Below are 48,833 nucleotides of genomic sequence, written 5' to 3' on the forward strand. Positions count from 1 at the left end.
CCATCGGCCGGGTTACCTTTTCCCTGATGGCATTGGGCTAAAGGGGGGTGACTACGGGGGGATTCAGCCACGGGAAGAGGTGTATCCAGTTGGAAGCAGAAGGCCTCAACGTGGCAGTCCCCGGTAACACGCATCTCAAGTGCCAGGGGCAGCCTCTTGTCCTGGAATTCAAGTTTCCCCTATTGCAAGGCTCGATCGCACATGCCCCTCCTCCGGCCATTGCTTGCACCACCGCACCGTAGTTTCAGCTGAATGTAGCTCCTCTGCCTACAAATCTCCAGCACCTCGCAGACAATCGCGACGCCCTGCGCCATGCCGGAAGGTTGCCTGTGGTTGTCTTGAGGGACCATCACTTTCTCGGGGCCATGTTGTCTTTCACAGCTTTAGTACGGGCGTCAATCTTTCCTATCTTCTCCCCAATGGCTTTGACCTTGCTGTTGAGGTTGTGCTGTTTGTCACCCAGCCACCGCATCGTCGCCGCCTGAGCCAGCACGTGCCCGAGCCCCAGCCGTCCCAAGCGAAGATCCTCCCGCAGGGCTTCATTGATCAATCTGCCCTCGTGAAATTTATGGTGCCGCACTTCTGCCACCTGCGAATTGGCCTCGGACGTGTCCGTGTTGGAAGGACGGAAGTGATAGTAGGTGAGCACTTCCGGCAGAACCGATATCTCGAAGTTCTGAACAAAACGCAGATTGAAGTGCCAGTCCTCCAGCACGGGATAATCCTCTGGATAGCCGCCAATCTCCGCGATTACCTCGCGCTCGTAGACAAACGCGTGCGTACAGAAGCAGTTGACCATTGAGAGTTTCGCCAACGTGACGTTGTGGAGGTCGTCATTCAAAGGGCGCTCCCCCAGCTTCCGAAGTCCGTCCTCCACCGAAGTTTCCTCAATGCAGGTGGTTCGACAGACGATCCCTCGAACGGTCGGATGAGGCTTGTCATCTACCAGCCCGGCAACCATCTTTGAAAGGAATTCTGGAGCCCAGGTATCATCATCGTCCAGCAAGGTGATCAACGGATTTGAGCCTGCCCGAATGCCAGTGTTGATGGGAACGCCCCGCATGCGAGGCTGGTTGCTGACAAAAGGAACGTAGGTGACGCGATCACGAAGCTCCCGCTTGTACTTCTCAAGCAACGCCGGCACTTCCGCCGTGTTGCCACCGTCCACGAGCACCCAGGTCCAGTTCTCGTACGTCTGGTCCAAGATGCTCTTCAGGGCGCGTTCCAGAAGGATGGGCCTTTGGAAAGTACGCGTGATGATGTCCACACCGGGCTGTGCCTGAGACCGCCTGGATGCCAGGTCTGCGCGGAGAGTTGCACCGTCCGTCGAGCTCGCTTCTCTCGCTGGAGGACCAAGCCTGGCCACGTCCATGGCCCCAGCCACAAGAAACAGAGGCTCCGCATGCACGGGGAAGGTTCCAGCGCCATCGGCATCCTGAGCAGTTCCCTGCCCGGCATCACTCCAGGTCTCCCACAATCTTGCGAACTCGGGGTGGCTGGTGTCGAACACGGCGGTTCCCGGAAACTTCGCCCCCGGAGCCGCAGCCTCCACCCGGGAGGCCATCTTGTCCCCTCCCACTTCTGGCACCGCGATATGAAAGCCCCCGGCAATACCGGGAACGCCCAGCCGATCCACCTCTCTTACGAGGGTGGAGTAGGCATGTTCATAGGGGTAGACCCCGGGGCGGATCAGCGCTACAAAACGCCCGCTCGCCAAAGAGCTGACATCCGGGCAATCCTGGAGGCCGCCGGACTCGAGCACCTCATGCAAAACCACGCGTGTCTTTCCTCCGGGGAAATGCCTCGCGAAGAGTTCCCGCGCTCGTTCAATCGACTGGCCCTCTACTCCAATCACCACTTCGTCGATGTCATAAAGACTGCCGGACAGGGCGAACAAAGTGCGGTCGAGGAGTTTGAATCCCACCTGGGAATCTGACGCCTGCCAGACGACGATGGAAAGCTTGTGGTTGGAAGTTCTGGCTACCATCGTCTTGCTGCGAAAGTGAAGTGGTTTTTGAAATCGACTCTGGAATGAGGGACGTGTTTCGGCACATCTTCCAGATCTGGGAAGTTCCCGGTGTGCTCGTAGTGCCCGGCCTCGATGAGTTTGCGCTCACACTCCATCCTGAACCGTCTCGACTGCCACTTCGTTGCCAGGATGCGTCCGGACTCGAAGATCCATTTTTGTGACAGGGCATTGGGCTCCCGGCTTTGCACTCGATGCAGAAAGAGCGCCTCGGGATGCACGATGCACCTGTGGCCCATCTCCCACACCCGCCAGGACAGGTCCACGTCTTCACAGTACATAAAGAACCGCTCGTCAAAGCCCCCTGTTGCCTCGTAAAGGGGCTTTGAAATCAAGAGACATGCCGCACTGCACCAGTTGGTATTGTGACTGGCAGCGTCATAGTCCTTCGGATGCTCCGCAGGAAACTGCAAGCCTTCGATCAAAGCCTCACCTTTCAATGTCGCCAGGATCCGATAGAAGCCCGCGAGCGCTTGCGGATGAATGTGCCCGTCAGGATTCAGGCACAAGTAGTGAGTGCCGTGATGCACCTGGAACGCATGCCTCATGAGGAAGTTATGCCCTGCGCCAAATCCGATGTTTGACGAGGTAGGGTGAAAGTGCGCATTCACGCGCGCACGGTCCGCCATCTCCTCCACGTCTGCTGCGTTCCAGCGGTGCGAGTTGTCAGTTAGAACAATGAGCGGAGGCAGATGCCCCTCGGCCTGCGCTTCCTCCACCGCCTTCCGCAGCGTGGTGAACAAATGGACCAGTTCCTCACGGTCTGTATGGAACAAGATCACCCCCACGACAATCTGAGTTGAGCCCAACACCTTGGAACCATTCGACGAGGCTGGCGGCTCGGGCAAAGGGACCGACTGAGGAGGGAGTGGTGGTGCCTCAGACAGGAAGTAATCGCGAAGCCACCGGGCACCGAATTGGGGATGAGCCTCCGGCAGCTTGCCATCATTCAGCATCAGTTCATAGATGCTCCACGGCGGCTCGGACTCCGCGTCCACTTCGGGATTGCTTTTCCGGAAGTGCAGCGGGTCAAAGAGAGGATGAAGGGACCAGCCGTTGTGCCATCCGATTTCACGGTAGTGGCTCACCGCATCACTCGATGAGGAAAACACCCGCCCTGCGGCTTTGGAGTAATGCTTGAGGTCGGGCTTCAGCCGTTGTTTGACGGGGGGCTTTTTGCTTTGCCCCATCGCCTTTCGCACCTTGCCGAGCAGTTGCAGCAGCCCCGGCACAGTCTCTCCCGAGGTCTTCCAGTTCCTGTACCAGCGGGGTGACAGGCGCTGGAGCAGATGCGCCCCTTCTTCAGCCGCATCCAGGTGCAGGGCGTTTGCCTTCTCATGGTTTGCCTCAGCTAGAGCCGTGGCACCTGCTGCCCCGGCACTCTCGATCGCTGCCCGGGAAGGATGCTTGCCCCCCCGGTCCACGGCACCCAGCAACCTCTGCACAAAGGTCTGGATGCCCGCCACCACGAAAGCCAGTGTCTTCTGAGTTTTTTCGAGCTCCTTTCGAGTGGATTGCAACCGGGCCTTGAGCTCCTCCCCCTGTCTCCTTGCCAGGTCGGCGGCAGGTGATTCCCACGGACGAGCATCGGCATGAGGGTCACACCCCATCGCTGTCAGGTCCGCGGTGGTCAGGCACTCCCGGGCTACGGTATCGAAGAGGGACTTCGTGGCCGGCTTCAACATGGACCGGTGACGATTCCAAAGGTCATTGAGATGGATGCCGTCCTTCTCAGCCAGGTCCCGCATCCGTTTGACCGTGAGCGCAGCTCCAGCTTTTTGGATCTCAGCCTGCTCCCTCGTCACCTGCGTGTCGTGCAGTCTCACATACACTGAAGGATAGGGCAGGAAGACCACCGGCTTTTTCTCCTTGGAAGCAACCAGGCCAAAGAGCGCACGATCAACCAGAAAGTTGGTCTCCTGCCACACCTCCAGGGAGTTCAGGAAACACGAGGTCTTCCCCACGAGGCTGGAAAGATGGTAGGGCGTGTAGATCCAGGACAGCATCAACACTTCCTTCCAGTCCAGTACCACAGGCCTGATGCCGTCACTGCCAGACAGCTCTGTCAGGATTGGGAAATTGAAGTAGAAGGGCGGCGCCACGCTCCTTTCGCCTTCAAGCCAAAGACTCGCAGACGCGACATACGCCGCATCAGGATTCGCTTCAAGAGCACCGAGCGAGCAGGAAAGATGCCCCGGATGCCACCAATCGTCGTCATGGAGAAACGCGAGCAAGGGCGAAGCCACTTGCGATATGGCAAAGTGCGCGTGTTGGCAAAAATCGGTATCCTTGGGAGCCTCAAGATAACGTATCGGCAGACCCGAAAACTCTCTGACCACCTCAGCAGCCAGGCCCTTGGCACCATTGTCAGAGACCAAAACTTCACGCAACCGTCCCGCCAGAGCTTGTCCGCGCACAGATTCCAGTGCCGTACGCAGAAAGTGCGGGCGATCGTGTGCCAAAATCAATACGGTCAGGTCTTCGCAACTTGGCATTGCAGCAGGGATGTAGGTGGGGTGATGGATGTTGGATAGTTCTGTGTTAGGCACTGGGTCTTTGCTCTGGTGGACTCTTCAGGGGGGTGTCATCTTTACTGGCGAGGAGGCGGTGGGGCAAACTCCCCAATCTGGACCTCGCCTTCGGGATGCCCTTCAGCTACCACTAAAAGGTTCCTCCCTCACCGGACAGTTTGTTTTTTCGGAGTCTGCCAAAGAGACGGCTGACCATGCTCTTTGACTTGTCAGGCTGGTTGGCCTTCACCACACGCAACTGGGTCCTCGCTTCCACGAGAAGCGCCTTCGCACGATCTCTCTCAGCGGCACGTCTGTCTGACTCCCGGCACCTCGCGTTGTATTGGGCACGGAGAGTTCGGTTTTCATCCAGAGAACTGAGAAGCCAGCGGAGGAAGTACTCCGCGGGAAGATTCATGGAGGAAAGCCCCTTCCCGCTGCTGCCATCCACCCGCGCTTGGAGCAGGGTATCCGCCAGTTGGGCCGCTTCATGCACGCCCTCCAATTTCATCGCGGAGGTATTCACCTGCACACTGGCCCCGTCAATCGTGTACTCCGGCAGGGCAAAACCCAGAGTCTTCTTCCAGCGGGAGATGTCCCCTGTTTCCAGAGCCCCTTCTATGATCCTCTCACACCCCATGTTCCTGCTGACACTTTGCAACGACTGGAGATTCGACTTCTGATCACTCTCACTCCACTCGCCTCGTTGAAAATCCCGGTAGGCGAGCGCAATGAACTTGGGCCAGGGAATGGCGGGCTCACGCGGAAGCACCCCGGCCTCCTGCGCCATCAGAATCGTTTCCGCCACATGAATGTGTTCCGCACGGGAATCCCCGACCAGCGGATGAAACGCAATGTCCTTCTGTTCAATGTTGCTCTCCTCGAAGAACTCCTTGTCGCGCTCCCTGTCTCCGTGAGCATGCTGGGCACTGTATCCAATGCTCTTTGCGGACACCCCGGGACACGCGAATCCCGGATCCACGTGCACATAGTTGTCTGTGTAAGCCAGGCAGGCCAGCGTGAGGAAGACAGGCGGCGTCCGGCAGGGGATCAAGCGCCCGGTTGCCTCCCGCACCCTATCCAGCAGGCTCGTGTGCATCCACGCACATCCATAGGGATACGGCAGATCTGTTACCCGGCAGTCCGCATTCAGGAGCTTCGACAGCCCAGCCTGTGAGTCCCTGAGCTCCATGCGGCACCCTTGATCAATCAGGTTGAGCTGACCAGCCTCCTTGCCCCCTGCATTGGGGTAGAAGTAGATAAGCCCCGCTGTGCTGGAGAGGACTTTCACCCCGGGATGGTGACCGAGTGCCGTCCTCGCACGCTGCATGCAATGGGGCAACAACGCATCGTCCGCACCCAGCACCATCACAAAGCCGGGCTTGGCATGACTGAGGGCGAACTCCCAGTGCGTGGCCTGCCCCAGCCGACGACTGGGGCGAACGACTCTTAGCCTCGGCTCCGTCTTCTGGAACTCGACAAGCACTTGAGCCGTGTCATCAACACTCAAGTTGTCGCTGACCAGGATTTCAAAGTCGTCGCCTCCTTGAACCGTACAAGATTGCAGGGTGTGGACCAGGGTCTCAGCCCGGTCCAGCGTGGGGATCACAACAGTAAACATGGACATGATGCGAGTCGTAGGATGCCTATTTCATCTTCTCCTTCCGCAAGCGGTCGATCTGCTCACGGTACTCCCTGCTTTTGGCTTTGGCCTTGTCCCTCTCCTGCGCACGTCGCGCCGATTCCGCACGCAATCGCGTGATCAGACTCGCAGACTCCTGCAGCTCTAGTTGCAACTCGACATTTTTCACGACCACAGCACGAAGCAGCAGGTGGGGGTCAGCATCCGCAGCAGGTGCCATCCGCTTCATGCGATGCTCAATCACTCGCGTGATCGCCTTGGCCGGCACAGCATTGTCCGGGCTCGCACATTGGAGAAGGTCTTCTGCCAGCGCCGCCACTTCATCCACCCCTCGAACCTGCAAAGGCCGGGTGTCCAAGACAAGATCGATGGGGTAACGGGGCCAGTCGATCAGCCAGTCAGTGGACGCTTCCCAATCCCTGATGGACCTGAAGCTGCTGGACTGCTGCAACACCTCTTCGCAGCCCATGGTTTGCGCGAGCCTACGGAGAGCCGCTTCGTTTTCGGCCGTTTCTTCCGGAGACCAATCCCAAGTGTGACATTCCACCCAGGCGCGGGCGATGAACTTCTCCCAGGCGATGATCGTGTCCGGTGGGAGCAGGCCTTTCTCCTTTGCCTGGAGCAGCACCTCGCCCACCAGGACGGGAAGGGATCGCGAGTAGTTCACTTTCTCGTGAAGCGTGATCTCATTCTCGGCATAGAACTGGTCTTCCAGCGCACGGTCGCCGCGAGGTTGCGTCGTGGCGCTGCCATTGCTTGAAGCCGAGTATCCACCGAGTCCGAATCCGGGATACACCGAAAGGTAGGACTCGGTCACAGCCGCCACTGCCACTGCGAGAAACAGGTCAGGCATGGGAGAATGGATGAGCCGGCCGGTTTTGGAGATGATCCGCTGAAACACCTCCGTCTTCACCCAGCTCTGCTGATAAGGGAACGGCAGCTGGGTGATTTCAGCCTTCGCCCCCGCTACCTGCCGCAGCCATTGGTGCGATTGTCGCACCTCACTCTCCTGCCGCAAGACCATGAAGAGCTTGCCCGCATTCGGCGACTGCGAATCGTCGTAGTAGTAGGCAGGGCAGGGATAGCTGTGCAGCACCTCGATTTCGGGATGGGCATGGAGTGCCGCACGAGCTCGCTTCATACAGCCTGGCAGCAGGGCATCATCCGAGCCCAGGAGCATGGCGTACTGCCCCTCTGGCTGAGTCGTCAGGCAATACTCCCAGTGGGCCGCGAGCGACATTCTGTGGGGCGGCTGTTGGTAGGTGATGCGGCCATCCTTCTCCGCCAGTTGCTTCACCAGTTCTCGCGTGCCATCGGTGCTGTAGTTGTCACTGACGACGATCCGGAGATGGTCATCGTCCTGTGCCATGCAGGAGCGGATCGTCTGCTCCAGAGTCTGGCAGCGATTGCTCGTGGGGATGATAACGGAGAAGCGGGTCATCTTGGTTTCACCGGGTCGGGTGTTCACATGCCTCCGCGAAACACTCGTTTGATCCAGCCTCCCTTGGGCGGTCGTTGCTGGTCTCCCAGGCTCGCCTTCAGGCCCGACACTTCCTTGCGCAGCGCCTGGACCTGGGACTTCGCCCGATCTCTTTCGGCGGCACGCCGATTGGATTCTGCGGTTCGTTTCCCAAGTTCTTGCTGCAGCCCCAAGACCATCTTTGCCATGGAGGACACACCTTCCAGCACTTCAACCGTAGTGGTATTGTACGCGGGATTCTCGCTGGCCGCAGAAACCATGCGAGGGGCGGTGTGAGGCTGGAGATCTGCTAGAAGCAATCCGGCGATCTGTGACGCACCGAGAACGTCCCGGACCCCCAGCGGGCGGAGGTCGAGCGTCAGCAGGGGTGGCGGGCAGTAGGTGCGAGTCTGTTCAAAGGGAAGGGCCGCCTGCCATTCCGCGAGGTCGGGATGTTCAAGCGCAAGCTTCATGATGTGCTCGCAGCCCAGGTGCTGGGACGCCTTCACCAGATGCGTCACGTTCAACTCCCGATCCGCTGGACTCCAGTCTCCAGAGGCCAGCTCACGGTGCGCATTGGCCACCAGACGATCCCAACTGATGTTCACATCCGACGGCAGAAGACCGTGATCACGCATGGTCAGGAGCGTCTCAGCCACATGCATGTGCTCTGAGCGGGAGCTACCAATGAAAGGATGGAAGGGAACATCCTTGAGCTCGATGCCCGTCTCCTCGAAGTACTGCAGGTCCTTCTGGCGGTCTCCAGAAGGGCTGTGCACACTGACTCCGATGCTGTTAGCCGAGGCCGCGGGGCATCCGAATCCCGGGACAACACAGAGATACGTTTCACAGGAAAGGGCCGCAATGACCGCCAGAAAGACGGGCGGGGTCCGGCACGGGATCATCGAGCCCGTTTTTTCCTCTACCCTGCGCATGATCGCTATGTCCATCCAGGCCATGCCGTACGCGAAGGGAAGATCCAGCACGGACCCCTGGCCTTCAAAAAGCCGCTTCAGCCACTCTTCTGAGATCCTCGTCTCCGTGAGGGGCTGGAGAGAAAGGGTCAGATGCCCGGCATGCGCATTGCCCACCTCCGGATAGGTGTACATGGGAGGATACACTCCGTGAAAGGCCCGAATCTCGGGATGAAGTGCCGTCAGTTCACGCACTCGGGACACACTCTGAGGCAGAAGCGCATCATCGGCTCCGAGGAGTATGAAATAACCGGTCTTCACCTGCCCAAGGGCAAATTCCCAATGCCGGGCCTGCCCCAGGCGGCGGGGTGGCTGCACCATCTCGATCCGCGCATCCTCACGGGCGAAAGCTTCCGCGATGTTCCGGGATCCATCCTCGCTCAGGTTGTCACTGACGATGATTCTAATGTCATCCCCAAGCTGACTGGTGCAGGAGCGCAAGGTGGCCGCAAGCGTATCCGCGCGGTTGAGCACCGGGATGACGATGCTAAATCGAGGCTGGGGGTTGAGCGCGTCCATGGTGCAGGCAGTGCGGTCACACAAAGGCGCTGAAGACGATGACTGTGAAGAGTTCCATACGGATTCAAAGCATTGCGGCCATGCCTGAGAGCCCCTGATGGAGGCTGACTTGCGGCACCCATCCTGAGGCGCGCAACCTGGAGATGTCAGCCACCGTCACGGGAAAGGGGTCCGCAGCAGGCGGATCCACCTCCTTGATGTGGCCGGCTTCAGCCCCGACGATCTCCGCCGCAGCCCTGGCAAAGTCAACGATGCGGATCCCCTGCCCGCTCCCGACGTTGATGGGACCTGTCATGTTTCTTTCCAGGCCCCAGATCAAGGCGGAGGCAACATCGTCCACGTGGATGTAGTCTTTGACACTGAGAGGCGTCCTGAGAACCACATCCTTCCGCTGGGACAGGTGGCGCAGGATGGATGCGGAGAGACGGTCAGGATGCTCCCCCGCGCCATAGACATAAAAGATCCGGTACCAGGACCAGCTGATCTGCCTTGCCGATCCCAGCGCCTTGAGAAGGTCCAAGGTGGCGAGCTTCGCCCGTGAATAAGCCGTCTCCGGACCGAGCGCAGAGGTCTCCTCGTCCAGCCTCTCATTTGACGGAGCATACTCGATACAGGTGCCCGTACCGGCGATATGGGTCACCCCCGCCTCCACCGCGCCCTCGAACAGATTCGCCGACTGCGCAACCAGGAGTTCATTCTCCGGAGAGTTCACAGATCCAGGTTTGACCAGCCAGGCAAGATGAACCAGAGCCTCCGGGGCAAAGTCTGCCACCCTATCCCACGGAACGTGGTCCAAGGATCCCCCCACCAGCTCATAAGCGCCGCCAGGCGGTCGATGAACGTTTCGCGAGAGCCCCAGCACCTGATGCCCACGTTCAGCAGCGATCCTGCAGAAGGCCTGCCCGATGAACCCGGTGGCTCCCGTCACAAAAAGCTTCATGTGGACAGTGTGGTTTGCATCATGTGATCACCCCGGCACCCGTGAGCTAGACCACCTGCAGCCGCGGCAGAGGGATCACGAACTTCCCACCTTGGGATGAGTACTCCGACTGTTGCTTCATCACCTCCTGCGCAAAGTTCCATACCAGGAGGATGGCGTAATCCGGCTTCCGCTGGGCCAGCTCTTCCGCGGGAACAATCTCAATGTGCAGACCTGGGCTGTGGAGGCCGTGCTTGTAGGTGCTGCGGTCAGCCATGAATTTGAGGTCAGCTGCGGGAGATCCCACGTAGTTCAGCAGGGTGCTGCCTTTCGCGGAGGCACCATACGCTGCCACCTCCTTGCCCAGGGAGCGCTGCTCCTTCAGAAAGGCGATCAGGTCCGCCTTCACCTTCGCGGCATGTTCACTGAACCGCTCATAGTAAGAAGGCGAGTTCACCCCCAGCTCCGACTCCCGAGCAGAGAGCTCCCTCACAGAGTCACGCACGTCCTCCACCCCACTACGGGCGGCAAAGATGCGCAGGGAGCCACCATGGATGGGCAGGTGCTCCACGTGATAAATCTCCAGCCCGTGCCGTTGGAACAGCGGCAGCAGCGGGAGAAGGGTGAAATAGAAGACATGCTCGTGATAGATGGTGTCGAACTCGACCTTCTCAATCATCTCCACACCGTAGGGGAACTCCAGCACGATCCTGCCACCCGGCTTCAACAAGGCCGCCAGCCCCCCCACGAAATCGTTGGGCTCCGGAGCATGGGCAAACACATTGTTTCCCAGAATCAAGTCCGCCCCGCCCCTCTCGTCTGCCAGCGCTGAAGCGGAATCTCTACCGAAGAACTCGCCCCGCGTCTCCACGCCATTTTTGCGTGCCACCTGGGCAATATTGGACGCCGGCTCAAATCCCAGGCAGGGGATGCTGGCACCGACAAAGTTCTTGAGCAGGTAGCCATCATTGCTGGCCACTTCCACCACGAAGCTGTCTTTCCCCAGACCGAACTCTTCCACGTACCTGCCGACGGCCTGCCGGGCATGTGCCAGCATCTGGTCTGAGAACGATGAAAAGTACACGTACTCACTAAAAAGCTTCACCGGAGGAATGATGTGGGAAATCTGCATCAACCAGCATTGCTGGCAGACCCAGACATCCAGCGGGAATTTCGGCTCATCCTGGCTCAGGTCCTGGGTTCGGAGAAGGTTGTTTGCCAGTGGCTGCTGGCCGAGGTCGATCACCTCTTTCAGGTCTTCGGAACCGCAGGAGCGGCACTTCAAGGGAGTGGACATGTGTGTGTGAGGGAGGAGTCAGTTGGCCCAGGCAATTTTCTGTGAGGCGGCATCTGCCGCGTACGACGCAATCTGGGACCGGGTGAACGCGATCATCATCTCAGTGGAGGCACCGCCTTCGTGGCGAAGCCGGTACCACTCGGCGGTGTTCTTCACGGTGGTGGCGAAATCCCACACCGGCCTCCAGCCAAGGCGGGAGGTGGCCAGGGAATGGTCGAGGCCCAGCTTGTACGCCTCGGCATAGGCGGGCTGTGCGTCTGTTCTGACGGAGAACTCTGAGGGCCATTCCTGGACCCATTGGTCGACGAGCTCTTTGACGCTTCGCTCGGCTTCAGGGTCGGGTCCGAAATTGAAGCTCAGCAGCTCATCTTTGTTGGGTGCAGCCAACAAACGCTGTCCCAGCGCAAGGTAGCCACTCAGGGATTCCAGCACATGTTGCCAGGGACGAGTGGCATGGGGCCTGCGCAGCACAAGGGCTTCTTTGGAAACGTAGGAACGCACCAGGTCAGGAACGATCCTGTCCTCGGCATAGTCGCCCCCGCCCACGACGTTGCCCGCCCGCCCGGTGGCAAGCGCCCCCAGCTCAGCGTTGTTCTTGAAGAAAGAGGAGTGCCAGGAGCTCACCACGAGTTCCGTGGCTGCTTTGCTCATGGAATAGACGTCACTGCCGCCCAACGGGTCGTTCTCCTTGAACGGGATGCCGCTGTTGTCATTGCGGTAGCACTTGTCACTCGTTACCACGACCACCGCGCATTCAGCTTTGAATTCCCTCACACACTCCAATAGCTGCGCGGTCCCCAGCGCATTGGTGGTAAAGGTATCAAGAGGTTGCTTGTACGACAGCCCTACGATGGGTTGAGCTGCAAGGTGGAAGATGATCTCAGGTCGCGTGCGGGTGATGGCGTCCTTCAGGGAACTGCCATCCCTCACATCCGCCAGAACTGACTCCTGGAACAAATCCTGGGGGAGCAGGGAGTACAGGGCCTGGGGGGAGTCTGGCGGGAGGGAATACCCGCTTACTTTTGCACCCAGCTCATGGAGCCAGAGGGACATCCATGCCCCTTTGAATCCGGTGTGCCCGGTGACAAGAACCCTCTTTCCGTGATAGATGTTGTCGAAGGGGTTCACCATGTCTTCCAGGGTGCCTTGCCACCGTTCCAGAGTTCATTAAGCAGGGCCATCTCCCGGACGTTGTCCATACACTGCCAGAAGCCATCATGTTGATAGGCAGCAAGTTGTCCCGCTTTCGAGAGAGTCTCCAGGGGCGAGCGTTCGAGGATGCAATCATCCCCGCTCAAGAGCTCCCCCACCGCCTTCTTCATCACGAAGAAGCCACCATTGATGTAGGAAGGACTTTCATCCGGCTTCTCCAGGAAGCTCGTGACCATTCCGTTGTCCAGACCGATTTCGCCGAAACGCCCACCAGGACGCACCCCGGTGAGGGTCACCGTAGCCCCCTTGGAGCGGTGAAAGGCGATCACCTCGGCAACGTTCACATCTGAGACGCCATCGCCGTAGGTAAGCAGAAACTCTTCGTCGTCGATGAAGGGTAGCACTCTCTTTAGCCTGCCTCCCGTGAGGGTCTTCTCCCCAGTGTCGATCATCGTCACCTTCCAGTCGTCCTCATCATGGGAGTTGTGCCACTGCACGGGCGAGGCCTGCCCCAGGCCGATCGTCACGTCACTCGTGTTCCAGTGGTAGTTGCGGAAGAAGTCCTTGATCACCTCCCCTTTGTACCCAAGGCAGAGAATGAAATCTTTGTGCCCGTGCGCGGCATAGTGCTTCATGATGTGCCACAAAATGGGCCGGTTGCCGATCGGCACCATGGGTTTGGGGCGGTACTCGGTCTCTTCGCGCAAGCGCGTTCCGAGGCCCCCGCAGAGGATGACAACTTTCATTGTAGAGAGGTAGCAGCGACGATGATTCGATCTGATGATGTGGGCACTGCCGATAAGAAAACTCCCAGCTGAAAGCAATGGCCGCCGCCTAAGGAGTTGCCCTGAAAAAGCCATCAGGCAGCATCCTTTGGAGAAAAACCCTGTTCTGAGAAATGGTCCAGGAACGCTTATGCGCTTTCCGCGTTTGAGCTTTCCCATCGAGGTTCCTTGGGGCACCAAGCTGGGTGGCAGCGCTCTACCTCGCAGGAAACGCTCGTCACCAGCGAGAGCGCCAGAGCGCGAATGCGGAAACCATGTCTGCGATTGACGTCACTGACGGCGTCGAGCACACCACCTGCACCCCAGTCTCAACAAAAGCCAAAAGTGTTGAGCCAAGATTTTTAAGCTCCATGGTGGTGGGGTGTCGAATGCCAATGACTTCATAGACGGTGTCAGCAAAACCAAAACTGTCCTGAACAATCCAGTATGGCTCCCCCTTCTCATTGGGACAGGAGGGATTTGGCTGGCACTTCTATTTGCTCAGGTATTCATCACTCCGTGGAAATGGCATTCAGTCGTCCTTCCATCCAAAAGTTTTCAGGCTGCGGGAGGGTTCGCATACAAAACAAAGTTGCCGCGAGGCGTGAACGTAAATTCATGGGGCCTTCCAAGCGTTCAGATTCACGAGGATACCCGTAGGCTCCCCCACGCAACTCACAGCGTTCGAGAAGTCGTCGAGAAAGGTGAAGGCAGATTTCGGGCAACAGAGACCCGCCTGTGGCTATCATCCATTGATGAAACCTCCCCTCTGACCAACGGGCGGACGTATCGGATGGTCGTGCCTTGGGTTCCCCACTGGCTACAGTGGATCGGAGCAGCGGCCCCCATCGCCATGGGCCTCGCCATTTTGGGAGTTTCTCCCCCCCATCGCAGGCGACTGGGGCAAATGGTCCTGCGAATGTGGGGACCCAAAGCCACAGGAGTGGCCCAGTCAACCCCGGCAGACAGACTAAGAAGACATCACCCAGGGCTGGATGGTCTAAGAGGCCTGGCGATCTTGTTGGTTCTTTTGTGTCACTTTAGCGTAATCCCTGGTGCCTCGGAGAATGATGCCTTTGTCCTGAAGATCTTCCATGGAGGTTGGTGTGGCGTAGAACTGTTCTTTGTACTATCCGGCTTTCTGATCACAGGAATTTTGATCGACTCAAAATCGGATTCACATTTTTTCCGCAACTTCTATGCGCGTCGCGCCTTGAGGATTTTCCCATTGTACTACGGGTTCCTCTTGATTTACTGCGTCGTCCTGCCTCGAATCCCCGGCCTTGGCGTCACGGCTCCCGCCGACTACATCGCGCGACCGTTTTGGTTCTGGACACATCTCTCCAATATTCCAATGGCCTTGGAGGGAGTACTGCCCAATTCCCGTCTTCCTTTCTTTTGGACCCTTGCCATAGAAGAGCAATTCTACCTCGTTTGGCCTCTCGTAGTTTGGCTTTTGAGCCGGCTTGCTTTGCGAGTCGCCTGCGTCACCCTGCTTTTGGGATGCATGTGCCTTCGCTTTTGGGTGTTAAACGAGCAGGCCTTGCACCCCTTTTCCGTATACGTCTTTGCCTTGACTCATCTTGACGGACTAGTCATGGGAGCCTTGATAGCATCCTTGGCGCGATCTCGTTGGGGGCTCGACATCCTGGCGGGCATGGGCAGGTTTGCCGGAGTGCTTGCAGTCGTCGCACTGCTTGGAGTTCTTTATCTGTCTGGATGGGACACTGACACCAACAGCCGTCCCATGCAGACGGTGGGTTTCACATTGATGGCTGTCATGTTCGCAGGCCTCCTGCTCGACGTGGTGGCACGGCCTCAAGCCCTCATGGGAAATGTTTTCAACCATTCATGGCTGCGCCTTTTCGGGCGGTACAGTTACGCAATTTACATCTATCACAACTTCATCGCAGGAGGCTGCAAGAGTTGGCTCGACGCTCACTTCCCCAGTTTGCTTCGCCCCGTCTTGGGTTCCATCTTGCCAGCCCAATTTCTTTTCACCGGCATTTGCACGGCGCTCTCGTTAGCCGCCGCCTGGGTGAGCTGGCACGTTTTTGAATCTCATTTCCTGAAGCTCAAGAAGTTTTTCAGCAACCGGACGAAAACCCTGAATGGAGTGGAGCCGAGCATCTTGATCAGCCAGACGAGTTCAGGGAATGGTTGAGCATTGTCCCCCGTAAAGAAGGGGTGTCGCAATCGATCCTCCCGAGGACGTCGTGCATCCTCTCCAAACCTTTCGGCGACAGCGCCCAATCCCTCTATCTCTCCAGGAGATAACCACTCCCCTACCCCGCCACCAGTCCCTTCATCGTTCCCGTGCTGCTCGCGAACGCCCCTTCCTCCAATCCCATGCGCTGCAACATGGAAACAAAGAGATTCGGCAGCGGATAGTTGTCCGCCCGGTCAAACACCAGGTGCTGGCCGTGCTTGAACCCACCGCCCGCAAACAGCACGGGCAGGTTCGTGGTCACGTGCGTGCTCGCATTCCCCAAGTTGCTCCCATACAGGATCATCGACTGATCCAGCAAGTTCGCCCCCTGCTCCCCAGTGCCTTTCAGGCGGGTAAAGAGCGTGTTCAAATGCCGCATGTGCTCGCGATCAATGGCCTCGAGCTGGTTGAGCTTCTTCTCTGACTTCCCGTGGTGGGAGAGGCTGTGGTAGCCATCCGTGATGTGCGCGCCTTCGATCTCCAGCGTGGGCGAGTTCACACTGTCCAGCATGAGGGTGATCAACCGCGTGCTGTCCGTCTCAAAGGCCAGCGCCGCCATGTCATACATGAGGCGAACCTTCTCCATGTACTCGGCCGGGCTGTCCGGATCCACGGGCTGCTTTTCCTTCACCACCGGCTTGGGCTTCTTCTCCCACTCGCGGGACTTCTCCAGGCGCTTTTCCAGATCACGCACCCCGGTGAAGTACTGGTCCAGCCTTTCCCGATCATGCGCACCCAGGTCCCGCTGCAGACTCTTGGCCTGACCGGCCACCGCATCCATGATGCTCTGCCCCAACGAGAGCTTGCGCTCCTGTTCCTTGATCTCCTTGGCGGTCCCCTTCAGGAACAACCGGCGATACACGTCCGCCGCGTGCTCCTCACATGGGATCAAAACGCCTGAGCCTGTCCAGGACAAGCTGCGCACCCCTTGGGACACATTCACGCCCAGGGTCAGCGAGGGAAACCGCGTGAGATGCCCCAGGCGCTCCGCCGCATACTGGTCCAGCGAGATCGTGTTGCGGAAGCCGCCACTGCCGGGATGCGGAGCCGCCGTGAGGAAACAATTGTCCGCCGGATGCCCGCCATCCACATCGGGATGCGAAACGCCGCTGAAGACCGTGAAATCATTCCGGTGCGCCTTCAGCTCTTCCAGATAGGGCGAGAGTGTGTAACCCATGCCTACGGAATCCACCGCCGGGAAGAACTTCTCCGGCAGCAGCCCCAAGTTGTTGCAGATGCCCAACATGCGACGTGGTGGCGTGGCAATGGCCGCCGCTGCCCGTGAAAACGCGGGCACCATGGCATCCAGCAAAGGCAGGGCCAGCCCCACGCCCGTGGTGCGCAAGAAGTGACGCCGCGAGACACTGCGCTGGGTGGAGACATGAACAGAAGGGTTCATCGTGAGCAGATCAGAAAAGGGTTATTTGGACTGGAAGAGTTCGGTGCCCACCAGGGCGTGAATGAGGGAGCGCACGCCGTAGCCCTCGGCAGCGGTGTCTTGCAAGATCTGTTCCACCACGGCGCGATCCCCAAACCGTACCGGAGCACCCGTACCGTACGTGATGAGCTGTGAGGTGAGGTTCCGGGCAATCTGGACCTCATCCCTCACCAGCAACGCTTTCAGCCCCCGGATGTCCTTGAAGGCGCCGCCGCCATCGGGCAACTCCCCGCTGGCATCCACATTCTGGGCCGGATGAAAGGCAAAGCGCTGCCCGTTTTTCCCATAACCCGGAGGCGACTCCCCCTCTCCCATCGCGCGGTACTGCTCACGCCAGCCCCCCATCACGTCAAAGCTCTCCAGGGCAAAACCTGCGGGATCAATCTTCGTATGGCAGAGCGCGCAGGACTGCTGCGCCCGGTGTTTCTCGAGCTGCTCGCGGATGGTATGCGCCCCGCGCGTGTCCGGCTCGATCGCCGGCACACTGGGCGGCGGGGGCGGCGGCACCTTGCCCACGATGCGCTCCATGATCCACACCCCGCGAACCACCGGGGAGGTGGTGGTGCCATTGGCCGTGACGGAGAGCACACTCGCCTGCGTCATCAAGCCACCCCGCACACTGTCCTTGGGCAAGGCCACCTTGCGCACCTTCACCCCCTCCACAAAGGGCAGTCCGTAGTGCCTGGCAAGCCGCTCATTCAGCATCGCAAAGTCAGAGTCGATCACCGTCCGGGCGGGCAGATTGCCCTTCAGCATCTCGGCAAAGAAGAGCTGCGTCTCCTGCGTGGCCGATTCGATGAGCAAGTCATCCAGATAGTAGTCCGGGTACAGTTCCGCATCCGGCGAGGTCGCCCCCATCTTGCGCAGATCCAGCCAGTAGTTCAGAAACGCCTCCACAAACCGCCGGGACTTGGGATCGTTCAGCAGCCGGTCTGTCTGCTGGTACAGGACCTTGGAATCACTCAGATCCGCCTTGAGCAGCGCTTCATCCGGACCTGAGTTCCATAGGAAATAAGCCAGACGCGAGGCCAGTGCCCTCTGATCCAGTTTCCCGGGCTTCTCCTCCAGGCAGAAGAACTTGGGAGAGCACAGCACGGCGGTGTATCCCGCGAGCATCGCATTGGCAAAGTCGAGCCCCTCCCCACGCGCCTTCTGGATGATGCCCAGGAACATCTGCACATCCTCCTCGGCGACCGGCTGGCGGTACGCGCGATCGAGGAAACGACGCAACAGACGCTCCGCATCTTGCGGATCCTTGGGCTCCACCGTGAGGGGCGACTTGGCATCCTTCCGTTTCACCGGCAGGTTTTCAAAGAGCACCTTATGTCCCGCATCCGGCCAGGAACTCAGGATCGGCCCCTCCACCTCCATCCACTTGAAGACCACCCCTGGCTGCCCGTCTTTCTCCGCCAGCGGATTCCGCGGCGCGGGAGGACGGGAGCGGAAGAGGCGCACGGCATCCCACCGGATGGTTTCCCCTTTGAGCAGATAGGCATCGATCTCGCGCTCCGTCGGCTCCACCCCGACGTCAAAGCTGCCCTGCAACCGCAACAGTCGCGGAGGCGTCTCACTGTAGATCGTGACAGGTTCGGAACGGCGGCCCTTGGAAACAACATCCAGGTTCGGCTGCCACCAGGACTTCTCAGGCCCCGGCCCCACCCACACCGCATACGCGCTGAATCGAAGCTTGTAGCGCCCCGACTTGGGTGCTTTGAACGAGCTGAACTTGAGCTCGATCGGCTCATAGCTGCTGGCCACCACGCCGATGCCTTCCTCATCTCGAACCTTGGGATCCGTCTCACCCGCTGTGGCAGGCGCTTTGCCCGCCCGCACATCCGGCTGCGGTGCATAGCCCAGCACCGGGAAGGTCGCGCGCACCGGGTTGCGATTGAACTCACTGAAAAACATCTTCTTCACCATCGACGGCTCTGAGCGGGCGTAGTAGCGCGCCGGCTTCGAAGATGGGCGCGACTGCTGATCCGCAATCACCTCCCGCAGCGCATAATCCGCCGCATTGAGATAGCGGGCCATCTGCACGTGGGAGACATCCAGCGCGTCCCCCACCTTGTTGAAGCGGTTCGCCTCACCATCCTCTGGCAGCTTGTCCCTGATCTGCAACCACGGCGCTTTCAGCAGGTCCCGTACGGTATTTTCGTACTCATACCGGTTCATGCGGCGCACCGTCGCCCGCCCGTCGGTCACAGCACGTTGAGAGTCAGACTCGATCAGCTTCGAGCCGAGCTGCCCCAGGAACCCCTTCAGTGCCGCCTCATCCGGCTGGCTCTTCCCCTTCGGCGGCATTTCCCCGGCCTCCACACGGTCAAAGACCTTCACCCACCGGGCATACGCCTTGGGATTCTTGAGATCAAACGCCAGCGCCGTCAGATCCAGGCTCCCTTTCTTCGTCTCCGCATCGTGGCAGTCAATGCAGCGGTTTTCGATCATGACCCGCACAGATTCAGGCGGAAGCGCAGCGCCAGACGCCCCACGCACAAAGGCAGCAGGAGCGACGAGAAGGGTAAGAACAGGGAGGACGAATCGGCAGGACATGGAGCGGATGGCCAGAAGGTAACGGAGCGAAAACTGGCCCTCTGGCAGGGAATTCAGCGAGATGAATGCGCGCTCATCTGGTATGACAAGCTCGGGAAATAGAGTTTGGAGCAGCGAAGAAGCTCCACCAAACCCTCCCAATTGCCCGCAGCAGGGTTGGAGTACCGTCCCGCATGCGGGACGGCTCACTGTCCGGAGCGCGAGAATGCCTTCATCCAACTCGTGAGTTCAGGCGCCTCAATTATCACGCTCCCGAGTACTTGTTCGCGTTCCAATACGCCGCCTAAAGGCGGTACTCCAACCCTGTTTCCGACCCTTCATCAACTTAGAACATCCACCTCGCTGCTCCAACTTCCCCCCAACTCCAGCAGCGCCACACCAACTCCAGAGTCCTGAGAACCTCCGCGCCGTGGTTGGAGTTCCGCCTTTAGGCGGGTCAGTCACCAATACAAACCCTCGCGATTACGACACCTTACCTCGAACCACCCAGCATCCGCCCGGCAGCCTGCCGTGCTCCAGGAAGATCCAAGACCTCTCTGGCATAGGCTTCCTGCAGTAGAGGAACCGCCACGTACTCATCAAATCGATCCCTCAAAAGCTCCACACCTCCCTCCAGCAGCATCTCTTCAGTGAATCCGCCATCAGCGATTCTTTGGCAATGTTCCTTGAGCCCATCGACAGACAGCTTGGCGTAACTCAAACTGAAATCCTGCCTGCCAACCTTCAGCCCATCTATTTTTGCACAAAGCTCAAGCGTCAGCAGTACTCTCGTACCGGACCAGGGCAGCCAGTGAACCTCGTGGAGATCGGCCTTGAAATCGCAATCCGTCAACCGGGCTTCTTTGAAGCACTGCCGGGCCTGGACCAGCATTTGCGAGGCACCTTCATGAAGGTACGGAATTTCACCTTCCCCAGCCAGGGTCTCGCGCATCTTTGCCATGACGACAGCATGAATAAGCCCCCCTCCACCCAGAAAGCGCGGCGGCTTCCAGCCCAGCGCAGGCACTACTAAAACACGTCGCTGCTCTCGGGATATTTGCATGACTTTCCAACGCCTTCCTGCCAGGAGCATAAATTCCCCTTCTGCAGGGATGCTCTGTAGCGGCAGCACACCGATGGCGGATCCATCCCACTCCACAGAGTACTCAATGCGACTGGCGAACGCGGCATAGAAGTCACGACTCTCTACAATGCGCTCCCCAGCGGGCGCGAGAATCAGCTCTCCTGAAGGCACCTGCTCGATGAGTTGATGAGAGGCCATCCCCTTCAACAACTGATACAACCGGTTTCGATCAATCCGGCGAAAGGCGCCTCGTAAGCAAAGTCGATCATGCAGCACAGTTGCCAAAGCACCCCCCGTCTGCTTCAGAATGCTAAACACCTGATGAATCGCCGTGCTGAAGTGAAAGCGGTCTAGCTCCGGCGGCTCAAGCCACCCCTCCCGGTACAGTTCAATCATCGCCGCGCTCCGGACGAGATTCGGGAAAAGCCTCTCTTCCAGGTGGGATCGATGGTCCAAAGGAAGGTCCAGCGTGTAAAGGCGGAGGATCTGGGGCTGCCCCTCCTCCCGCCCCGAACGTCCCAGACGCTGCACCATCGACGACACCGTCCAAGGGGGCCCCACCTGACCCACAGCCCTGACAGCTCCGATGTCGATGCCCATTTCCAAGGTGCTCGTGCACAAGGCGGTCACAGGCCTGCCGCTCTTTAGTTTCACCTCCGCGTCCTCCCTGATCTCTTTGCTCAGCGATCCATGATGCAAAAGAAAAGGATTGTGAGGCCAGGACTCCTCCTTCTCCATTTGGTGAAGCTTGTCTGCCAGCAACTCTGAATCGCGACGGCTGTTACAAAAAACAAGATTGGTATCCGTCATGAAGCGACGGGCGAGGTCCGCCGCCACCTGGTTGAGCCCTCCAGTCCGCACGAGGGGAGCAGCAAGCTCTTTCTGCTCTGCATCTTCATCCGCAGACTCTTCATGCACCGATTCATAGTATGCCCTGAGCCCCACGTGCTTTTCTTTGGCCTGGCTTGCATCTTGCAAAAGCAGCACTTGACTGGGATCATCGGGATTCAGGAACCCCTTGGCCGAACCAAAGTCACCCAGCGTCGCTGACAGGCCAACAAGCCTTGGCCTGACGCCCGCCGCCACCTCCAATCTGGCCAGCAGACTGCGCAGATGGATTCCCCGCACATTATCCAGAAATGCATGCAGTTCATCAATGACAACAAAACCAAGGCGGCTGTAGAGGCCTGGCAGATCGCGGTCCATATTTACAAACTGACTCTCCAAAGACTCAGGCGTGATGAGCAACACCCCGCCCGGTTCTCTGCGCAGCCTGGCCTTGTGCGAGGCTCCCACGTCACCATGCCAACGGTGCACGGGAATTTCCGCCAGTTCGCACAGCCTCTCCAGCCGCATAAACTGATCATTGATCAGCGCTTTCAGGGGACTGATGTAGAGAGCTCGTACGCTTCCATGAGGTTCATCGGCCATTTCAGACAGGATCGGCAGGAAGGCCGCTTCCGTTTTACCACTGGCCGTGCTCGCCGCCAGAATCAGGTCCGCCTTGCTCTCGTGGACCGCCCGGATCGAGTTCTTTTGCAAAGGACGCAGCGAACTCCACCCCTCCCGGAAAATGGCTTCCTGGATTTTCCGATGGAGCTTGGCGAATGCTTCGTCCATGACCAGTGAGGCTAGATCTTGAAGACGTCATCATCCAAATCCGCAGGAGGAGCCACTCCATTGGCCACCTCTTCTTCAGCGGACATGGGTGTGGCGGGCTTTTGCAGCCCCTTCCCGATCAATAGCAGATCCTGCCAGCTCTTGTCCGGATTCTGATCCAGAAGGTTCAAGGTGCCTACGAAGTAGCGAATCACGTCCCGCGGTGTTCGGAAAAACTCCGCACCCAACACGTCATTCGCACGATGCAGAGTGGCCTCAATCCCCTCCGGGGACACCGCCACCTTCGCAGGGTCACCCGAGGCGTGCACCAGTGCAACGTTATGCAGCAGGACGTAGAGATCCTCTGGCGTCAGTGGCTTCAACCGAACGACCGGGCCCGCGAGGTCCAACAGGCCATGCTCGCCCGCAAGAGCGTTCTCCGCCAGTCGACTGCGCAAGGCTTCATAGCTAAACAGGCCTCGTCGCTTGTCCTCGAGGCACTCGTCTGTTCCGGCAAAGATGAAGCCAAGTCCGCGCACATTCCCCTGGAAGCAGTCGTTGATGAGTGTGAGAAGCGCCTCGTAGTTGGCCTGCCTGGCCCGGGAGTTGGGCAACCGGTGAGAAAGGACGACCATCTCATCCAGATTACAGACGAGGCCCGCGAAGCCTGCCTTCCGCACAAACGCCGCCATCAACTTCAGGCTGTCATAGAAGTTCTCGTCATCAATGATCCTGCGCACGCCCAGATCCTGCTTCGCCTCGGTCTTCGTGGTGTACTCACCCCTCAGCCAGCGCAATGCCGCAGCCTTAAGAGCATCATTGCCGTCGGTGTGGCCTCGATAGTAGGCCCGGACCGCCTCGGCGAACTCAAACCCGCCCACCAGATTCTGCAGGTCTGAAAGATCAGCCATGATCCGCCTCTCCACATCCGCTGGGGTGCCTCCCGCGGGCAGCACTTTCTGCTGCACCTCAGTGATCCAAGCCGCCAGCACGGAAGGCAGGGCCCCACCATCAGGCTGGGCACGCGTCGCCATGTTGCGGATCAGCTCACTATAGAGCGCCCGTGATTCTCCACCAGAGGCATGGAGCCGCCTCTCCATGCTGAAGTCCGCCTGGGCGACCACGAGCTTCTTCTGCAGCGCCAGCGAGCGGACAAGGTTCAGGAAAAAACTCTTCCCGCTGCCAAACCGGCCCACCACGATACGAAAGGAGGATCCGTCATCCGCCACCCGCTCCAGATCCGACAGCAGGGCCGAGACCTCGGCCTTCCTGCCCACCTGGATGAGATGAAGCCCCTGCTTGGGCACCAACCCCGCTTGAAGTGACTGGAGAACGGCATCCCGTTCCCGGCGTCTGATAGGTAGCGTAGACATGTTAGATAGATTGAGGGATTAAGCGGCGGATTGGAGCGGGATGGAGCGCGATATGCGCAAATGAGGCGGCAGCAGATCAAGGTAGACGCGGACAACGTCTGAGCGCTCCAACAGGAAGTCTCCAAGACACTCATCCGACCAGGAGTTGACCGCACTCAGAAGGTCATCCGGCATGAGCAAATGCTTGCTGGCGATCCGCTCAAACACTTCACACGGCACCTCTTCCTGCCGGACCAGCTCACCGAGTGCTCCACGATAACGGCGATCCAATGTGAGCATCCACCCCTCATCTACGCGAACGCCTGCTTGGGCAGCAGGACTATGAGGAATCGCGCTTTTTTCCTCGACCATAGCCGCGGAGGACTCCTCTTCACTCATCACCTCTGCAAGCATGGTGATCACCTCATGCGTCTCCTTCTTGAGCGCCTCGAGGCGATCCCTGTCCAGCTTCAATCCGGGCACAACTTGATTTGAACCAGCTTGCCGCGGAGGTATCGCCTCTCCAGCATCAGCAATGCCTGATGGAGGAACAACCACCACTTCTGAAAAGGCTTTATCTTTGCCGAGCAATTCGTCCAGCGTGCCCTCGGGAAGGGTCAGCAGTTTTTGGATGCGCCGCAGGACTTTGATCTCATCCGGCCCTATTTCGCCATCGGTGGCAGCCGTGTGCACCAGCCCGCGAAATACGTGACTGCGACTGCGGAGAGGAATGCTTCTTGCGATCTGAGGCAGAGCGCGCACCGCCAGATTGTAGTCGCGCCGCAACACAGCCTGCGTGGCCCGGAGGTGCTTCCAATCCCGCTCGGAGCGCAACTCATGCCCCACGTGACTTTCGAAGAGCTCGACTTCACGATCCGTCACGACGCCGTCGGCCGCAGCAAGCGCCGTGGCCAAAAACAGCAGACGGACGACGGCAGGGATCTGCGGCTCTGGCACCTCCCAGTGCCCCCTCGGATAGATGGCCACCTCCTGATCCCAAGAGAGCGCCACGCTGACAAAAGCAGGATTGGGAGTCATGAACCAACCCACCGCGGCCAGTGATTCACCCAGCTTTGAAAGTTGTCCCACCGTGAGCTTGTCCCGCATGGGGATCTCGTGAATCGCAGCAATGTCGCCGACTGGCACCACAGGAAAGCTGTTCTCTGTCGGAGCTTCCGCCAGAAGTTCATTCATGGCCAAACGGACAGGGTGCTCATCCAAGTCCTGCAACGCTCCCGGCAACGCCTTCCAGGCAGCAACGGCGGCGGTGATGCCCTGTTTCTTGGAGCCCCTGGCCCGGCTAAATCCAGAAAGGTCCTGAACACAGGAGTTCCAGATCTCGGGCAGTTTCTTAAACTGTCGGCGCAACCCCAGCACGTTTGGAAAACGCCACTCCAATTGAGACAGACGTCTCTGCTGGATTGCCAGCTGCAACACCGCAGGGTTCGCAGGCTGGCAGGCCATCACCGCCTCCTGCTTTGCAGCCTGGAGCACGATGCCACCCGGATGCTGCTCCTCGAAGCGCTGATGAAACAACTCCCAGAACTGCTCGCGCACCCGGGAGGTGACCGTGCTCCTCCGGGAGTTTTCATCAATGAGCGCCACCCGATACGCCACGGTCCAGTGCAGCGGCTCTCCCAGCTCATACAGATTTGCCAGGACCATCCTCATCCCATCGGCATCCGGCCTGTCACCATCGACCTGTAGGAGGTCAGGCCAGATGGAACGGTAGAACGGAGCGCCCAGTCTCCATCCCCCCACGTGCAGCAGTTGCAGAAAATAGCTGCGAAGTGGGCAGGAAGCATCCGTGACCCCGTAGCGGTGCATCAGCCGCATCACCTCATCCAAGATCGCCGGATCCGGGTCACCATCGATCAATATCCTTCTCTCCAACCCATAGAAGGCGAGCAGGACGTAACCCAGAGCCCGATCGGCCGGGTCCGCATCGTCCCGACCAGCCGCAATCCACTCAAGGTAGGCACGTCGCTGCCCAGGAGTGAGCTGTTCGTAGCTTGGGTGTTCACTCAGCTCCAGTGCCGATGGATCAGCCCTGCGAGAAACCTTGAGTTCCGTGTTCACCGCGGAGGGGTCCCCCGGCCAGGGCACAGCTCCTGCGTTGGAGTAAAAAAAGCCTGCACGGAATGTCAGACTCTCAAAGCTCACTGGTTGAGCAGGAGTGTTCCAAGTGAGGTTACCTTGTGAAGATTGCATGGACTGGTTGGCGACGGTTCCTGCGTTCGGGATCCAGACTTTCGCCCGGAATCTTACGGTAGCAGTTGCAAATTTTTGGCATCTGTCACCCGAAACCTTTGTCCATAGATCCGCTTTCCTTCCTCCAAAGGGTTACACACACTCTTGAAGACCACCGAGGGATAGAGCGTAAGCCCCCAGCACAGCTCACAAAAAAACGCGCCCCCCTTGCGGAGGGCGCGTTTGAATTCTCGCATTTAGGCTTCACGCCCGAATCACCCGCTTACTTAGTAGCGGTAGTGGTCGGTCTTGTACGGGCCGTCGACGGGCACGCCGATGTAGTCGGCCTGTTCCTGGCTGAGGACGGTGAGTTTCACACCGATCTTGCCGAGGTGGAGGCGGGCCACTTCTTCGTCGAGCTTCTTGGGAAGCACGGTCACGCCGATGGGGCGGGAGTCCTTGGTTTCCCAGAGTTCGATCTGAGCCAGCGTCTGGTTGGTGAAGCTGTTGCTCATGACGAAGCTCGGGTGGCCGGTGGCGCAGCCGAGGTTCACGAGGCGGCCTTCTGCCAGCATGTAGATGCTGTTGCCAGCGGGGAAGGTGTACTTGTCCACCTGGGGCTTGATGTTGAGCTTCTGGATGCCCGCGAGCTTCTCAAGCTTGTCCACCTGGATCTCGTTGTCGAAGTGGCCGATGTTACAAACAATAGCCTGGTCCTTCATCTTCTCCATGTGCTCCACACGGATGATGTCCTTGTTGCCCGTGGTGGTGACGTAGATGTCGCCGGTGCCGAGGGTGTCCTCGATCGGCATCACGCGATAGCCTTCCATGGCGGCCTGAAGGGCACACACAGGGTCGATTTCCGTCACGATGACCTGGGCGCCCATGCCACGCAGAGCAGCGGCACAGCCCTTGCCCACATCGCCGTAACCGCAGACGACGCCGACCTTGCCGGCGATCATCACATCCGTGGCACGCTTGATGCCGTCCAGCAGGGACTCACGGCAGCCGTAGAGGTTGTCGAACTTGGACTTCGTGACGCTGTCGTTCACGTTGATGGCGGGGAAGAGCAGCTTGCCAGCTTTCGCCATTTCATAGAGGCGGTGCACACCCGTGGTGGTCTCTTCGGACACACCCTTCAGCTCCTTGACGATCTCGTGGAAGATGCCGGGCTGTTCCGCAGCGATCTGCTTGAGCAGAGCCTTGATGACGGACACTTCATGGTTGTCGGAAGGAGTATCGACCCAAGTGTCGCCGTTCTCCATTTCATAACCCTTGTGGATGAGGAGGGTCACGTCGCCACCGTCATCAACGATGAGCTGCGGGCCTTTGCCGCCGGGGAACACGATGGCCTTCCAGGTGCACCACCAATATTCCTCAAGCGTCTCACCCTTCCAGGCGAAAACAGGAGTGCCGGAAGCCGCGATCGCTGCCGCCGCGTGGTCCTGGGTGGAGAAGATGTTGCAGGAAGCCCAGCGCACATCAGCGCCCAGTTCCTTCAGCGTTTCAATCAGAACGCCGGTCTGGATGGTCATGTGCAGGGAGCCCGTGATGCGAACGCCTTCAAGAGGCTTCTTCGGGCCGTACTTCTCACGCGTGGCCATCAGGCCCGGCATTTCGTACTGGGCAATGTCCAGTTCCTTGCGGCCAAACTCGGCCTCAGCGATGTCTCTAACTTTGTAATCTTCGGTAGCGCGGTTGCTCATGGTGGTAGTGGTAATTGGTGGTTTTGGGGTGGTGGTTCGTTGAAATAGCTTGCGGGTGCAGACACAAGACTGGAAGACTCAAGACACAAGAGTGAGGGCTCCCATCATGGACAAAGCGGCTGTCGCCGGCCCTAATGTCTTCATCAGTCCTTAAATCATAGATCCAACCTCTTTGGATTCTTTGATAAGCGGATTGGCGACTTTTGGCTCGATGAGGCCGGCCTTCAATCCGAGGTAAAGTTGCGTCCGAAGCTCCGCCGCAGAGCCTTTGGCAATAGCCAGGAAGCGGCGAAACTCTTTGTCACCCTCGCGTTCTGCGCCTTCAGCAATGTTCGAAGCGATGGAGATCGCAGAACGCGCCATCTGATCCCGAAGTGCATACAACTTCAAGGTGTCCGCAAGCTGGAGCACGGCAACGCCCAGACGGGCGCTCCGCTTCCACACTTCCAGCTCCTCAAAGTTATGATGCGACATTCGTGATCAGGTCTTGCGTCTTGAAGTCTTGCGTCTTGTGTCCTGGGTGAACCCGCCTTGGAGTGTTGGTCTTATTTACCAACTGCTTTCTTCAAGGCATCCACCTTGTCCGTCCGCTCCCACGTTAGGTCAGCATCGTCTTTGCCGAAGTGGCCGTAGTTGGTGGACTTGGAGTAGATGGGGCGGAGGAGGTTGAGCTGCTTGACGATGTCAGCGGGCTTGAAGGAGAAGACCTTGTTGATGGCAGCGAGGATGACGTCGTCGCTCTTGGTGCCGGTGCCGAAGGTGTCCACGTGCACGCTCACGGGGTGCGGGTGACCGATGGCGTAGGCGAACTGGATCTCGCACTTGTCAGCGAGACCGGCGGCCACAACGTTCTTGGCCACCCAGCGGCCCATGTAAGCGGCGCTGCGATCCACCTTGGAGGGGTCCTTGCCGGAGAAGGCGCCACCACCGTGACGACCCATGCCGCCGTAGGTGTCCACGATGATCTTGCGGCCGGTCAGGCCGGTGTCACCCTGCGGGCCACCCACCACGAACTTGCCCGTGGGGTTGATGAGGTACTCGGTGTCCTTGGTGAGCATGTTCTTCGGCAGCACCTTCTTGACCACCTTCTCGATGCAGAACTTCTCGATCTCAGCGTGATCCACGTCAGCCGCGTGTTGCGTGGAAATAACCACGTTCACGATGCGGGTGGGCTTGCCGTCCACGTACTCCACGGAGACCTGGCTCTTCGCGTCAGGGCGCAGCCACTTGGCGGCCTTGCCAGCCTTGCGGATCGCGGTGAGCTCACGGCCGAGGCGGTGGGCGTACATGATGGGAGCTGGCATGAGCTCAGGGGTCTCATTGCAAGCGTAGCCGAACATCAGGCCCTGGTCGCCGGCGCCCTGCTCTGCCGTCTTCTTGCCCTTGGCCTTCTTGGCGTCCACGCCCTGGGCGATGTCCGGGGACTGGGCGGTGATGATGTTCATCACGAACACCTGGTCAGCATGGAACACGTCGTCGCTGTTCACATAGCCGATCTCGCGGATCGCATCGCGCACGATCTGCACGTAGTCGAGCTTGGCCTTGGTGGTGATCTCACCGCCGACAATGGCGATGTTGCTCTTCACATAGGTCTCGCAGGCCACACGGCTGTTTTTGTCCTGGGCAAGGCACGCGTCCAGAACGGCATCAGAGATGGTGTCAGCAACCTTGTCGGGATGGCCTTCACCGACGGATTCGGAGGAGAAGATATAGGAGTTCGGCATGGATCAGATTTCAGTTCGTATTTACAAATGATGATGCGTTGATACGTTACTCCCTCCCTTCGTGTCGTCAATTCTCAAATCCTTCGCCCTCCTCTCCGATGCCACCCGCGTGCGCATCCTGGCGCTCCTGCGTCATGAGGAGCTCTCCGTGGCGGAGTTGCAGGAGATCCTGGCCCTGGGCCAGAGCAACATCTCCGCCCAGCTGGCACGACTGAAAACCGCCGGATTCGTCACCGACCGCCGCTCGGGCAAGAACCGCCTGTACCAGCTCCAACCTCCCCGCCCCAAGGACCAGGAGACGCACGACCACCTCCTGGCGCTGCTGGACGCCGCCACGCAGGAGTTGCATGAGGCGAAGCACGATCTCACGGCCCTGAAGCTGGTCCGGCGGAAACGTGCCAACACGGCACGCTCCTATTTCGACGCACTTGCGGGCAAGTTCGGCCGTCAGTACATCCCCGGTCGTTCCTGGAAGGCCTTGGGCGAGACCCTGTTGCACTTTGTCCCCCCACTGGTCATTGCCGATCTGGGTGCGGGAGAAGGCGTGGTCTCCCAGATGCTGGCCCAACATGCGAAGCAGGTCATCGCCGTGGACAACTCCGAGAAGATGGTGGCCTACGGGGCCAGTCTCGCCCAGGAACACGGCTTCGCCAATCTGGACTACCGTCTGGGGGACATTGAGGACCCTCCCATTGCCGATGGCACGGTGGACGTGGCCCTGTTTAGCCAGGCCCTACATCACGCCAGCCGTCCGGAGCAGGCGCTTGCAGCCGCGAGGCGCATTCTCAAGCCCGGTGGACGCGTCATTGTGCTGGACTTGCTCCGCCATAGCTTCGAAAAGGCCCGCCTGCTTTACGCCGACGTCTGGCTGGGGTTCTCCGAAGTGGAGATCCACGAAATGCTGGAGCGCGCCGGCTTCGAAAAGATCGAGATCCGCCTGGTGGATCGTGAACCCAAAAGCCCCCATTTTCAGACGCTCTTGGCCGTGGCATTGAAGCCTTGAAGTCTTGACGCCGATCAACAAAATCCATAGCGTCTCTCGCATGGATTATCATGTCGCGCGCAACGGAGAGCAGTTGGGGCAATTCACCGCCGAAGAAATCCGTCATGGACTTTTCGACGGCAAGTTTCAGCCAACCGATCTGGCCTGGAAGGATGGGCAGGCAGACTGGCAGCCACTGAGCGCCCTCTTCGGCCAGATCACGCCACCTTCCCGGGTGAAAAGCCCGCCCGCCACCCAGGTCCCGCTCTCCAGCACCGTCGCGCCGGACTATCACTCCCCTACCAATGGGATGGCCATTGCCGCACTGGTGATGGGCATCGTCTCCATCTTTACCTTCGGCTTGTGTGGCATCGGATCGATTGTCACCATCATCCTTGGCCACATGGCACTCACGCGAGTACGCCAGTCCGGTGGCTCGCTCGGGGGCAAGGGCATGGCCGTGGCCGGCCTCGTCATGGGCTACGCTTCCATCGCCCTCGCCATCATTGGCATCCTGGCGTCGCTCGCGCTGCCCACTTTCACCCGCATCCAGGAGAGGGGCAATGTTACCAAATCCATCAGCAACGTCCGGCAGCTGAATACCGCGTGCAGAATCTACGCCTCAGACCACAACGGCAAACTGCCCTCCGATCTACAGGAATTGGTCACTTCTTCCGTCCTGGATCAGGACCACTTCGACAAACTCCTCCGCTGCCCGCTCTCCACAGAGTATCCCGGCTACGACTACTTTGGAGCCGGAGTTGAAGACAGCGCCCCCGGAGAAACAGTGATCTTCCTCAGCAAAGCCGATGTCCGGGGCAAACGCATCGTCGGTCAGCTTGACGGATCCACTGCGCTCGGACTGCCCTCAGGCAGCACTGCGCCAGCTTCTTCGCCCGCGCCAGTTCCTGCTCGCTGAGGAGGAGCCTCCATATCTCGATAGAGAGTTGCACCAAGCGCCAGCCCGCCAGATCAAACTGCAGGCTGGCGTTTTGCCATGCGCGCCCCATCTTGCGTGCCAAACCTGAATTTCCCCTTACCCATGCAATATCACCTTGGCAGAGATGGCAGCCCGCTGGGAGAATTTCCCGAAAGCGAAATCCGCGATGGCCTGTCCACCGGCCGCTTTCAAGCGACGGATCTGGCCTGGTGCGCAGGCATGTCAGACTGGAAGCCACTGTCGGAAGTGCTGCCGCAAGCGGCCTCACTTTCTGCGGCCCCCTCCCAAGGCCCCTCGTCACCAGCAGACGCGGAAGTGCTTCGCCCTGACGTGGCCCCCACACTCTCTCTTGCCAAAGCCTCGCCTGCCGGCGTCCCCCCGACTCCAGGCTGGCCAGCACAGAGCTATCCGCCGGCCCACGTGGGAATGGGCGTCATGCCCACACCTGGCACCGCGATCGCCAGCCTCGTGCTCGGCATCATATCCCTGGTCACCTGTAGCCTGGGCGTAGTGTTGGTGATCCCCGGTCTGATTTGTGGTCACTTGGCCCTCAACCAGATCAAGGCCCCCGGCTCCCAATATAGTGGCAAGGCTTTGGCCATGACCGGCCTGATCCTGAACTACGTCTGGCTGGGCGCAGTCGTCCTCGGCGTGATCATCATCATTGCCTTCGGCCTCCTGGGCGTGATCCTGGAGCAGTTCAAGTAGCCAATCCAGAGCAACAAGGCGCAACTGACCACCTCTTCATACTTTCGAGAAAATCGGTCATTCCAGCATCGCAGAATTTCCTGTATTTAAAATTTTAGAGGTCTTATTGATTGTTTTTATAATTTTTGTAGCGCCTTACAGCAATTCGTGCATAATATTTCGCATGCTCAATAATGCAGCACTCCCAACTATGCGCCCTTTCGCTCTTCTCGCGGCCAACGCCGTACTGGCGGCGGGTTTGTTTTCCCCCCTCGCCCTTCAGGCGGGAGAGCCCGTAGCGGTGCCTCTCTCCAAGAGCGTGAACTTGGAAAAGGCCATCGACTGGCGTGAGCACACCGCGGCCCCGGTGGCGGACCCGATCCTTTTTGAAGATGCGGTGATTCGTAACGAAATCCGTCCCGTCTTCGGCTACCAAAACCTTGCCGATGATTTTGCCACCCAAGGCGGCGATCTTCAGGTGTACGGGATGCAGTTGCGCTGGGCCGCCACGCCTCGCTTCGGCCTCATGATGGTGAAGGGCGGTTGGAATGAGTTTCATCCCGGCGCAGGTCCGGATTCAGACGGTCTCGGAGACTTGGGAGTCGGCTTGAAATACGCCGTCATCGACCTGCCAGAGCACCAGTTCATCCTCACCCCCGGTGTGACCTATGAGTTCCCCACGGGTGACGAGGAAGTGTATCAGGGCAACGGCGACGGTCTGTGGAACTTCTTTGTCTCCAGCCAGAAGGGCTTTGGCGACTTCCACCTGCAGGCCAACGTGGGCATTCAGGTGCCCAACGACGACTACTGGAAGAGCACCATCCTTCACTACCACCTTCAGGCCGACTACTACGTCTGCAGCCACTTCATCCCCTTCGTCGTGGCCAACGGCTACACAGTGGTCAAGGAAGGCGGCGCCGTGCCTCTGGATTCCGAAGGCTATGACCTCGTGAACTTCGGCAGCGCCTATGCGGATGGGGAAACCCAGATCACCGTCGGTGGCGGCTTCCGCTCCCACCTCACCAGCTACCTTGACTTCGGCTTTGCCTACACCAAGTCGGTGGGCAAGAAAGAAGGCTTCATTGATGACCGGTTCATCGTGGACTTTGTCATCAAGTTCTAACCCGTTTCCTGCCGGCCCCAAGCCGGCGGATTGTTGACTCCTAAAATCCCAACGGCACAGAGGCAACTCTGTGCCGTTGTTTTTTTGGGTACCCCTCTCGCAAACCCACGCAGTCAGCGCAGCAGCTGGCACAGCCTAACCTCGCGGCAGCGTCTTGGAGTGCTGGTGGCTCGACACCGCTTTTGCAGCCCTGTTGATTCACTCCAACCTCAGCGGATGAACAGAGCCCATGAAGCAAGCGGACGATGAATCTGATGTTCATAGCGGCTGAGACACTCGAACTACATCTCCCGGCCCTAGCCGAGGGGCTTTCGAAATAACAAATAACCTGCCGATTCCGCGGAAGGCATAGGGGTGGCGACAGAACTTCAACAGAGGTTGCACAACCGCCGGAGGTGTCCGGAGACGGAGTATGTTCAAGTGAATGGACACCGTGAGCTGGCGTACGGCGATGGGACTTGGTGATTGATCGCTCCGCTTCCCATCGGCGGTTGTGCAAGCACAAACCGCCGCTCCTTGGACCGCTGAGGCTGGCGAACAATCTACGCTACGCTGTCGCCACGATGAAGCGGGCGAGAGTGACATTTGCGAGTGACGGAGCACTGGGTGTTTTGGGTCCTGACCGCGTAAACGCGGAACTCCAACCCGGCAGGCGAAACGGAGAGGGGTTGAGGTTCCGCTTGATAGCCGATGCCATCAGGAAAAAGGATAATCCTGCTGTTTTGCCTTGGTCAGCGCTGGAGCCTCGATAGCGCGCCCGCCATATTGGTGGCAGGAATGCCACCTCAGGAGGACCGAAGGTCCGGCATCATACCAGCCAAGGGCATCGCCCAAGGTTTCAATGTCCAACAACGAATCGAGGGCTGAAAGCCCGCACTGAAGTCTGGGACACTTTATAGACAACGAGTGGCTTGGCGAGACGGTTCTCGATGAACCTGTGAGCTCTGCCGATTGCCATTCTTCACCACACTGGGCTCTGGTCTGGTGTCTGGCAGTCTGGTGTCTCAAAAAAAGCCACCGCTTTCGCGGTGGCTTCGATCATCAACGCAGGATCGTTCCCTGAAACTCTCTGTGACTCAGATGAACTCGTTAACGAGGTTTTCGAGCATCTCCTGGCGCCCGCTGCCAATCGGAGGTTCGCCGTTTTTCAGCGTGTAGGCTTCGAGTTCTTCAAAGCCCACCTCCCCTCTCTCGATCTGGGCACCGATGCCATTGTCGAAGGTGCTGTAGCGCTGCTTCACGAAGGCGTCGAGACGGCCGTCCTCGATGATGGCGGCGGCAATCTTCAGACCCCGGGCGAAGGCATCCATGCCACCGATGTGAGCGTGGAAGAGATCCACCGGCTCGAAGCTTTCGCGGCGCACCTTGGCGTCGAAGTTGAGGCCACCGGAGGTGAAGCCGCCCATCTTCAGAAGCACCAGCATGATTTCCGTGGTGAGATAGATGTCGGTCGGGAACTGGTCGGTGTCCCAGCCGATGAGTTCGTCGCCCGTGTTGGCGTCGATGGAACCCAGGGCGCCGGCGGCCAGGGCCACCTCCAGCTCATGGCGCATGGTGTGGCCGGCGAGCGTGGCGTGGTTGGTCTCGATGTTCAGCTTGAAGTGCTCCAGCAGGCCGTACTCACGCAGGAAGTTCAGACACGCGGCGGAGTCGGAGTCATACTGGTGAGTGGAGGGTTCCCGGGGCTTGGGTTCGATGTAAAACGGACCGGTGAAGCCGATCTTGTTCTTGTAGTCCACCGCCATGTGCAGGAAGCGGCCCAGGTGGTCCATCTCACGTTTGAGGTTGGTGTTCCACAGCGTGGAGTAGCCTTCACGGCCACCCCAGAAGGTGTAGCCTTCGCCGCCGAGGCGGTGGGTCACTTCCAGCGCCTTCTTCACCTGGGCGGCGCCGTAGGCAAAGACATTGGCATTCGGGCTGGTGGCCGCGCCCTGATTGTAGCGCGGATGGGCGAAGAGACAGGCCGTGCCCCAGAGGAGCTTCTTGCCAGTGTCCTTTTGCAGGCGCTCCAGTTCATCCGCCACTGCGTCAAGATTCGAATTGCTGTCCGCCAGGCTCTTGCCTTCCGGAGCGACATCGCGGTCGTGGAAGCAGTAGTAGTCCACACCCAGCTTGTCCATGAACTCAAAGCACACCCGCGCGCGCTTCTGCGCGTTGGCGATGCTGTCGGTGCCATCATCCCAGGGCTTCTGCGAGGTGCCGCCGCCGAAGGGGTCCGACAGCGTGTTGCGCATGGCGTGCCAGTAGGCCACGCCGAAGCGCATGTGGTCCTTCATCTTTTTACCCGCCACCACTTCATCAGCGTTGTAGTGCTTGAAGGAAAGCGGGTTCTTCGACTTGGGTCCCTCGTACTTGATCTTCGGAATGTCAGGAAACGCTTCGCTCATAGATGGCCCATTTCAGACCACAAAAAGCGAGCGTCAAGCCCCATCGTGCCGGGGTACCATCTTCCCTGCAAAAGTTGTCAGTTCTTCCCAACCTCTCCCGGCTTCAAGTCGAAGACGAAGGGGATCCCCATCTCAGACATGACCGCTTTTTCCTTCGCAAGATACTTGTCCCCCAGGCGGCCAAACCCGCCCTCTGCGCGGAATTTCGCCAGGAATTCGTTGGCCTTGGTTTTCAGTTCCGTGTTGCCCTGCTGAATGCCGATGGCCCACACTTCCTCACGCAACGGCTGGAGCAACACGCGTGTGGCCTCCGGGTGCCGGTTGTGATAGTTCATGAGAGAAAGCTGGTCGTAAATCCAGGCGTCCACCCCGGCCTTCACCACCTCCATCACGCAGGCAGTGTCGGAGTCCAGGACCACCAGGGAGGCATCCGGCAGGTACTGCCGTGCATATTGCTCGCCCGTGGTACCCAGCCGCACCGCCACCCGCCGCCCGGGAGCCTTCAGGTCTTCCAGAGATTGCACCGGAGACTTCGCCGCCGCCAGGATGGCCAGCCCCGTCTTCACATACGGATCGCTGAAATCGATGGACTTGCGACGTTCATCATTGGCGCTCATGGAGGAAATAATGCAGTCCACACTGCCCGACTTCAGGGCCGCGATCAGGCCGTCGAAATTGATGTTCCGGAACTCCACCTCGCGCCCCAGGGACTTGCCCAACTCCCGGCCCAGATCCACACTCACGCCGAAGAACTCCCCTTTCTCATCCACCACCTCGAAGGGTGGGTAGGTGGCATCCATCGCCACCACGAGCTTTTTGGGCTTCGCCGGAACCCCCGGCTGGTCTCCCGGGCTGCATCCCATCAGAACGCAAGCCGCGCTGGCTGCCATCCATCCCATGAACGCCCGGAGTGATATCGTCATGGGCGTGCATACACCGAAACCCACTTTTTGCCAAGCGACGTCATGGGAGGATTCTCCCTCAGCCGCGGCTCAGGCTTGCCTTCCTCCCGATTTTGTCGAAGGGTGCTCTGGCCCCCGGTGAAACGGGTTCCGAAAAACCGCCCCTCCCCCATGATTCTCCGCTCTGACGAGACTGCCGACCTGCCGACCCCGTACGGCCCCATGCGAACGCACCTGTTCCGCCCTGTGGCAGAGGGTAGGTATCCCGGCATCCTCATGTACTCGGAGATCTTCCAGGCCACCGCCCCCATCCGGCGCACCGCGGCCTACCTGGCTGGCCACGGCTATCTGGTGGCCGTGCCCGAGATCTACCACGAGTTTCTGCCAGCGGGGGAAGTGCTCGCCTATGACCAGGCCGGGGCCGACAAGGGCAATGATCTCAAAACCGCCAAAGAACTGGCCAGCTACGACGCCGACTCCCGCGCCGTTCTGGACTTCCTGAAGTCCCACCCCGCCTGCACTGGTAAACTGGGAACCTTCGGGATCTGCATCGGCGGCCACCTCTCCTTCCGCGCCGCGGCGAAGAACGCCGACATCGACGCGGCCGTGTGCCTGTACGCCACCGACGTCCACAAGCAGAGCCTGGGCAAAGGCCTGAACGATGACACCCTGGCAAGCATCAAGCACACCCAGGCAGAGCTCTGCATGATCTGGGGTCGCCAGGATCCCCACATCCCGCTGGAAGGACGTCGCAAGGTACAGGCAGAACTGGATGCCCAGAACCTGAGCTACACCTGGCATGAGTTCAACGGACAGCATGCCTTCATTCGCGACGAGGGTCACCGCTATGATCCCGTGCTGGCGTCCACCTGCTATGGCCTGGCCCTGGAGTTGTTTCATCGCAAGCTGGGTGCCGGCGTCCCTTCCGGGAAATAACTCAACCTCTGCCCGGGATCCGGCGCAATGCCGCGAGGCTCCCGCCAGACCTGCCGTCTAGTCTTATGTGGAGGTGGACGCAATCTTTCCTGAACACGAGGTCCCGCAAGCTCTGGGCCTCGCTGGCCGTGCTGGCGCTGGGGATCACGCTCACCCTGCGTCCCTGGTCTGGCACCAGCACTCCCACCAGCACCAGGCTGCCCGCCATCGCACGACCGGAGAAGGACGCACCCTGGAAAAAGGCCCTGTGGGAAAAGGTGCTCGTCGCGGAGAATGCCCTGCTCCAGCGCCGGGAGTACTTGCTGACGGATCCGGAATTCCTGGCCCCTCTCGATGCCAGGTTGGACGAGCTCTACTTCCAACTTCGGCACGCTCCCAATTCAGAAGCCGAGCGGGCCAGCTTCCAGAAGACCTTGCAGGAAGCCTACCTCGAAGCCCAACGTTCCCCCGACGGCATCGCCCGGCTCGAACGCCACCTCGCTCACATCTTCAGCCATCCCTCAATCTCCCGGGATGATGCCGCCTCCAGCATCACGGCCGACTACGGCATCGTACCCGGAAAGCTGGCCTCACCGGCAAACGCCAGCAGCGCCCGGAGCTTTGTCATCACGAAGTCTGAACTGCTGGATGATCACCGTCTGCCCCAGAGCAGCTTCGTGGCGGCCAAGCTGGAAGAACTGGCCCGCCAGCACCCACAGGCCCGGGAAATACTGGTGCGGATCTGCCCTCTGCATGATGAGAAGGCCGCCTTCTGCGAGTACCGCTACCAACGGGAACTGGGAAACAACCAATCGATGACCGGGCTGCTCACCGTAAGCCCGCCCACGGAGAAGCGCTCCCACTTTTACCGGGAGTGGTCCCACGCGGTCCATGGTGATCAATTCACCCGCTGGACCCAGGGCGGATACAGCCTGCACCAGTCCCTGCGCGACCAGACCAGCAACGCCCTGGCCGGCGCCCTGCTGGAGATGGATGTGAATCTGGTGCTCACCATCCACGCTCCAGAGGCCCAGGGCTCTCCCGTGTGGCGGCCGGACAGCGGTGAAATCGCGATCCGCACCTCCGGGGCCAAATGGACCAGCATCGCCCTGCAGCATGTGCCCCGGCTTTTCCCAAAGGATTGGGAAGGGCACACGATCGCGGTCTGGCCTCCTGGCGAGGTGGAATCCAGCCAGCTCGCCGAGAAGGCCTCGCAATGGGAGGCAGGATCAAAACCGGAGTCTCGCGGCGAGACGTCCGTCGTCTCGGCAAACGGCACCCGCTACGAATGGCGGCAGAGTGCCGCCGGATCACGTTCACCTTCCCGTTCACAGACCGAACTGGTGCGAATCACCCCCGACGGCCGATCTGAAGTGTTGCTCCACGGCGGAGCCGGCTGCCACCACCCGGCGCTCTCCCCGGATGAAGCGTGGCTGGCGTTTGTCGACCACGGGAAGGGTGTGCTGGTATACCGGCTGGCCGAGAGTGGCGGTGGTTCTGAGCGAGCGGCAGAGGGTGGGGATACTGGGAAATAACGGGGGCTGGGGTGGAAAGAAGAGCGTCGGGAGTCTGTGGGGCCTGACCGCCTAAAGGCGGAACGGAGAGGGTTGGAGTTCCGCTTTTAAGCGGGGAAGTTGGTGTTCATAGCGGCTGGGACAGTCGAACGACATTCTCTGGTCCGCACCGGGGTTGGAGTACCGACTTTAGTCGGCTCAGGATGCGTTGGATGAGCTACGGCCGACTGAAGTCGGCACTCCAACAACGAGGTGATGGGCGGGGAGATGCGAGGGGAACGGGCGGAAGATGCCGATTGCCGATCGGCGGCACAGCAGATTGACAATCTGCGCTACTTTGTCTCCACAGCCCAGTCCCGCCCTTCCGCCTGCACGGCCTGTTCCTTGCGGGCCTTACGTAGTTTCTTGAACCGAAACTCCATCTTCAGCGCTTCTGTTTTGGTGCCTGCGGTCCAGGAGCGCTCCAGCACCAGGGGGCCGCGACCGCGGGTGTACCGGGCTCCGGTGCCGGCATTGTGCCGGGCCAGACGCCGCTCCAAGTTATTGGTGATGCCGCAGTAGAGGGAGCGGTCCGCACAACGCAACACGTAGAGCCACCACGTCACCGTCGCCTCCGCCGCCACCGGTGAGGCAGCCGCGGGGGCGTCCCTGCCAGAGTCAGCGTCATCGCCTGCAGGAGGCGAGGGGCGCGGCTTCCGGCTGGAGGCGCGGACTTGCTTGCGGCTCAGACTCAGGCTCATGGTGGGTGCCGGGGAATCTGGCAGATCCCGGCCGCCTGCCAAGCCTGCGTTCATCTCCAACTAGGGTTTCACGATCCGCACCCGCATGAAGCAGTGGGGCGTGCCCGGGGCGGGCGTGTAGGTGGCACGCACGCTCTCAAACCGCAGGTCCACCGGGGTCACCTGCTCCACGACTCCGCTGCCGCTCCAGCCGTTGACTCCGAGACTGGTGCTCCACTCCGGATGATACTCGATGTCCTGCGCCCACCGGTCCCGCGTGTAGGTGATGGTGAGGGCACTGCCGTTCATGGAAAGAACAGGTAGGTTCGCTCCCGCCACCGTCGCATCCGAGTGGAAGGCATATTCCAGAAGGTTGATCACCCCGTCCCCATCAAAGTCCTCCATGATGCCGCTCCCGGGTCCATTGGCATTGGCGCCGAACTGCTCGTACCGCCACTCATCTGCATGAAGATCCTCGATGTAGTTGGAGGCGACGCTGTCTTCCGTGATGGTGTAGTACGCCCCTGGCAGGAGGGTGCCCTGCACGGTCTCCGATCCCTCCGCCAGGGTGTCCGGAATGGCGTGCATGAGGATGAAAGCGGAATCCGCATTGACCGGAATGGTGACGGTGGTGCCCATCGGCTCGAAGTCCACCCCCTCCTGGCCAACACTGCCCGCCAGGGAGAAGTTGACGACCAGCGCCCGGCTCAGATTCCCCTTCCGCAGTACGAGGAAACCTCCCGGGCTGAAGCCATCCTCCCGGGCGGGATCATGATAGGCGTAGATGGAGACCTCTGCGGTATCGAGCGTGATGGTGACCTCATCCATGGTCTGCATGCCGCCGTCATCCGCGGTGAGCCGCAGCGCATAGACTCCACCCTGCGGAAAAGTCACTGTGGTGCTGGCGGAGGAGGCATTCCCAAACACCACCCCGGGCGGGCCGGAGACCTGGCTCCAGGCGATCGTCTGTGCGCCGCCTGCCAGCGCTGGGCCGTCAGCATCTGTCACCACGCCAGCCAGGGTTCGAGGAACTCCCACCTCTGCCGTGCCGTCGGGTCCGGCGTTTGCGAGGGGGGCCAGATTGTCCGCAGTGCCGATGACCTGCACGTTGTCCACCAGGCCGGTGTTCAGCCTCGGCGGCGTGCTGGAGGAGACGGCCACGACGGCGATGCCCGCCAGCAGGTCCGAGGAAAGACCGGAGAAGGTCTGCGCGGCCCCGCGTTGGGCCCACTGCACACCATCCACAGAGTCGTAAGCCGTGATGACGTCCCCGGCCCGTGCCAGACGCACCCAATAACCGGGTGACACGCCGCTGGTGGAAACCGTGCTGGCAGAGGTGGAGGCGGTGGTCCGGTTGACGGCGGCAGAGAGGTTCGAGGTAGCGGGCGCCATGAGCATGGCCGCCATCCGGGAGCCGACCAGGGTGCTCTCTCGCAGCATCACGCCCACGCGGGCACTGCCGCTGGTGCCGGCCACGTGGCGAACCCGGGCGATGATCTCTCCGTCGCCAGTGAGCCGCCGGTGCCGGAGGGCGAAGGTGTCTGAACTGCTGGTGAGGCTGGACCCGGAGCCGTTCACGGCGTGGGTGCCATACTGGGAGGCCCCGCTCCCCGGCAGAGCCAGGGTGCCCACATCACTCTGCGACCAGGTGTTCGTGGAGGCCAGTACCGTTACCGGCACATCCAGCGTGCTCGTCTTCGCCCCGTCTCCCGCGGTGAGGCGCAGGACATAGCGCCCTGCGGTGCTGAACCGGGCACCGCTGCTGGCGGCGAAAGGAGCGGTGAAGGTGACTGTGCCCGGCCCGGAGGCCTTGGTCCAGGCATAGGTGGCCGGCACTGGCAGTTCATCATCTGCCGTCAGCACATCCAGCCACAACGTGGCGGCCGTCTGCAGCCCCGAGGTGGAGAGCCGGGGGGATCGCAGAAACAACAGCGGGGCATTGTTCTGTTGGACATCGCCGATGCACGCCGTGGCCGAGCGGTTCTCCGTGAGCACGTACCCGCTGCCCTGCTCCAGGGTCAGGATCACCGTCTCCTCTCCCTCCCCCAGCGCATCCGCGCTGGGCGGGAAGTGGGAAAAGATCTCCTGCACCCCGGCGGGGATGGTGATGGTGGCAGGCCGGGTGGGATAGTCAGTTCCTGAAACCGCCGTGCCTGAGTAGGCCACTGGCACCACCAGCGCGGCGGCCGTGCTGCCCGTGCGGGTGAGCCGGAAGTTGAGCTGCTGGCCAAAGCGCCCTTCGAAAGCGAACGGCGACTCAACCGCCAGAGAGAGGCGCGGCTCGTTGTCCAGAATGAGGAGCGTGCACTGCGCGGTGGCCGTGGTAAGGGCTGCGCCGCCTGCCTCCTGCAGGAGCACACACACCGTCTCCACGTCCTCTGGGAGCAGGTCATCCTGCACGGCCGCCTCGATGGTCTGGCTGGAGACGCCGGGGCCGAAAGTCAAAGCACCCGTGCCCAGGCGGTAGTCCACGCCACCCCCCAGTGCCGTGCCGCCGTAGATGACATAGTTCACCGTGGAGGTACCGGCCAGGCTGCCGGTGCGGTTCACCGTGAGGGTGGCGGTGCCCACGTCCTCATTCACGGTGAGGCTGGTCTGGGCAAAGGCCAGACTGCTGGCGAAGCCCGAGCTGGCACCATCATTCAACACCATGGTGGCGCGTCCGGACTCAATGCCATAGAGCGGCTCGATGGCTGGGTCCGGCAGGACCTCCAGGGCCAGAGTCTCCGCCCCTTCCACCAGGGAGTCCGTGAGGGTGCCGACATCCACCACCACGCCCAGGGCACTGGCGGGAATGGTGACCGTCGCCGCCGGGGCCGTGTAATCCGTCCCGGCCGTAGCCGTGCCTGCAGTGCCCAGCTTTACCACCAGGGCAGAGGTGGTGGTGACAGAGCGTGAGACATAGAACCGTGCATTGCCCCCTTCCGTGACGCTGTTGGTGGTGGCGGTTACGCTCACCATGTTCACCGAGTCATCATCCTCGATGACCATGGTGCCGGCGCTTTGCAGGTCCAGTTGGTAGCTGGAGGACGGTTGCACAGAGAGCACCACCGTCTCCGCATTCTCCTGGAGGCTGTCGTTCAGCGGGGTCACCACCACATTGGCCGTCGTGTTCTTTCCCATCACCACAGAGGTGCCCACTGAGGTGTAGTCCACCCCGCTGGCGGCGGTGCCGGTGACGGTAAAGTTCACGGTGATGTTTCCGCTCCCCGTGCCGGTAGTGGTGATGCGGAAAGTGCCCGGATTGGCCGTGCTACCCTCTGCCACGGCACCATCCGTGAGCGCCACAGAGACCACGGGCAGGTCGCCGTCATCCACAATGCTGGCGCTGGCATTGCTGGGGCTGCCGAGGATGTACTGCGTGCTGCTGCGGAGCTGCAGGGAGACGGATTGCGCCGGCTCTCCATGCGAATCTTGTACCGGGAACAAATCCACCACGGCGGTGGCACTGCCCTGGGCGAAGGTGACGAATCCAGGCAGGGCCAGGTAGTCCGCGCCATGCAGGGCCTCTCCGCCGACGGCATAGTGCACCACCAGCTCCTGGGTCGTGCTGCCCGTGCGGGTGAGCGTAAAGCGGATGGGATCGCCGTTCTCATTCCCGGTGGCATCTGTGGCGGCAATGGTGACGACCGGCGTCTCGTCATCAATGATCTTGACCGTGCCACTGATCAGCGCGGGGTGGCGCACGTAAGCGGCATTCGTGGCCACCGTGACGGTGACCAGCTCCAGCCCCTCCATCAGGGTGTCATTCAGCGGAGTGACCTCCAGGGGCACAAAGCTGGCACCCGCAGGAATGACCACGCTGCTGATGCTGGTGAAGTCTGTGCCGTTGGTGGCGCTGCCGGTGGAGGCATCCACGGTGAAATTCACTGTGAGCGCGGACGCCGTGGATCCGGTTCGCGAAATAACAAACCGCCCGGTGTCTGCGGGGTTGCCCTCCGTGGCCTCGGGATCGTCCACCTCCAGTGCCACCTGAGGCAGGGAGGTGTCATTGTCCGCAATCGTCACCTGCACGGTCTGCGGGCCGCTCACTTGATAGCCACTGGCATTGATGAGGGACATGACCACCGTCTCCGGCCCCTCCTGCGCGGAATCCGCCACCATGTTGATGGCGACATCCAGGAAACTACTGCCAGCCGGGATGACAAAGCTCTCCAGCGGCGAGGAGGTGGTGGTGGCCGCAGGGCTGAGCTGGTAGTCCGAGTTCAGCCCCGCCGTGCCGGTAAAGTCCACATACACGGTGAGCGCGGCGGTGGTGCTGCCGGTGCGGGTGATGCGGAACTGGCCGGGATTGCTGTCCTCTGCCGCATCCGCATCGGTGGCCTGGATGGCCACTTTCACCGCGGACTGGGTGGCGGTGAAATTCTGCACGGCCCCGCCGCCGGAGACCGCCAGGGAGTAACCCTCCTTCACCGCCTGCAAGGTGACGGCGGTGGACGAGAGGTTGGTCACACAAAAAGCTCCCGTGGCATCAGAATAAGCACCACGATAGTTGGAGGTGGTGAGCCCATTGTGGACGCGAACCCCAGGCAGCGGGTTCCCTAGCCCGTCCACCACGGTGCCGCTGATGGTGACGGTGGAGGGCGCGCCCACCGTGATGAGCACGGAGCGAACCTCCCGGCCCCCTTTCATATCGCTCACCGTGCACTGCACCTGATAGTAGCCTGCCGCGGTGAAGGTCTTGCTGGCGGTGGCGCTGCTCACGGTGCTGAAGCTGGTGCTGTTAAACGAAGCGAGCTTGTCACCAAAGTCCCACGAATACGCCAGCGTATCCCCGTTGGGATCGGAGGCGGTGGCGGTGAAGTTCACCGTCGCATTCAGCGCCACGGTGGTGGCGCTCGCACCGAGGCTGAACGTGGGCGGCAGGTTTCCCGCGGCCATGGTGCCGGTGTTCACCACCACGTCGATGGATTCCGGCGCGGTGCCCCCCTTCCCAATGGGGGTGATGTGCACGTCTGCCTCATAGTCGGAGAACGTGCGCCCGATGACGAGCGGCGCATCCGTGCGGTCATCCGGGGAGCCGGGGGTCATGTCCAGCAGTTGCGTACCGCGGTTGCTGCCCAGGGCGGTGCCGTTGTCCGCCCCGCTACCGAAGCCCCAGGGGCTCCAGTTGAGTGTGACGCCGTTCGTGAACCACGGGTTCGAGGAGAGTTTCTGACGGAACTCCAGCCAGTAGTCGCGGTCGGCATCTTTCGCCACCCGCAGGGCATAGCGCAGCCCGGGGTCCTGCCGCACCTGGTCGAACTGGTGGATGCGGTACACGCCGCTCCTGCGCACGGTGGTGTAGGTCTCCGGGGTGATCCACTGGAGCTGCTCCTTCATGCTGGCATTGAAGTGGCCGCCGCTGCCGCTGCTGCCCATCACGTCGTTGGTGTGGCCATATTCAACATTGGCTCCTGAACCAATACTGCTCACGCCGGAGGTATTCCATGAGTTGGAGTGCCACACGCCCACGTTGTGCCCCAACTCATGCTCGGCCGTGCCTACCGAGGTCGTCTTCAGCCAGGTGTTGGGACCGTTCACACTGCCCAGCCCGCCGAAGGAGCCCGGGCCGCCGGTGTAGATGACCACGAAGTGGTGATAGTCCTCCGGGGGAAATCCGAGCTTCCGCGCGGCCTCCTTAGCGTCATTCATGATCGGCGAATTGCTGCCGGTGGTGTTGTAGTCCGTGATATACCACGCCGCGGTGCGGGGCAGCAGCACGGTGGGAGCGACCGTGCCCATGAAGGTGAGGCGACCATAGCTGCTCTCCTGGAAGTAGTCGGCAATGGTCTTCAGGTTCGCATACGCGTCTTTCTCCGTTTGAGGTTCCTGGAGGGCGTCCGGGAAGGTGAGGCGCAGGTAGATGATCTTCCGGATGCCGGTGCTGTTTACCCGGGTGATGGGGAAGGTGCCGGTGGGCGCAGTGGGGCCACCCGTAGCGCCTTCTCCGGCGATGAGTTCCTCCTCCACCTGGCGGAAGTGGCCGCCATCGCAGAGGTAGATGATCTGGGTACCCGCCTCCACGGCTGGCGTCTCCACCGTAACGGGTGGCAGCGTTCCTTGAGGAGAACGTTCGACCGTGGTGCTTTCACCTGAGACGGGGCAGACCTCCACAGCTTGCTTGGCAGCGTCCGGGCGCTCCCCGGTTTCCAGCCTCCGCAGGGGGCTCTCGCTGACGGCGAACTCGTTGTCCACCGCCACGCCGTTCAAGGTGGCCGCGCTCACGGACATCTGCCGTCCGCGTCGGCCATAGACATGCGCCCGGTACTCCTGGCCATTCAGCGTCGCAAACCGGCGCACCGTGGGCTCTGAGGGATCACTGTCCGGAGAAACGGCCAGCACCTCCAGAGGGCCGACGCCGCTGAGCCGCTCCTCCAGCTGAGCCACGATCTCAGGGGGCAAGTCCTGGCGCACCACCATGGGCACCGCTTGCTCCAGGGCCGTGCGCGGATCTGTCATCACCACCACCTTGAGCGCCTGCCGGTGCTGCTGCGCCAGGCGGATGCCTTCCGGAACCATCGCGGCACGATCTGCTGCGGAAGCCGCAAAGTATCTCCCGGCCCATTCACGAAAGGCACCGATCTCGGGCTTGGCAGGCTGCGGGAGCTGAATGACTTCTACCAAGGTCGTCGCTGGCAAAGCTGCCACTCCCGTCGGCACAGAAGGCGGCGCCTTGGCCTTCGCATCCTCCTGGATCTGAGCGTTCGATGTCGGATGCTGGCCTGCACTGGCACTCGATTCAGCGGTACCATTCTTCTGGGAACCGCTGCCACCACTGGACCACCACATGGCAACAATCGCGGCCACACCGGCTCCCGCGAGGAGCCCTCCTAGAAGCTTCTTCATGTCTTGGCAGGGGTTTGAAGCAGACCTGGCCCTCTGTGGCCAGTCGTTGAAATGATGGAAGCGCAAATCCTACATGGCGCGTGCGTCTTAACTCAAGACGAATCCCCTTTCTTAGAGTAATAGGTGTAAGAACCGCATCACTCGCAGCGTGAGGGATGGCTTCCTCTTGACCCCACCCCTTTATCCCTTATCCGTTCCCCGTGCCTGTTGCCCTTGCCGATCTAGGATGGAATCACGAGTTTGAACAAGAGTTCGCCCCTTATGCCGCGAACGATTGGGTGCCTGCACGTCTGATCCGGGACAACAAGATTACTTATGGAGCCCTGACGGTCGAGAAGGGCCGCTTTGAAGAGTACGAGGTGGTCATGAGCGGCAAGGTGTACCATGACGCCGCCACGGACGCGGACCTGCCCGCGGTGGGTGACTGGGTGGCCCTGGAGCTGGGTGATGAAGACCACGACACGGTCATCCGCGCCCGGCTCTCCCGCCAGACCTGCCTCTCCCGCAAGTCCGCCGGCCACAGCACCGAGGAACAGGTCATTGTGGCCAATCCCACTGTGGTGGTGGTGGTGACCGAGAGCGGCCCCGATCTCAACCTGCGCCGCATGGAGCGGTACTTCACCGTCATCGGACGTAGCGGAGCCCGTGCAGTGGTGCTGGTGAACAAGTCTGACCTCTTCGCAGCCGATCAGAACCAGGCGGCGGTCGAGGCCATTCAAGGTCTCAATCCTGATGCGGAGGTGCACCTCTGTAGCGCGATGAAACCGCGCATCTTCAAGCAGACACTGAAGCCCTATCTCACCAAAGGGCACACCCTGGCCTTCATCGGATCCAGCGGTGTGGGCAAGTCTGCACTCATCAATGAGCTGCTGGGAGACGAGTTTCAGTTCACCGGCGAAGTGAATGAAATCACCGGCAAAGGCCGCCACACCACCACGGCACGGGAGCTTATGGTGCTGCGCAAGGGCGGCATCGTGGTGGACAATCCGGGCATCAAGGAGATCCAGATGTGGACGGACGAGACGGTCCTGCGGGAACGATTCGCCGACATCGAGGATCTGGCGATGCAATGCCGTTTCCAGGACTGCAAGCATGGCAAGGACGTGGGCTGCGCCATCCGCATCGCGGTAGAAGAGGGTCGGCTCGACCAAGAACGCCACCTGGGCTACTTGAAGCTGGACGAAGAAATCGCCAAGCTGCTCAAGCGGAAAAAGACGCGCCAGATGACCGTGGAGCGCCGCTTCAAGCGGGATCACAAGATCAAGGCCCGCAACCGGACAGACCGGATGGAGTACGAGCAGGACCTGCGCCCCCGAGCGTGAGCCTGATGTTCCAAGTCGCCTACTTAAGGTGACGTCAAAGGGGGCCAAGGAGCGGCAGTTTGTGCTCGCACAACCGCCGAGCTAAAGCGGAGTGATCGATCGCCCAATACCCCTGACCTTATGCGGTCTTGCCGCTGTATTGTTCCTTGGAACGCCTCTTCCTCCGGAAACCACCGGCGGTTGTGCAAGCACAAACCGCCGCTCCTTAGGGGGTGCACGGTACCATGGAGGTCCTGTGGGAGACGAGGTTGTGCTTGCCGATGCCCCGGACAGGTCTAGGTTTTCCCTTCCTAGTCAAAAACCAAACCGAAACACCCACCTGCATCATGTCTGACATTGCCCTCGCCAAAGGCGAAAAGTTTCTTGAAGACAACGCCAAAAAAGAAGGCGTGACCACCACCGCCAGCGGCCTCCAGTACAAAGTCCTCACCCCGGGCACCGGCAAGAGCCCCAAGGCCACGGACACGGTGCTGGTGCACTACCGCGGCACGCTCATCAGCGGCACGGAGTTCGACAGCTCCTACAAGCGCAAGGAGCCCATCAGCTTCCCCCTCAACCGCGTGATCGCTGGCTGGACCGAAGGCGTGCAACTCATGCAGGAAGGCGCCAAGTTTGAGTTCTACATCCCCTCCAAGCTCGCCTACGGCAGCCGCGGCGCCGGCCGCGACATCGGGCCGAACGAGGCACTGATCTTTGAAGTGGAACTGCTCAAGGTGAACTAAGTTCTCCTCCATCTCTCTGGCCCGTCATCTTGATGGGCCAAACAAAACAGGTCATAAAAGCCGCTGGCTCTTATGACCTGTTTTTTTGATCTAGAACGACGAAACGGACCCAGATTCAGAAACCCAAATTCTTTGAATTCGGTCTAAAAATCAGTCTCTTCGCCCTCTGTGGTTAGTTTGAATTTCGTTCTCCAGCCCCTCACTTCACCACCGGACGCAGCACCACGTTGCGGAAGTCGATGTTGGTGTGGTCGCCCTGAAAATAGATCGGGCCGGGCTTGAACTCATCGCTGGAAATGGCGCCACCCGTGCAACCCAGCACCGGCTGGTTGTCGATGATGGTCTTGCCATTGAGGATCACCGTGAGATGGCGGTCCACCAGGGTGATGTCGAAGGTCTGCCACTCACCAATGGCTTTCTCTGCCGCCACGGACGGCGTGATGCGGCTGTAGAGCGCGCCCATGTTGTGGGAGTCCAGCGGCTTGCCGAAGCTCTCCGCCACTTGGACCTCATAGATGCCACGCAGGTAAATCCCGCTGTTGCTGTCCTTCTGGGTACGGACTTCCAGCTTCAGGTTAAAGTCCTCGAACTCCTTCTCCGTGCGGAGGTTGCCGTGGTGCTTGCCCTTCTCCACGCGGTTCTGCAGCACGCCGTCTGCGACGCTCCAGCCATTGTCCGCCTTGGGGTTCATCAGCGCCC

General features: G+C 60.3%; 31 protein-coding genes. 9 read left to right on the forward strand and 22 right to left on the reverse strand.

Annotated elements, in window-relative coordinates:
* Nucleotides 1-349: 349 nt before the first annotated feature.
* From BV106_RS33700 to rfbF, 9 genes are all read right to left on the reverse strand, one after another.
* A complete protein-coding gene (locus tag BV106_RS33700) occupies nucleotides 350-1,987 on the reverse strand; it encodes a glycosyltransferase (protein ID WP_038172409.1) in 1,638 nt (545 codons plus the stop codon).
* Nucleotides 1,981-4,128 carry a hypothetical protein gene (locus BV106_RS36695; protein WP_051946892.1) on the reverse strand — a complete coding sequence of 716 codons (2,148 nt, stop codon included), beginning with the start codon at nucleotides 4,126-4,128 and terminating at the stop codon, nucleotides 1,981-1,983. Before BV106_RS36695 ends, BV106_RS33700 begins: the two co-directional genes overlap by 7 nt.
* A 559-nt stretch (nucleotides 4,129-4,687) precedes the next feature.
* On the reverse strand, nucleotides 4,688-6,163 hold the full coding sequence (locus BV106_RS36700; RefSeq protein ID WP_051946895.1) for a glycosyltransferase family A protein: 1,476 nt from the start codon (nucleotides 6,161-6,163) through the stop codon (nucleotides 4,688-4,690).
* Between the two features lie 19 nt (nucleotides 6,164-6,182).
* A complete protein-coding gene (locus tag BV106_RS33720; protein ID WP_265596354.1) occupies nucleotides 6,183-7,619 on the reverse strand; it encodes a glycosyltransferase in 1,437 nt (478 codons plus the stop codon).
* A 23-nt stretch (nucleotides 7,620-7,642) separates the two neighbouring features.
* A complete protein-coding gene (locus BV106_RS33725; protein WP_038172421.1) occupies nucleotides 7,643-9,130 on the reverse strand; it encodes a glycosyltransferase family A protein in 1,488 nt (495 codons plus the stop codon).
* A 64-nt stretch (nucleotides 9,131-9,194) separates the two neighbouring features.
* The gene (locus BV106_RS33730) at nucleotides 9,195-10,070 is read right to left on the reverse strand and encodes an NAD(P)-dependent oxidoreductase (RefSeq protein ID WP_038172423.1); all 876 of its coding nucleotides are present in this window, start codon (nucleotides 10,068-10,070) and stop codon (nucleotides 9,195-9,197) included.
* Nucleotides 10,071-10,116: 46 nt separating this feature from the next.
* A complete protein-coding gene (locus BV106_RS33735) occupies nucleotides 10,117-11,346 on the reverse strand; it encodes a class I SAM-dependent methyltransferase (RefSeq protein WP_038172424.1) in 1,230 nt (409 codons plus the stop codon).
* Between the two features lie 18 nt (nucleotides 11,347-11,364).
* Complete coding sequence (rfbG, locus tag BV106_RS33740; RefSeq protein WP_038172427.1) at nucleotides 11,365-12,477, reverse strand: CDP-glucose 4,6-dehydratase; 1,113 nt, start codon at nucleotides 12,475-12,477, stop codon at nucleotides 11,365-11,367.
* Nucleotides 12,471-13,244, reverse strand: a complete 774-nt coding sequence (gene rfbF, locus BV106_RS33745) for a glucose-1-phosphate cytidylyltransferase (RefSeq protein ID WP_038172430.1) — start codon at nucleotides 13,242-13,244, stop codon at nucleotides 12,471-12,473. Before rfbF ends, rfbG begins: the two co-directional genes overlap by 7 nt.
* 937 nt (nucleotides 13,245-14,181) lie before the next feature.
* On the opposite strand from rfbF, the gene BV106_RS33750 reads away from it, so the two are divergent.
* A complete protein-coding gene (locus BV106_RS33750; RefSeq protein WP_265596357.1) occupies nucleotides 14,182-15,426 on the forward strand; it encodes an acyltransferase in 1,245 nt (414 codons plus the stop codon).
* A 121-nt stretch (nucleotides 15,427-15,547) separates the two neighbouring features.
* Here the strand turns inward: BV106_RS33750 and BV106_RS33755 are convergent, their stop codons facing one another.
* The 8 genes from BV106_RS33755 to metK all read right to left on the reverse strand — a co-directional run bounded on the left by BV106_RS33755 (nucleotide 15,548) and on the right by metK (nucleotide 29,093).
* Nucleotides 15,548-16,870 (reverse strand): DUF1552 domain-containing protein, encoded by a 1,323-nt coding sequence (locus BV106_RS33755; RefSeq protein WP_038172433.1) that lies wholly within the window; start codon nucleotides 16,868-16,870, stop codon nucleotides 15,548-15,550.
* Nucleotides 16,871-16,891: 21 nt separating this feature from the next.
* Entirely contained in the window at nucleotides 16,892-19,459 is a 2,568-nt protein-coding gene (locus BV106_RS33760; RefSeq protein WP_038172478.1) for a DUF1592 domain-containing protein, read from the reverse strand.
* A 472-nt stretch (nucleotides 19,460-19,931) separates the two neighbouring features.
* Nucleotides 19,932-22,142, reverse strand: coding sequence for a DEAD/DEAH box helicase (locus BV106_RS33765; protein ID WP_038172436.1), 2,211 nt, complete (start codon nucleotides 22,140-22,142; stop codon nucleotides 19,932-19,934).
* Between the two features lie 11 nt (nucleotides 22,143-22,153).
* The gene (locus BV106_RS33770) at nucleotides 22,154-23,494 is read right to left on the reverse strand and encodes an ATP-binding protein (RefSeq protein WP_038172440.1); all 1,341 of its coding nucleotides are present in this window, start codon (nucleotides 23,492-23,494) and stop codon (nucleotides 22,154-22,156) included.
* A gap of 18 nt (nucleotides 23,495-23,512) precedes the next feature.
* The gene (locus tag BV106_RS33775; RefSeq protein ID WP_265596355.1) at nucleotides 23,513-25,552 is read right to left on the reverse strand and encodes a TerB N-terminal domain-containing protein; all 2,040 of its coding nucleotides are present in this window, start codon (nucleotides 25,550-25,552) and stop codon (nucleotides 23,513-23,515) included.
* A gap of 398 nt (nucleotides 25,553-25,950) precedes the next feature.
* Nucleotides 25,951-27,369, reverse strand: coding sequence for an adenosylhomocysteinase (gene ahcY, locus BV106_RS33780; protein WP_038172446.1), 1,419 nt, complete (start codon nucleotides 27,367-27,369; stop codon nucleotides 25,951-25,953).
* A 150-nt stretch (nucleotides 27,370-27,519) separates the two neighbouring features.
* Nucleotides 27,520-27,843 (reverse strand): four helix bundle protein, encoded by a 324-nt coding sequence (locus BV106_RS33785; RefSeq protein WP_038172450.1) that lies wholly within the window; start codon nucleotides 27,841-27,843, stop codon nucleotides 27,520-27,522.
* A 71-nt stretch (nucleotides 27,844-27,914) separates the two neighbouring features.
* On the reverse strand, nucleotides 27,915-29,093 hold the full coding sequence (gene metK, locus BV106_RS33790) for a methionine adenosyltransferase (protein ID WP_038172453.1): 1,179 nt from the start codon (nucleotides 29,091-29,093) through the stop codon (nucleotides 27,915-27,917).
* Nucleotides 29,094-29,154: 61 nt separating this feature from the next.
* On the opposite strand from metK, the gene BV106_RS33795 reads away from it, so the two are divergent.
* From BV106_RS33795 to BV106_RS33810, 4 genes are all read left to right on the forward strand, one after another.
* Entirely contained in the window at nucleotides 29,155-30,096 is a 942-nt protein-coding gene (locus tag BV106_RS33795) for a metalloregulator ArsR/SmtB family transcription factor (protein ID WP_038172455.1), read from the forward strand.
* A 40-nt stretch (nucleotides 30,097-30,136) separates the two neighbouring features.
* Complete coding sequence (locus BV106_RS36705; protein WP_051946901.1) at nucleotides 30,137-30,994, forward strand: DUF4190 domain-containing protein; 858 nt, start codon at nucleotides 30,137-30,139, stop codon at nucleotides 30,992-30,994.
* 123 nt (nucleotides 30,995-31,117) lie between these two features.
* The gene (locus tag BV106_RS36710; RefSeq protein WP_051946903.1) at nucleotides 31,118-31,723 is read left to right on the forward strand and encodes a DUF4190 domain-containing protein; all 606 of its coding nucleotides are present in this window, start codon (nucleotides 31,118-31,120) and stop codon (nucleotides 31,721-31,723) included.
* A gap of 190 nt (nucleotides 31,724-31,913) precedes the next feature.
* The gene (locus BV106_RS33810) at nucleotides 31,914-32,825 is read left to right on the forward strand and encodes a hypothetical protein (protein WP_038172457.1); all 912 of its coding nucleotides are present in this window, start codon (nucleotides 31,914-31,916) and stop codon (nucleotides 32,823-32,825) included.
* 1,076 nt (nucleotides 32,826-33,901) lie between these two features.
* Here BV106_RS33810 and xylA read toward each other — a convergent pair.
* Together xylA and BV106_RS33820 are read right to left on the reverse strand one after the other, a co-directional pair.
* Nucleotides 33,902-35,212, reverse strand: coding sequence for a xylose isomerase (xylA, locus tag BV106_RS33815; RefSeq protein ID WP_038172460.1), 1,311 nt, complete (start codon nucleotides 35,210-35,212; stop codon nucleotides 33,902-33,904).
* A gap of 77 nt (nucleotides 35,213-35,289) precedes the next feature.
* The gene (locus tag BV106_RS33820) at nucleotides 35,290-36,135 is read right to left on the reverse strand and encodes a transporter substrate-binding domain-containing protein (protein ID WP_038172462.1); all 846 of its coding nucleotides are present in this window, start codon (nucleotides 36,133-36,135) and stop codon (nucleotides 35,290-35,292) included.
* Nucleotides 36,136-36,285: 150 nt separating this feature from the next.
* On the opposite strand from BV106_RS33820, the gene BV106_RS33825 reads away from it, so the two are divergent.
* Nucleotides 36,286-37,050 carry a dienelactone hydrolase family protein gene (locus BV106_RS33825; RefSeq protein ID WP_038172485.1) on the forward strand — a complete coding sequence of 255 codons (765 nt, stop codon included), beginning with the start codon at nucleotides 36,286-36,288 and terminating at the stop codon, nucleotides 37,048-37,050.
* Between the two features lie 65 nt (nucleotides 37,051-37,115).
* Nucleotides 37,116-38,564 carry a hypothetical protein gene (locus tag BV106_RS33830; RefSeq protein WP_038172463.1) on the forward strand — a complete coding sequence of 483 codons (1,449 nt, stop codon included), beginning with the start codon at nucleotides 37,116-37,118 and terminating at the stop codon, nucleotides 38,562-38,564.
* Nucleotides 38,565-38,875: 311 nt separating this feature from the next.
* Here BV106_RS33830 and BV106_RS33835 read toward each other — a convergent pair whose 3' ends face one another.
* Both BV106_RS33835 and BV106_RS33840 read right to left on the reverse strand, forming a co-directional pair.
* Entirely contained in the window at nucleotides 38,876-39,337 is a 462-nt protein-coding gene (locus tag BV106_RS33835) for a GIY-YIG nuclease family protein (RefSeq protein ID WP_265596356.1), read from the reverse strand.
* Between the two features lie 6 nt (nucleotides 39,338-39,343).
* Nucleotides 39,344-46,090, reverse strand: a complete 6,747-nt coding sequence (locus tag BV106_RS33840) for a Calx-beta domain-containing protein (RefSeq protein WP_038172465.1) — start codon at nucleotides 46,088-46,090, stop codon at nucleotides 39,344-39,346.
* A gap of 200 nt (nucleotides 46,091-46,290) precedes the next feature.
* Between BV106_RS33840 and rsgA the strand changes: the two genes are divergently transcribed.
* Nucleotides 46,291-47,412, forward strand: a complete 1,122-nt coding sequence (gene rsgA, locus BV106_RS33845) for a ribosome small subunit-dependent GTPase A (protein ID WP_051946908.1) — start codon at nucleotides 46,291-46,293, stop codon at nucleotides 47,410-47,412.
* A 326-nt stretch (nucleotides 47,413-47,738) separates the two neighbouring features.
* On the forward strand, nucleotides 47,739-48,134 hold the full coding sequence (locus BV106_RS33850; protein ID WP_009959498.1) for an FKBP-type peptidyl-prolyl cis-trans isomerase: 396 nt from the start codon (nucleotides 47,739-47,741) through the stop codon (nucleotides 48,132-48,134).
* Between the two features lie 199 nt (nucleotides 48,135-48,333).
* On the opposite strand, the gene BV106_RS33855 is transcribed toward BV106_RS33850, so the two are convergent.
* A partial coding sequence (locus tag BV106_RS33855) for a DUF1080 domain-containing protein (RefSeq protein ID WP_038172491.1) occupies nucleotides 48,334-48,833 on the reverse strand: 500 nt, incomplete at its 5' end.

Source organism: Verrucomicrobium sp. BvORR106, from assembly GCF_000739655.1.
Lineage (GTDB): Bacteria > Verrucomicrobiota > Verrucomicrobiia > Verrucomicrobiales > Verrucomicrobiaceae > Verrucomicrobium.

Coding starts and splice junctions, on each gene's coding strand:
- BV106_RS33735 (WP_038172424.1), bottom strand. CDS start 11,346: ATGTCCACTCCCTTGAAGTGCCGCTCCTGCGGTTCCGAAGACCTGAAA.
- BV106_RS33820 (WP_038172462.1), bottom strand. CDS start 36,135: ATGACGATATCACTCCGGGCGTTCATGGGATGGATGGCAGCCAGCGCG.
- BV106_RS33825 (WP_038172485.1), top strand. CDS start 36,286: ATGATTCTCCGCTCTGACGAGACTGCCGACCTGCCGACCCCGTACGGC.
- BV106_RS33830 (WP_038172463.1), top strand. CDS start 37,116: ATGTGGAGGTGGACGCAATCTTTCCTGAACACGAGGTCCCGCAAGCTC.
- xylA (WP_038172460.1), bottom strand. CDS start 35,212: ATGAGCGAAGCGTTTCCTGACATTCCGAAGATCAAGTACGAGGGACCC.
- BV106_RS33810 (WP_038172457.1), top strand. CDS start 31,914: ATGCGCCCTTTCGCTCTTCTCGCGGCCAACGCCGTACTGGCGGCGGGT.
- BV106_RS33850 (WP_009959498.1), top strand. CDS start 47,739: ATGTCTGACATTGCCCTCGCCAAAGGCGAAAAGTTTCTTGAAGACAAC.
- rfbF (WP_038172430.1), bottom strand. CDS start 13,244: ATGAAAGTTGTCATCCTCTGCGGGGGCCTCGGAACGCGCTTGCGCGAA.
- BV106_RS33770 (WP_038172440.1), bottom strand. CDS start 23,494: ATGTCTACGCTACCTATCAGACGCCGGGAACGGGATGCCGTTCTCCAG.
- BV106_RS33840 (WP_038172465.1), bottom strand. CDS start 46,090: ATGAAGAAGCTTCTAGGAGGGCTCCTCGCGGGAGCCGGTGTGGCCGCG.
- BV106_RS33720 (WP_265596354.1), bottom strand. CDS start 7,619: ATGACCCGCTTCTCCGTTATCATCCCCACGAGCAATCGCTGCCAGACT.
- BV106_RS33725 (WP_038172421.1), bottom strand. CDS start 9,130: ATGGACGCGCTCAACCCCCAGCCTCGATTTAGCATCGTCATCCCGGTG.
- ahcY (WP_038172446.1), bottom strand. CDS start 27,369: ATGAGCAACCGCGCTACCGAAGATTACAAAGTTAGAGACATCGCTGAG.
- metK (WP_038172453.1), bottom strand. CDS start 29,093: ATGCCGAACTCCTATATCTTCTCCTCCGAATCCGTCGGTGAAGGCCAT.
- BV106_RS36710 (WP_051946903.1), top strand. CDS start 31,118: ATGCAATATCACCTTGGCAGAGATGGCAGCCCGCTGGGAGAATTTCCC.
- BV106_RS33785 (WP_038172450.1), bottom strand. CDS start 27,843: ATGTCGCATCATAACTTTGAGGAGCTGGAAGTGTGGAAGCGGAGCGCC.
- BV106_RS33835 (WP_265596356.1), bottom strand. CDS start 39,337: ATGAACGCAGGCTTGGCAGGCGGCCGGGATCTGCCAGATTCCCCGGCA.
- BV106_RS33750 (WP_265596357.1), top strand. CDS start 14,182: ATGTGGGGACCCAAAGCCACAGGAGTGGCCCAGTCAACCCCGGCAGAC.
- BV106_RS33760 (WP_038172478.1), bottom strand. CDS start 19,459: ATGTCCTGCCGATTCGTCCTCCCTGTTCTTACCCTTCTCGTCGCTCCT.
- BV106_RS33765 (WP_038172436.1), bottom strand. CDS start 22,142: ATGGACGAAGCATTCGCCAAGCTCCATCGGAAAATCCAGGAAGCCATT.
- BV106_RS36705 (WP_051946901.1), top strand. CDS start 30,137: ATGGATTATCATGTCGCGCGCAACGGAGAGCAGTTGGGGCAATTCACC.
- BV106_RS36700 (WP_051946895.1), bottom strand. CDS start 6,163: ATGTCCATGTTTACTGTTGTGATCCCCACGCTGGACCGGGCTGAGACC.
- rfbG (WP_038172427.1), bottom strand. CDS start 12,477: ATGGTGAACCCCTTCGACAACATCTATCACGGAAAGAGGGTTCTTGTC.
- BV106_RS33755 (WP_038172433.1), bottom strand. CDS start 16,870: ATGAACCCTTCTGTTCATGTCTCCACCCAGCGCAGTGTCTCGCGGCGT.
- BV106_RS33700 (WP_038172409.1), bottom strand. CDS start 1,987: ATGGTAGCCAGAACTTCCAACCACAAGCTTTCCATCGTCGTCTGGCAG.
- BV106_RS33730 (WP_038172423.1), bottom strand. CDS start 10,070: ATGAAGCTTTTTGTGACGGGAGCCACCGGGTTCATCGGGCAGGCCTTC.